The organism is Pseudomonas sp. ICMP 460 (genome assembly GCF_002723595.1).
Lineage (GTDB): Bacteria > Pseudomonadota > Gammaproteobacteria > Pseudomonadales > Pseudomonadaceae > Aquipseudomonas > Aquipseudomonas kitaguniensis.
Map to the genome: position 1 here is coordinate 1 of NZ_LKBR01000028.1, position 56,471 is coordinate 56,471.

General features: G+C 59.9%; 53 protein-coding genes, 6 tRNA genes and 1 pseudogene (1 of these 60 running past the window's edge). 35 read left to right on the forward strand and 25 right to left on the reverse strand.

What is annotated here, in order from left to right:
• The first annotated feature begins 848 nt into the window (after window positions 1-848).
• Together rhtA and AO240_RS18665 are read left to right on the forward strand one after the other, a co-directional pair.
• Complete coding sequence (gene rhtA, locus AO240_RS18660) at window positions 849-1,736, forward strand: threonine/homoserine exporter RhtA (protein WP_099238200.1); 888 nt, start codon at window positions 849-851, stop codon at window positions 1,734-1,736.
• A 164-nt stretch (window positions 1,737-1,900) separates the two neighbouring features.
• Window positions 1,901-2,182, forward strand: a complete 282-nt coding sequence (locus AO240_RS18665; protein WP_058413564.1) for a hypothetical protein — start codon at window positions 1,901-1,903, stop codon at window positions 2,180-2,182.
• 123 nt (window positions 2,183-2,305) lie between these two features.
• On the opposite strand, the gene AO240_RS18670 is transcribed toward AO240_RS18665, so the two are convergent.
• From AO240_RS18670 to AO240_RS18680, 3 genes are all read right to left on the reverse strand, one after another.
• The gene (locus AO240_RS18670) at window positions 2,306-4,114 is read right to left on the reverse strand and encodes an aminopeptidase P family protein (protein ID WP_099238202.1); all 1,809 of its coding nucleotides are present in this window, start codon (window positions 4,112-4,114) and stop codon (window positions 2,306-2,308) included.
• 65 nt (window positions 4,115-4,179) lie between these two features.
• Entirely contained in the window at window positions 4,180-5,352 is a 1,173-nt protein-coding gene (locus AO240_RS18675) for a cysteine desulfurase family protein (protein WP_099238204.1), read from the reverse strand.
• Window positions 5,353-5,585: 233 nt separating this feature from the next.
• The gene (locus tag AO240_RS18680; RefSeq protein WP_099238206.1) at window positions 5,586-5,855 is read right to left on the reverse strand and encodes a hypothetical protein; all 270 of its coding nucleotides are present in this window, start codon (window positions 5,853-5,855) and stop codon (window positions 5,586-5,588) included.
• 398 nt (window positions 5,856-6,253) lie between these two features.
• On the opposite strand from AO240_RS18680, the gene msuE reads away from it, so the two are divergent.
• From msuE to AO240_RS18700, 4 genes are read left to right on the forward strand one after another with little or no spacing between them, the layout of a single operon-like run.
• Window positions 6,254-6,817, forward strand: a complete 564-nt coding sequence (gene msuE, locus AO240_RS18685; RefSeq protein WP_099238208.1) for an FMN reductase — start codon at window positions 6,254-6,256, stop codon at window positions 6,815-6,817.
• A gap of 9 nt (window positions 6,818-6,826) precedes the next feature.
• Window positions 6,827-7,972, forward strand: coding sequence for an FMNH2-dependent alkanesulfonate monooxygenase (gene ssuD, locus AO240_RS18690; RefSeq protein WP_099238210.1), 1,146 nt, complete (start codon window positions 6,827-6,829; stop codon window positions 7,970-7,972).
• A 36-nt stretch (window positions 7,973-8,008) separates the two neighbouring features.
• Window positions 8,009-9,196 (forward strand): acyl-CoA dehydrogenase family protein, encoded by a 1,188-nt coding sequence (locus tag AO240_RS18695; protein ID WP_099238212.1) that lies wholly within the window; start codon window positions 8,009-8,011, stop codon window positions 9,194-9,196.
• A gap of 11 nt (window positions 9,197-9,207) precedes the next feature.
• On the forward strand, window positions 9,208-10,311 hold the full coding sequence (locus AO240_RS18700) for a sigma-54-dependent Fis family transcriptional regulator (RefSeq protein WP_099238214.1): 1,104 nt from the start codon (window positions 9,208-9,210) through the stop codon (window positions 10,309-10,311).
• Here the strand turns inward: AO240_RS18700 and AO240_RS18705 are convergent.
• Entirely contained in the window at window positions 10,300-10,665 is a 366-nt protein-coding gene (locus tag AO240_RS18705) for an antibiotic biosynthesis monooxygenase (RefSeq protein ID WP_099238216.1), read from the reverse strand. The two genes, AO240_RS18700 and AO240_RS18705, sit on opposite strands and share 12 nt — an antisense overlap.
• A 100-nt stretch (window positions 10,666-10,765) precedes the next feature.
• Between AO240_RS18705 and soxR the strand changes: the two genes are divergently transcribed.
• The 9 genes from soxR (at window position 10,766) to AO240_RS18750 (ending at window position 17,752) form a co-directional block, all read left to right on the forward strand.
• Window positions 10,766-11,209 carry a redox-sensitive transcriptional activator SoxR gene (soxR, locus tag AO240_RS18710; protein WP_099238218.1) on the forward strand — a complete coding sequence of 148 codons (444 nt, stop codon included), beginning with the start codon at window positions 10,766-10,768 and terminating at the stop codon, window positions 11,207-11,209.
• A gap of 374 nt (window positions 11,210-11,583) precedes the next feature.
• A complete protein-coding gene (locus AO240_RS18715; RefSeq protein ID WP_099238220.1) occupies window positions 11,584-12,783 on the forward strand; it encodes a PepSY domain-containing protein in 1,200 nt (399 codons plus the stop codon).
• A complete protein-coding gene (locus AO240_RS18720; RefSeq protein WP_099238222.1) occupies window positions 12,783-13,322 on the forward strand; it encodes a thiamine pyrophosphate-binding protein in 540 nt (179 codons plus the stop codon). The genes AO240_RS18715 and AO240_RS18720 overlap by 1 nt, the downstream gene beginning before the upstream one ends.
• Window positions 13,319-13,654 (forward strand): hypothetical protein, encoded by a 336-nt coding sequence (locus AO240_RS18725; protein ID WP_099238224.1) that lies wholly within the window; start codon window positions 13,319-13,321, stop codon window positions 13,652-13,654. Before AO240_RS18720 ends, AO240_RS18725 begins: the two co-directional genes overlap by 4 nt.
• Window positions 13,651-14,211, forward strand: a complete 561-nt coding sequence (locus tag AO240_RS18730; protein WP_099238226.1) for a DUF6162 family protein — start codon at window positions 13,651-13,653, stop codon at window positions 14,209-14,211. Before AO240_RS18725 ends, AO240_RS18730 begins: the two co-directional genes overlap by 4 nt.
• Window positions 14,212-14,230: 19 nt before the next feature.
• Window positions 14,231-15,151, forward strand: a complete 921-nt coding sequence (locus AO240_RS18735; RefSeq protein WP_099238228.1) for a metal ABC transporter substrate-binding protein — start codon at window positions 14,231-14,233, stop codon at window positions 15,149-15,151.
• Entirely contained in the window at window positions 15,148-15,894 is a 747-nt protein-coding gene (locus tag AO240_RS18740; RefSeq protein ID WP_099238230.1) for a metal ABC transporter ATP-binding protein, read from the forward strand. Before AO240_RS18735 ends, AO240_RS18740 begins: the two co-directional genes overlap by 4 nt.
• Window positions 15,891-16,790, forward strand: a complete 900-nt coding sequence (locus AO240_RS18745; RefSeq protein ID WP_099238232.1) for a metal ABC transporter permease — start codon at window positions 15,891-15,893, stop codon at window positions 16,788-16,790. The genes AO240_RS18740 and AO240_RS18745 overlap by 4 nt, the downstream gene beginning before the upstream one ends.
• A complete protein-coding gene (locus AO240_RS18750) occupies window positions 16,790-17,752 on the forward strand; it encodes a metal ABC transporter solute-binding protein, Zn/Mn family (RefSeq protein ID WP_099238234.1) in 963 nt (320 codons plus the stop codon). The genes AO240_RS18745 and AO240_RS18750 overlap by 1 nt, the downstream gene beginning before the upstream one ends.
• Before the next feature lie 121 nt (window positions 17,753-17,873).
• Here AO240_RS18750 and AO240_RS18755 read toward each other — a convergent pair whose 3' ends face one another.
• Complete coding sequence (locus AO240_RS18755) at window positions 17,874-18,587, reverse strand: UTRA domain-containing protein (RefSeq protein WP_099238287.1); 714 nt, start codon at window positions 18,585-18,587, stop codon at window positions 17,874-17,876.
• 361 nt (window positions 18,588-18,948) lie between these two features.
• Here AO240_RS18755 and AO240_RS18760 point away from each other — a divergent pair, with 361 nt between their 5' ends.
• The 6 genes from AO240_RS18760 to AO240_RS18785 all read left to right on the forward strand — a co-directional run bounded on the left by AO240_RS18760 (window position 18,949) and on the right by AO240_RS18785 (window position 24,260).
• Window positions 18,949-20,016 carry an ABC transporter substrate-binding protein gene (locus AO240_RS18760; protein ID WP_099238236.1) on the forward strand — a complete coding sequence of 356 codons (1,068 nt, stop codon included), beginning with the start codon at window positions 18,949-18,951 and terminating at the stop codon, window positions 20,014-20,016.
• Window positions 20,017-20,156: 140 nt separating this feature from the next.
• Entirely contained in the window at window positions 20,157-20,963 is an 807-nt protein-coding gene (locus AO240_RS18765; RefSeq protein ID WP_099238238.1) for an alkaline phosphatase family protein, read from the forward strand.
• Window positions 20,964-20,968: 5 nt separating this feature from the next.
• Window positions 20,969-21,805 (forward strand): ABC transporter permease subunit, encoded by an 837-nt coding sequence (locus AO240_RS18770; RefSeq protein ID WP_177445842.1) that lies wholly within the window; start codon window positions 20,969-20,971, stop codon window positions 21,803-21,805.
• Entirely contained in the window at window positions 21,792-22,592 is an 801-nt protein-coding gene (locus AO240_RS18775; RefSeq protein ID WP_099238242.1) for an ABC transporter permease, read from the forward strand. The genes AO240_RS18770 and AO240_RS18775 overlap by 14 nt, the downstream gene beginning before the upstream one ends.
• Entirely contained in the window at window positions 22,589-23,578 is a 990-nt protein-coding gene (locus AO240_RS18780; protein ID WP_099238244.1) for an ABC transporter ATP-binding protein, read from the forward strand. Before AO240_RS18775 ends, AO240_RS18780 begins: the two co-directional genes overlap by 4 nt.
• A 28-nt stretch (window positions 23,579-23,606) precedes the next feature.
• A complete protein-coding gene (locus tag AO240_RS18785) occupies window positions 23,607-24,260 on the forward strand; it encodes an HAD family phosphatase (RefSeq protein WP_058413541.1) in 654 nt (217 codons plus the stop codon).
• A gap of 684 nt (window positions 24,261-24,944) precedes the next feature.
• Here the strand turns inward: AO240_RS18785 and AO240_RS18790 are convergent.
• A complete protein-coding gene (locus tag AO240_RS18790) occupies window positions 24,945-25,907 on the reverse strand; it encodes a zinc-binding dehydrogenase (protein ID WP_099238246.1) in 963 nt (320 codons plus the stop codon).
• A 138-nt stretch (window positions 25,908-26,045) separates the two neighbouring features.
• Between AO240_RS18790 and AO240_RS18795 the strand changes: the two genes are divergently transcribed.
• Together AO240_RS18795 and AO240_RS18800 are read left to right on the forward strand one after the other, a co-directional pair.
• Window positions 26,046-28,127, forward strand: a complete 2,082-nt coding sequence (locus tag AO240_RS18795; protein WP_177445843.1) for a carboxy terminal-processing peptidase — start codon at window positions 26,046-26,048, stop codon at window positions 28,125-28,127.
• Window positions 28,128-28,245: 118 nt separating this feature from the next.
• Entirely contained in the window at window positions 28,246-30,015 is a 1,770-nt protein-coding gene (locus AO240_RS18800) for a bifunctional diguanylate cyclase/phosphodiesterase (protein ID WP_099238289.1), read from the forward strand.
• Here AO240_RS18800 and AO240_RS18805 read toward each other — a convergent pair.
• The 4 genes from AO240_RS18805 to AO240_RS18820 all read right to left on the reverse strand — a co-directional run bounded on the left by AO240_RS18805 (window position 30,012) and on the right by AO240_RS18820 (window position 32,369).
• Complete coding sequence (locus AO240_RS18805; protein ID WP_005786715.1) at window positions 30,012-30,383, reverse strand: hypothetical protein; 372 nt, start codon at window positions 30,381-30,383, stop codon at window positions 30,012-30,014. The two genes, AO240_RS18800 and AO240_RS18805, sit on opposite strands and share 4 nt — an antisense overlap.
• Entirely contained in the window at window positions 30,380-30,718 is a 339-nt protein-coding gene (locus AO240_RS18810; protein ID WP_099238250.1) for a helix-turn-helix transcriptional regulator, read from the reverse strand. The genes AO240_RS18805 and AO240_RS18810 overlap by 4 nt, the downstream gene beginning before the upstream one ends.
• 93 nt (window positions 30,719-30,811) lie before the next feature.
• Window positions 30,812-31,270: a YkvA family protein gene (locus AO240_RS18815; RefSeq protein WP_099238252.1), complete on the reverse strand. Its 459-nt coding sequence runs from the start codon at window positions 31,268-31,270 to the stop codon at window positions 30,812-30,814.
• Window positions 31,271-31,628: 358 nt separating this feature from the next.
• On the reverse strand, window positions 31,629-32,369 hold the full coding sequence (locus tag AO240_RS18820; RefSeq protein WP_058413536.1) for an FKBP-type peptidyl-prolyl cis-trans isomerase: 741 nt from the start codon (window positions 32,367-32,369) through the stop codon (window positions 31,629-31,631).
• Between the two features lie 280 nt (window positions 32,370-32,649).
• Between AO240_RS18820 and AO240_RS18825 the strand changes: the two genes are divergently transcribed.
• Window positions 32,650-34,458, forward strand: coding sequence for a di-heme-cytochrome C peroxidase (locus AO240_RS18825; protein ID WP_099238254.1), 1,809 nt, complete (start codon window positions 32,650-32,652; stop codon window positions 34,456-34,458).
• 29 nt (window positions 34,459-34,487) lie between these two features.
• Window positions 34,488-35,621: a catalase family protein gene (locus AO240_RS18830; RefSeq protein WP_371918655.1), complete on the forward strand. Its 1,134-nt coding sequence runs from the start codon at window positions 34,488-34,490 to the stop codon at window positions 35,619-35,621.
• Window positions 35,622-35,780: 159 nt separating this feature from the next.
• Here AO240_RS18830 and AO240_RS18835 read toward each other — a convergent pair.
• The 6 genes from AO240_RS18835 to AO240_RS18860 form a co-directional block, all read right to left on the reverse strand.
• Window positions 35,781-35,857, reverse strand: a tRNA-Asp gene (locus AO240_RS18835).
• Window positions 35,858-35,863: 6 nt separating this feature from the next.
• Window positions 35,864-35,940: transfer RNA gene (locus AO240_RS18840), tRNA-Asp, on the reverse strand.
• A gap of 19 nt (window positions 35,941-35,959) precedes the next feature.
• Window positions 35,960-36,035: transfer RNA gene (locus AO240_RS18845), tRNA-Val, on the reverse strand.
• 16 nt (window positions 36,036-36,051) lie between these two features.
• Window positions 36,052-36,127 (reverse strand) — tRNA-Val (locus tag AO240_RS18850).
• A 175-nt stretch (window positions 36,128-36,302) separates the two neighbouring features.
• Window positions 36,303-36,379, reverse strand: a tRNA-Asp gene (locus tag AO240_RS18855).
• A gap of 19 nt (window positions 36,380-36,398) precedes the next feature.
• Window positions 36,399-36,474, reverse strand: a tRNA-Val gene (locus AO240_RS18860).
• A gap of 159 nt (window positions 36,475-36,633) precedes the next feature.
• Here AO240_RS18860 and rdgC point away from each other — a divergent pair.
• The 3 genes from rdgC to sugE all read left to right on the forward strand — a co-directional run bounded on the left by rdgC (window position 36,634) and on the right by sugE (window position 39,024).
• The gene (gene rdgC, locus AO240_RS18865; protein ID WP_058413533.1) at window positions 36,634-37,554 is read left to right on the forward strand and encodes a recombination-associated protein RdgC; all 921 of its coding nucleotides are present in this window, start codon (window positions 36,634-36,636) and stop codon (window positions 37,552-37,554) included.
• Window positions 37,555-37,637: 83 nt separating this feature from the next.
• A complete protein-coding gene (locus tag AO240_RS18870) occupies window positions 37,638-38,603 on the forward strand; it encodes a bile acid:sodium symporter family protein (protein ID WP_099238257.1) in 966 nt (321 codons plus the stop codon).
• Between the two features lie 106 nt (window positions 38,604-38,709).
• A complete protein-coding gene (sugE, locus tag AO240_RS18875) occupies window positions 38,710-39,024 on the forward strand; it encodes a quaternary ammonium compound efflux SMR transporter SugE (protein ID WP_099238259.1) in 315 nt (104 codons plus the stop codon).
• A gap of 108 nt (window positions 39,025-39,132) precedes the next feature.
• Here sugE and AO240_RS18880 read toward each other — a convergent pair whose 3' ends face one another.
• From AO240_RS18880 to AO240_RS18890, 3 genes are all read right to left on the reverse strand, one after another.
• The gene (locus AO240_RS18880) at window positions 39,133-41,007 is read right to left on the reverse strand and encodes an MFS transporter (RefSeq protein ID WP_099238261.1); all 1,875 of its coding nucleotides are present in this window, start codon (window positions 41,005-41,007) and stop codon (window positions 39,133-39,135) included.
• A gap of 82 nt (window positions 41,008-41,089) precedes the next feature.
• A complete protein-coding gene (locus AO240_RS18885) occupies window positions 41,090-42,238 on the reverse strand; it encodes a TDT family transporter (RefSeq protein WP_099238263.1) in 1,149 nt (382 codons plus the stop codon).
• A gap of 114 nt (window positions 42,239-42,352) precedes the next feature.
• Entirely contained in the window at window positions 42,353-43,540 is a 1,188-nt protein-coding gene (locus AO240_RS18890; protein ID WP_099238265.1) for an MFS transporter, read from the reverse strand.
• Window positions 43,541-43,631: 91 nt separating this feature from the next.
• Here AO240_RS18890 and AO240_RS18895 point away from each other — a divergent pair, with 91 nt between their 5' ends.
• Window positions 43,632-44,177 carry a TetR/AcrR family transcriptional regulator gene (locus AO240_RS18895; protein WP_099238267.1) on the forward strand — a complete coding sequence of 182 codons (546 nt, stop codon included), beginning with the start codon at window positions 43,632-43,634 and terminating at the stop codon, window positions 44,175-44,177.
• 94 nt (window positions 44,178-44,271) lie between these two features.
• On the opposite strand, the gene AO240_RS18900 is transcribed toward AO240_RS18895, so the two are convergent.
• From AO240_RS18900 to AO240_RS29025, 4 genes and pseudogenes are all read right to left on the reverse strand, one after another.
• The gene (locus tag AO240_RS18900; RefSeq protein ID WP_099238269.1) at window positions 44,272-45,051 is read right to left on the reverse strand and encodes an ABC transporter permease; all 780 of its coding nucleotides are present in this window, start codon (window positions 45,049-45,051) and stop codon (window positions 44,272-44,274) included.
• Complete coding sequence (locus AO240_RS18905; RefSeq protein WP_058413525.1) at window positions 45,048-45,980, reverse strand: ABC transporter ATP-binding protein; 933 nt, start codon at window positions 45,978-45,980, stop codon at window positions 45,048-45,050. The genes AO240_RS18900 and AO240_RS18905 overlap by 4 nt, the downstream gene beginning before the upstream one ends.
• A 134-nt stretch (window positions 45,981-46,114) precedes the next feature.
• Window positions 46,115-46,732, reverse strand: coding sequence for a glutathione S-transferase family protein (locus AO240_RS18910; protein ID WP_099238271.1), 618 nt, complete (start codon window positions 46,730-46,732; stop codon window positions 46,115-46,117).
• Between the two features lie 63 nt (window positions 46,733-46,795).
• Window positions 46,796-46,954 (reverse strand): annotated as a pseudogene (locus tag AO240_RS29025) (hypothetical protein); the annotation flags it as partial.
• A gap of 170 nt (window positions 46,955-47,124) precedes the next feature.
• Here AO240_RS29025 and AO240_RS18920 point away from each other — a divergent pair.
• Together AO240_RS18920 and AO240_RS18925 are read left to right on the forward strand one after the other, a co-directional pair.
• Window positions 47,125-49,572: an acyl-CoA dehydrogenase gene (locus tag AO240_RS18920; protein WP_099238273.1), complete on the forward strand. Its 2,448-nt coding sequence runs from the start codon at window positions 47,125-47,127 to the stop codon at window positions 49,570-49,572.
• Between the two features lie 75 nt (window positions 49,573-49,647).
• Entirely contained in the window at window positions 49,648-50,055 is a 408-nt protein-coding gene (locus tag AO240_RS18925; protein ID WP_058413522.1) for a PA2817 family protein, read from the forward strand.
• Window positions 50,056-50,146: 91 nt separating this feature from the next.
• Here AO240_RS18925 and AO240_RS18930 read toward each other — a convergent pair whose 3' ends face one another.
• Window positions 50,147-51,721: an alkaline phosphatase gene (locus AO240_RS18930; RefSeq protein ID WP_099238275.1), complete on the reverse strand. Its 1,575-nt coding sequence runs from the start codon at window positions 51,719-51,721 to the stop codon at window positions 50,147-50,149.
• Window positions 51,718-52,272: a GNAT family N-acetyltransferase gene (locus tag AO240_RS18935; RefSeq protein ID WP_099238277.1), complete on the reverse strand. Its 555-nt coding sequence runs from the start codon at window positions 52,270-52,272 to the stop codon at window positions 51,718-51,720. The genes AO240_RS18930 and AO240_RS18935 overlap by 4 nt, the downstream gene beginning before the upstream one ends.
• Before the next feature lie 190 nt (window positions 52,273-52,462).
• Between AO240_RS18935 and AO240_RS18940 the strand changes: the two genes are divergently transcribed.
• The 4 genes in view from AO240_RS18940 to AO240_RS18955 are tightly spaced (at most 23 nt apart) and all read left to right on the forward strand, a layout consistent with a single transcriptional unit that may run on beyond the window.
• On the forward strand, window positions 52,463-52,870 hold the full coding sequence (locus tag AO240_RS18940; protein ID WP_005786670.1) for a biopolymer transporter ExbD: 408 nt from the start codon (window positions 52,463-52,465) through the stop codon (window positions 52,868-52,870).
• A 2-nt stretch (window positions 52,871-52,872) separates the two neighbouring features.
• Window positions 52,873-53,616, forward strand: a complete 744-nt coding sequence (locus AO240_RS18945) for an energy transducer TonB (RefSeq protein ID WP_099238279.1) — start codon at window positions 52,873-52,875, stop codon at window positions 53,614-53,616.
• Window positions 53,617-53,639: 23 nt separating this feature from the next.
• On the forward strand, window positions 53,640-55,919 hold the full coding sequence (locus AO240_RS18950; RefSeq protein WP_099238281.1) for a TonB-dependent receptor: 2,280 nt from the start codon (window positions 53,640-53,642) through the stop codon (window positions 55,917-55,919).
• 17 nt (window positions 55,920-55,936) lie between these two features.
• Window positions 55,937-56,471, forward strand: the 5' portion of a protein-coding gene (locus tag AO240_RS18955) for a MotA/TolQ/ExbB proton channel family protein (RefSeq protein WP_099238283.1). Its footprint extends 113 nt past the window's final position; the window shows 535 of its 648 coding nt (coding positions 1-535); it begins with the start codon at window positions 55,937-55,939; the stop codon falls past the right edge of the window.

The window sequence follows — 56,471 nt, forward strand, 5'->3', positions numbered from 1 at the left end:
GAGTAACTTGTGATGCTGATAATCTTGTTGACTATCAGTCTGACTCCACAAGCACCCACACGAATTGCTTGATTCAGTTGTTAAAGAGCGGTTGGTTAAGATCTTTCTTCTCAACCGAGGCGCGCATTCTACAGCAGCCTCATTTGCTGTCAAGTGATTATTTTCAGAAGTTTTCGAAGAATTCTTCAACAACTTCAACCACTTGCGCTTCCGATCTCTCGTTAGCGGGAGGCGAATTCTACAGCGTTACACGCTGCTGTCAACACCTCTTTTTCTCCGCTTTCGACCGAGAAGATCGAAACGCTAATAGAGCCAAACAACACTGCTCTACCAACTCCTTCTGGNCGATCTCTCGTTAGCGGGAGGCGAATTCTACAGCGTTACACGCTGCTGTCAACACCTCTTTTTCTCCGCTTTCGACCGAGAAGATCGAAACGCTAATAGAGCCAAACAACACTGCTCTACCAACTCCTTCTGGACTTCGATGAACTGAAGCAACTCGCTGTCGAATCTCGCATAACTCTTTGTTTACCAAGGAGTTTTCCGTTTCGACTGCGCCGGAAGACTTCGATGAACTGAAGCAACTCGCTGTCGAATCTCGCATAACTCTTTGTTTACCAAGGAGTTTTCCGTTTCGACTGCGCCGGAAGTGGGGCGAATTATAGACGTCCAGAATCTGCCGTCAACCGTTAATTTGAACTTTCTGGCAATAAGCCCAAAAAACCGGAAATCCCGCCTATATAGTCAACGCACCAGAGATTATTGAGCAATATATTGCTCATTACTGATCGCTTAAGCATCATAGCGTCTTCTGCTTCTCTCTATATAACCTCGGACGAACGCCTTCAATGACCACCCCACCCCGTGCCCTGGCCTCGGCATTGTTTCCTGTCGGCCTGCTGTTGATCGCCATGGCGTCCATCCAGTCCGGCGCCTCTCTGGCCAAAAGCATGTTCCCCGTCGTCGGCGCGCAGGGCACGACCACACTTCGCCTGATTTTTGCCAGCGTGATCATGCTGCTTGTATTACGCCCGTGGCGCGCCACGCTGACAGCCAAGTCGCTGCGTACCGTAGTCATCTATGGGATGGCTCTGGGCGGCATGAACTTTCTCTTCTATATGTCGTTGCGCACAGTGCCGCTGGGCATCGCGGTAGCGCTGGAATTCACAGGGCCACTCGCCGTCGCCCTCTACGCGTCGCGCCGAGCGGTGGACTTTCTATGGATTGGGCTTGCGGTCGCAGGTCTTCTGCTGCTGGTCCCAACCGGAGGTACCAGCAGCGGTATCGACTTGACCGGTGCCGCCTACGCCCTGGGCGCTGGCATTTGCTGGGCGCTCTACATTCTGTTTGGCCAAAAAGCCGGCAATGACAATGGCGTTCAAACCGCAGCCCTCGGCGTAATGATCGCTGCCTTGTTTGTTGCGCCAATCGGCATCGTCCACGCCGGCGCCGCACTGCTGACGCCCGCATTGATCCCGGTTGCAATTGCAGTCGCGGTGCTCTCCACAGCCTTGCCCTATACCCTGGAAATGGTCGCGCTCACGCGCCTTCCCGCGCGCACCTTCGGCACCCTGATGAGTATCGAACCTGCATTCGGTGCGCTCTCCGGGCTGATTTTCCTGCAAGAACAGTTGTCCCTCGCGCAATGGCTGGCCATCACCTGCATCATTCTGGCCTCCATTGGCGCCACCCTGACGATGCGTAATGAATCGAAACCATTGGTGCCAGCCGACTGATGATGGTTAAAAGGTAGCGCTGGTATTTGGCGCCCTTTTAGGCCATGTTTAGGCCGTAAACGAAAGTCTTGCATGGAGAATTTCGACAGGGACAGCTGAACTACAACCGAGAGCGAGTAGAGCCTGCTTCGAGCCTTTTTGCGAAGCGGCTATTAAGGATAGTAATGAAGCAAATTTTGATACTGTTAATGGTCGTGAGCATTGTTGGCTGTGCTGCGACCACCAAGACAGAAGTGAAACGGGGCAAAAAAGGACTACACATCAACTGTTCCGGGCTGTCCTCCTCCTGGGACCAGTGCTACACCAGTGCAGCAAGCTCATGTGGTACCAAGGGTTACCGGGTTATTGCCAAGTCGGGTGACAATTCGGAAGAGCCTGGTGAGTACCCCTTCGGCCTCAACCCTGCCGGCTACACCAGCCGCAGCATGATTGTCATCTGTAAGTGAACGCCCGAGCAGTGCATTCCCGGCTGCTCCGCCCTTCTTGAATGTCTATGACAGCGGCCCGGGGCCAGGCGTACGGCGACTGTATCGCCGAAGCCCAGGCCCAAGCCCCTGAACTGCAGCCGATCAAATCGCCGCAGTACGCACCTGCAACCATTCTAGCGCTGCGCCACTGAGCAACGGGCTCAAACGCGTACGCACTTCGGCGTGGTAAGCGTTAAACCATTCGCGCTCGTCCGCCGTCAGCAACGACGACTCCAGGCAACGGGTGTCGATCGGGCACAAGGTGAGGGTTTCAAACGAGAGGAACTCACCAAACTCGGTCTTGCCCGCCTCGCGGTTCAATACCAGGTTTTCGATGCGCACACCCCAACGGCCCGGACGATAAGTGCCCGGTTCAATCGAGGTAATCATGCCTGGCTGCATCGCGGTCTGCGGCGCCGCGGCGGCTTGATAGGCGATCACCTGCGGGCCTTCATGCACATTCAGGAAATAGCCTACGCCGTGGCCGGTGCCATGGCCGTAGTCCACGCCTTCGGCCCAGATCGGCGCACGCGCAATGGCATCCAACAGTGGCGACAGGATACCTTTGGGGAATTGCGCACGGGACAAGGCAATCACGCCCTTCAGCACCCGCGTGCAGTCACGCTTCTGCTCATCAGTTGGCGTACCGATCGGCACCATCCGCGTAATATCTGTGGTGCCGCCCAAGTACTGGCCGCCGGAGTCGATCAGCAGCAAGCCATCGCCTTCGATCACCGCGTGTTCTTCTTCGGTGGCATGGTAGTGCGGCATCGCACCGTTAGCGTTAAACGCGGCGATGGTATTGAAACTCAGCGACACATAATCGGGGCGGCGCGCACGCGCCGCGGTCAGGTGTTCGTCGATGCTCAGCTCGGTAATGCGTTCGCGGCCCAGTGCACTCTCCAGCCAAGCGAAGAATTCGCACAAGGCGGCGCCGTCCTGCTCCATGGCTTGGCGGATATGCTCGGCGTCCGCCAGGCTCTTGCGGGATTTGGCGAGCGTGGTCGGGTTCAGCCCTTCAACAAGCCTGACGCCCGAATCGAGGTTTTCCAGCAAACCTGCGGTAACGCGTGCCGGATCAACCTGCACGCTGGCGCCCGACGGCACGTTGCGCAGCGCATCCGCCACCTCGTTGTAGTCGCGCAGGGTTACGCCATCCTGCTCCAGCACCGCGCGCAATTCAGCGTCGACTTTGCTCAGTGCCACAAACAAGGTGGCCTGTTGCTGGTTGATCAGGGCAAAGGACACAAACACCGGATTAAACGACACATCGCCGCCGCGCAGGTTGAACAACCAGGCGATGTCATCCAGGGTGGCGATGAAGTGCCAATCGGCGCCTTGCTCTTTCAAGCTTGCGCGCAAGGCCGCCAGTTTCTCGCCACGGCTGACGGTCGCTTGCGGCGGCAGATGCGCGTAGATCGGCTGGTTGGGCAAGCTGGGGCGGTCGTGCCAGACCTCGTTCAGCAGGTCGATATCAGTGCGTAAACGCGCGCCGCGTTCCGCCAATTTGCTACCCAGCGTACGCGCCGACGCCACGGCCATCACCGCGCCGTCCACCGCGACCACTGCGCCCTGCGGCGTTTGCTCGGCCAGCCATTCCAGCGGGCCAGGTTGGCCTGGTTGCAACTTCACCAGTTCGATACCGCTGCCCTTGAGTTCCTTGGTCGCCTGCTCCCAATAACGACTGTCGGCCCAGACGCCGGCGAAGTCAGCGGTGACAATCAGCGTCCCGACCGACCCATGAAACCCCGACAACCATTGCCGGCCCTGCCAATAACCCGGCAGGTACTCGGACAAATGCGGGTCGGCCGACGGCACCAGCAGGGCGTGAATGCCCTCGCGACTCATCAGTTCACGGGTATTCGCCAGGCGCTGGGGAACTGATCCATGGGGCAAAGGCTGCGTACTCATTGTGTCTCCTGCTAACCACTGATAGTTGTTATAGGTTGCGAATAAATCGGGGGGCGGATTAAAAATCAGACGGCCCAGAACGCCGGTGCACTGGCGCGCGCGGCTTTGATCAATTGCACGGCCTGGTCGATGTCCTGTTCGGTGGTAAACCGGCCCAGGCTCAAGCGAATGGTTCGACCGGCGCTGCGCGCGTCATGCCCCAGCGCCAAAAGCACGTGCGACGGCGCGTTGCTTGCCGAGTTACAGGCAGAGGTCGCTGAAAAAGCCATACCCGCGCTCAGTGCGGCTGAATTGAACTCGCCTTCGCTGAACGTCAGGCTCAAGGTGTGCGGAATACGCTGCGTAGGGCTGCCATTGAGGCGCACTCCGCCAAGCGTATCCAACTGCTCCAACAAGCGTTGGCGCAACGCCACAATGACCGCTTTCTCTTCGGCAAACGACTGCGCGGCCAACGCGAACGCCGTGCCCATACCGGCAATCTGGTGCGTCGCCAGCGTGCCGGAGCGCAACCCGCCCTCGTGGCCGCCGCCGTGAATCTGCGCCAGCACTTTGTGTTGCGCCCGAGGGCCGACATACAGCGCGCCGATACCCTTGGGGCCGTACAGCTTGTGCGCGGAAAACGACATCAAATCCACTGGCCATTCAGCCAGATCGATGGCCACCTTGCCTGCGCCTTGCGCCGCGTCCACATGCAGCAACGCGCCGTGTTCACGCACGCGTGCGCCGATGCCGAGAATGTCGTTCAAGGTGCCCAGCTCGTTATTCACCAGCATCAACGACACCAGAAAGGTGTCCTCGCGCAGCGCTTGCGCCACCGCCTCGGCGCTGATCAGCCCGTCGGCGTCCGGCACCAGATAGGTCACGGCGACCCCGGCTTCCTGTAACTGCCGCGCGGTGTCCAGCGTGGCCTTGTGTTCGATCTGGCTGGTGATGATGTGCCCAGCCGTCACGCCACTCTCAAGGCCGCGCGCCTGGGCGACGCCCTTGATCGCGAGGTTGTTGGATTCGGTGGCGCCGGAGGTCCAGACGATCTGTTCGGGCTGGGCACCGACCAACTCGGCCACCTGACGACGTGCCTGTTCAACCGTTTGCCGAGCCGCCTGGCCGAACGCATGGGAACTGGACGCAGGGTTACCGAAATTGGCATTGAAGCCCAGACACTCGACCATCACCTGGATGACCCGCTCATCCACCGGCGTGGTGGCGGCGTAGTCGAAATACAGCGGACGTTTATTCATGACGTTTAAGACTCGCAGAGCATATTCCCGAGAGCAGCGCCTCAGGCGGCATCGACCGGAACAGAGGTCGTCAGGTTTAACCGATCGAATGCCATTAAAAAAGACCACTTTAGGCAAATGTGCGTAGGAACGCTCCTGAAATTCAGCTTAACAGGCTGAAGTCGCTGAATGGCAAACAAAAAGCCCGAGGTTCCTTAAGGGAGACCTCGGGCTGTTTGCTGCTGAACGCCGACTCAACTGGGACGACCCTGCAGTGCCACGCTGCGTTCGGCGTTCATTTCGCCTTGGCGATCAAAATCAAACGGCTGCTGTGGCTGGCCAGTCAGTACAGCACGCTGCTGTTGATACTCATCAAACGACAAGCCTCGACGGCTCAAGGCTTCCAGAGCCAATTGCGTGGATTCTTCAGCGGTGTAGGGGCGCAGTTCAGGCGATGCGTGAGTCGCACACCCTGCGAGCACGGAGCTGACAACTAAAAGCGAAACAGCGAGAAAGCGGTTCATCGTGAAGGCCCTGCGAAGGAGGTTTGAAGTCAATGAGCACAGGCTACTCCCGCTGCTTCACGCTGAAAAATCATCGCCCGTGATAGTCGCTATCAACCGTTCAGGCCTTTTCGATACCGAAGAACTTATATTCATTTTAGATCTATAAATATGGAAATACGTTCGTTTACGGAATAAACGCAAGCCTCTATAAATGACGACACAGAACCCCCACTGTTCGCCACGCAACTGTTGCACTGGCAACAGTCATTCAACAAAACACCAGACACCCAACAGCTTGAATTTTCAACAGTGAGCCTGCAGCCCACGCCAATCGGGGCTTTGAGCCGTTGGTACAGCTCTTGCTCAATCGGTTCCACCTCACTTGCCACGAACCACTGTTGAAAAAGGAACTGTTTATGACCCGTCCCCTGAATGTGGTTGCCGTCTCCGGCGGAACCTGGCGCCCGTCGCGAACCCTGGTACTCACCCAAGCGGTGTTGGCCGAACTGGCCAGCATACTGCCGATACAGACCACGCTGATCGAGCTGGGCGATATTGCCCGACCGTTGGGCGGCGCACTGTCGCGCGATGAACTGCCGGCGGAGGTCGAAGCGCAACTGTTGGCCATCGAACAGGCCGACTTGCTGATCGTCGCCGCGCCGGTGTATCGCGGCTCTTACCCTGGCTTGCTCAAACACCTGTTCGACCTGATCGGCCTAAACGCGCTGATCAATACGCCGGTGCTGCTGGCGGCGACCGGGGGCAGCGAGCGACACGCACTGGTGATTGATCACCAACTGCGCCCGCTGTTCAGCTTCTTCCAGGCACTGACCCTGCCAATCGGCGTGTACGCCACCGAAGCCGATTTCACCGACTACCAAATTACCAGTGAGTTGCTGAAAGCCCGTATCCAACTGGCCACAGAACGTGCAGCGCCTTTGTTTGCCGCGCACTCCCCTTCTCTGCTGAAAATAGCCTAAGGATTTGTCATGGATGTTTTCTGGTTTCTGCCAACCCACGGCGACGGTCATTACCTGGGCACCACCCAAGGGGCACGCCCGGTCACGCTCAATTATCTGAAGCAAGTCGCGCAAGCCGCTGACAGCCTCGGTTACTACGGCGTGTTGATTCCTACCGGACGCTCGTGCGAAGACTCGTGGGTCATTGCCTCGGCGCTGGTACCGCTGACAGAACGCCTGCGCTACCTGGTGGCGATTCGTCCGGGCATCATCTCGCCCACGGTGTCGGCGCGCATGGCTGCAACACTGGACCGTTTGTCCAACGGCCGCCTGCTGATCAACGTGGTGACCGGCGGCGACCCCGACGAGAACCGCGGCGACGGGAGTTTCCTCGACCACAGCGAACGCTACGAAGTCTCCGACGAATTCCTGCAGATATGGCGCCGCGTGTTGCAGGGCGAATCGGTAAATTTCGAAGGCAAACACTTGCGTGTGCACAACGCCAAGGCACTTTACCCACCGGTGCAGAAGCCTTATCCACCGCTGTACTTCGGCGGTTCCTCCGACGCCGCCCATGACCTCGCCGCCGAACAGGTGGACGTGTACCTCACGTGGGGCGAGCCGCCTGCCGCCGTTGCGGAAAAACTTGCCGATGTACGCGAACGCGCCGCACGCCACGGGCGCTCGGTAAAGTTCGGCATTCGCCTGCACGTGATCGTGCGCGAAACCGAAGAAGAGGCCTGGAAGGCCGCCGACAAACTTATCGAGCACATCAGCGACGAAACCATCGCCGCCGCACAAAAGTCGTTTTCGCGCTTTGACTCCGAAGGCCAGCGACGCATGGCGGCCTTGCACGATGGGCGCCGCGACAACCTGCAAATCGCGCCAAACCTGTGGGCCGGCGTCGGCCTGGTACGCGGCGGCGCAGGCACGGCCTTGGTGGGTAACCCTCAACAAGTCGCAGAGCGCATCAAGGAATACGCAGACCTGGGCATCGAAAGCTTCATCTTCTCCGGCTACCCGCACCTGGAAGAGGCGTATCGCTTTGCCGAATTGGTGTTCCCGCTGTTGCCCGAACCCTACGCGAGCCTTGCCGGGCGCGGCGTCACTAACCTCACTGGGCCGTTCGGCGAAATGATTGCCAACGATGTACTGCCCGCGACGAATAAAGCCTGAGAACACTGACAGTCGCTCAATAGTGAGGAACACCGCGTGACAGCCAAACCCCATAGCGTCCTGCCGTCGCCTTTGCAGACCGCCAAATTGCTGGCCGCCGAGTTCGCCGTCAGCGCCGTCGAACGCGACGAGCGCGGTGGCACCCCCAAAGCCGAGCGTGACGCCTTGCGCCAAAGTGGCCTGTTGGCCCTGAGCATTCCCCGCCAATACGGTGGGCTCGGCGCGCGCTGGAGCGAAACCCTTGGCATCGTGCGCGAATTCGCCAAGGTCGACAGCTCGATTGCCCACGTTTTCGGCTTTCACCACTTAATGCTCGCCACCGTGCGCCTGTTTGCACGCCCGGACCAATGGCAGCCGTGGTTTGAACAAACCGCGCGCAAAAACTGGTTCTGGGGTAACGCCCTCAACCCGTTGGATACGCGCACGGTGGTCAAGGATTTCGGCGGCTGGCGCGAATTCTCCGGCAAGAAAAGTTTCTGCTCCGGCGCCAGCGACTCAGAAATGCTCATCGCCTCGGCAGTCGATGAAAGCGCTGGCGGCAAGCTGTTGATCGCGGCCATCCCCAGCGGGCGCAGCGGCATCACCTTGCACAACGACTGGAACAACATCGGCCAACGCCAAACCGACAGCGGCAGCGCCAGCTTCGAACGGGTGCGCGTCGAGGAGTCGGAATTGCTGCTGGACCCCGGCCCTTTGAGCACACCCTACGCCTGCCTGCGACCACTGATCGCGCAGTTGACCTTCACAAACATGTTTCTCGGAATTGCCGAAGGCGCCTTTGCAGAAGCACGCAATTACACCCTGACCGAAACCCGTGCGTGGCACAAATCCTCAGCCGTCGACGTGCGCCAGGACCCTTACGTATTGCACCACTACGGCGAATTCTGGGTGGCTTTGGAAGGCATGCGCCTGCTGGTGGAACGCGCTGGCGAGCGGCTCGATCAGGCGTGGGCCAAAGGCGCCAACCTCAGCGAAGACGAACGCGGCCAACTGGCGATTGCGATTGCCACCGCCAAAGTCGCCGCCACGCGTCAAGGCCTCGACCTGTGCAGCCGCCTGTTTGAAGTCACCGGCGCACGTTCAACCCACGCCTCGCTGCGCCTGGACCGCCATTGGCGCAACCTGCGCACACAAACTTTGCACGACCCGGTGGACTACAAACTCCACGAACTCGGGGACTGGGCGTTGAACCAGTCCCTGCCGATTCCGACGTTCTACTCCTGAGAGAGGTGCCCATGCAGCTTTTAACCCTACCGCCCTCGCCCGCCCTTGCGACCTCGATACGCGCCACGGCGCAGGTCTTCGAAGACCCGAAATCCCAAGCGCTGCTCGACCATATCGAGCAAGTGGCACCCAGCGAAGCCAGCGTGCTGATTATCGGCGAAACCGGCACCGGTAAAGAGCTGGTGGCGCGCCATATTCACAACCTCAGCGCGCGGCGCAACCGGCCGTTTGTGGCGGTCAACTGCGGCGCGTTTTCTGAATCGCTGGTGGAAGCCGAACTGTTCGGCCATGAAAAAGGCGCCTTTACCGGCGCCCTCAGCGCCAAGGCCGGGTGGTTTGAAGAAGCTGACGGCGGCACCTTGTTCCTCGATGAAATCGGCGATTTGCCGATGGCGATTCAGGTCAAATTGCTGCGCGTCCTGCAGGAGCGCGAAGTGGTGCGCCTGGGTTCGCGCAAGAGCATTCCAATTGATGTGCGCGTACTCGCCGCGACCAATGTGCAACTGGAAAAGGCCATCAACGCCGGGCACTTTCGCGAAGACCTCTACTACCGCCTCGACGTGGTCAGCCTGGAACTGAGCCCGCTGCGCGAGCGCCCCGGCGACATCCTGCCACTGACCCGGCATTTTATTGAAGCTTATAGTCGGCGCCTGGGTTATGGCCCGATCACCATCAGCCGCGAGGCCGAGCACAAACTCAAAAGCTACAGTTGGCCGGGGAATATCCGCGAGCTGGAAAACGTGATTCACCATACGCTGCTCATCTGCCGTAACGGCGTGATTGAACGCGACGACCTGCGCCTGTCGAACATGCGCATCGAGCGTCAGGACGACAGCCAGCACGGCACCGATAACAGCGCCGAAGCGTTGTTGGCGCGGGCCTTTCAAAAGCTCTTTGAGGAACAGGCGGGCGCCCTGCATGAAAAGGTCGAAGACGCGCTATTGCGCGCAGCCTACCGTTTCAGCCATTACAACCAAGTGCACACCGCCAACCTGTTGGGCCTGAGCCGCAACGTCACGCGCACGCGGCTGATCAAAATCGGCGAGTTGGCGGTGAACAAGCGCAGGCCCGGGGAAAATGTGCAGGGCGAGCGGATGCTGCACCTATCCATTTAGGCGGCAGTGCAACGCGTTGTCATGGCTGCGCTCAAAGCTGCGCAGCACCTGGAACGAACCGAAGGTCACCGCTGTGGCCTGGTGGGCGCGAATCAGCGTCCAGAAATCTTCCGCGCCCTGCTCAAAGCCCTTAAAGGCCGCCTCGCCGTCCTCGCGCGAACGCCATTGCAGGTAATTGAGCACCCGTCGCCCGTCATCGCTGACCTGCACGCTCGCATTAATAAAGCCACGATTGCCATGCGCCAGGCGCTCGCTTTGGATGGACAAGGCCGCCACCAGGGCGAGCTGCTGCCGAGGCTCGATCTGAAACTCGATCAACTGCGTAAAACCGCGATTCTTCTCTAATACCTGCATGAACACTCCCCTTTCTCTGTAGGCAAAATCTTGCGATTCGATGCAGCGCAGGGTAAAACCTCTAGTTAAGTCGAGGTCAAGTGTTGATTCGGGGGTGTGCATGCTGAAAAAAGAACTTACCGTCGGCCAGTTGGCCGCCCGCAGTGGCGTCGCGGTTACCGCCCTGCACTTCTACGAGTCCAAGGGGCTGATCAAGAGCAATCGTAATGCCGGCAATCAGCGGCGCTACCCACGCGATGTGTTGCGCCGCGTGGTGGTGATCAAGATCGCCCAGCGCCTCGGCATTCCGCTGGCGACGATTGGTGAGGCGTTGCAAACCCTGCCGGACGGGCGCACGCCCACCACGCACGATTGGGAGCGCTTGTCGGCACAGTGGCGAGAGGATCTGGATGAGCGCATCAACAAATTGTTGCTGCTGCGCGACAAACTCAGCGGCTGTATCGGCTGCGGGTGTTTGTCTTTGCAAGCGTGCCCGCTGCGTAACCAGGATGATCAACTTGGCGAACACGGGCCAGGGGCGCAGTTGTTGGAGCCGTCTGCATAACTCAGTGTGCAAGGCCTTGATGTGGAAACCCGCTCAATCGGCAAGGCCTGATCCGCCCCTTGTGGCGAGGGGGCTTGCTCCCGTTGGGCTGCGTAGCGGCCGCAAAAAAGCCGGAGCGCTGCGCATTCCAACGCGAGCAAGCCCGCTCGCCACAAAAGCCCGTTCCCCACAAACACCTGCTACCCACAAAAGCCCGCTTGCGGCAACGCCGGTAAATCGATGCCGGGCAAGCCTGAAACATTTGCTTTCATGTTTGCCTTGGGGTTTTGCGTTTCTCATCCGTCTTAACTTAGATACAGCCAGTCGCGTCAGCAAAAGCTACGACCGGCCTTTTCCGGGCCACTTTGCCCCCTCCGATCAAGACCCGCATTCACATGTCGAAGAAGTCACGCTCAAAACTCTGGTTTCTCGTACACAGTTGGTTGGCATTGCCCATCTGGTTTTTTGTACTGATCGTCTGCGTCACCGGCACGCTGGCGGTGGTCAGCCAGGAAATCGTGTGGCTGGCCAACCCGGATATACGCGCGAGCAAGCCGTCGGATAACGCCGAGTTGCTCAGCTATGACCAGGTAATCGCTGCCATCAAACGTGCCGAACCCCGGGTCATCGTGCAGTCCATTGTGCGCCCGGATGAAACGCACTTCGCCTTGAGTGTCGACCTCAGCTACCCGGACGGGCGTTCCGTGGAGGTCTACGTCAACCCCTACAACGGCGCGATCCAGGGCATCAGCCCGTCCTTCAACTTCAAACAATTTACCCGCGCGCTGCACGGCTGGTGGTTGGTGCCGTTCACCAATGGCTTCAGTTGGGGCTGGTATCTGGTCTCGGCGCTTGGCTTGCCGCTGCTGGCGTCGCTGGTGACCGGGCTGGTGGTGTACAAGCGTTTCTGGAAGGGTTTTCTGCGGCCAACCCTGCGTATCCGCCACGGCGCGCGAATCTTCTGGGGCGACTTCCACCGCCTGAGCGGTATCTGGTCGATCTGGTTTATCGCGGTCATATCGATCACCGGCACCTGGTTTTTGATCCAGGCGATCCTCGGCGATAACCAGATTTCCATCTCCAGCGAACCTGTGGTGCCAGTGATTGCGCGGGAGAAAGTGCCGATGTCCGCACCCGGTGTACCTGCGCCGATGATTGGGCTGGACGAAGCAATCAAAATTGCCACCCAGCGCATCCCGGGGCTGGATGCCAGCTTTGTGTTCCTGCCCCTCAATGCCTATAGCCACCTGCAGATTGGCGGGCGCGGCTGGTACCCGTTGATGTTCCAGACGGCGCAACTCAACCCCTACAGCGGCGAAATCGCTGTGTCGCATTTGCTCTCCGACCGTTCGACGCTGGAGTTCGTCACCGAATCCATGCGCCCGCTGCACACCGGTGACTTTGGTGGCCTGTGGATCAAGCTGATCTGGGCATTTTTCGGCCTGCTGCTGAGCATGATGGTGTTGAGCGGCCTGCTGATCTGGACCAAGCGCACCGCGCTGGCCACCCTTAATGCATTCAAGCGCAGCCATAAGATGCAGCGCCAACCCGCAGCCATTCCTGCAATGCACGCTGAAACCACGGAGGGCCAATGATGAGCAAGGTCGCCGCTGCACCCTCATCTTCGCCGCTGCGGGCCTTTTGGCTGAAATGGCGGTTCCACATCAATGTGCTGCTGTTGCTGGTGCCGCTGGGTTTTATGCCCAAATATTTTGCCGACGCCGCGCTGTTTCGCGGCGACACCGGCATCGGCGAGCGGGTCGCCGGCGAGGTGAAGGTTGGGCCGTGGAGCCTGACCCTCGCCGAGTTTCGCATCGAAGGCCCGCGCCCGGACCCGGCCGGCCCGATGAAATTTTTCAACGCGGCACTGTGCGGTGCCTGCGCCGGGGAGGTCAAGGCGACCTACTTGCGTATCGGCAAACCGCGCAGCCTGCGCGCCGCCGGGGTGATCTTCTTTGGTACGCCATACCGCATGGGCGCATTGCTGCCGGTGCCTGAACGCACGCCAGCAGATGCCGAACTGTGGGTCACCATGGAAGGCTGGGACGGCACGATGCACCAGGGTTCGATCCCGCTGAGCCAAGCCTCGCCCGCCACCGTTGACTGGTTGAACAAGCAAGGAGTCAAACCATGACGTTAATGCGCCTGACCCGCGCGCGTGTCTGCGCCGCGCTGTTGCTCACAGCCGGTTTCAGTACCCCGGCGCTGGCCCACAACCCGATGTGCGAATGCAAGGAAGTCGCCGGCGAACAGATCCAGTGCACCGGCGGTTTCTCCGACGGCAGTGGTGCACCGGGGGTGACGCTGGACGTAATCGGCTACGACGAAACCATCCTGCTGCCGGGCAAACTCGGGCAGGACTCGACCCTGACCTTCAAGAAGCCATCGGCCGAGTTCTATGTACTGTTTGACGCAGGCCCCGGCCATGTCGTTGAAATCGACCAAGCGGACATCCCTTCCCAATGAGTACCACCCAGGTTGTACGCCCCGCCGGTGCCGGCCATGAAACCCTCTATGTGCTGCTGTTATGCCTGATCATCCTCGCGGTGTCAGGCACGGTGGTGGCGCTGCACGCTGAAACCCAAACCGTTGTCGCCGTGCCCAGCCACCAGTTGGACGCGCGCCGCGACCTGAGCGCCGCCGAGCAAGGTATCTACGCCGACCTGCGGGTGACGCTGGATGAAATCCAGCTGCTGCAACAGGAGCAAAGCGCCCTGCCGCCGCCTGAGCAATTGGCCGAAGAGGGTTTCGCACCGTTTGCCCAAGACGCCAGCTCGGTCAGCCGTGGCAACCATCGCTGGCAATTGCTTGAGCCTGCGGCCTACCTCGGCCTGAGCCAAGCGCCCGGCACCAGCGGCTCGCTGCTGATGCGCGTGCACGGCGCCGAGCCGGACATCTGGCTCAACCGCCAAGCCAACCCGGCGGCCCCCTCCGACCTGACTGACCCGGCGCTGATCGCTGCCGGCTGGCAGCAGGTCGTCGCGCAATTCGATGCCGGCGTCACCCGCCAGCAGCGTCACTGAACGAGAAGCCCGAGTGCCCATGTCTATTTCATCTCCCCTGTTGCGCCTGTTACTGCTCAGCCTGTTCAGCCTGATGTTCGCGCCCCTGGCGAATGCCGAGGGCGCAAAACGCCTGCGCATCGGCATCACCCTGCACCCTTATTACAGCTACGTGGCTAATGTCGTCGGTGACAAGGCCGACGTGGTGCCATTGATCCCGGCCGGCTTCAACCCCCACGCCTACGAGCCACGGGCCGAAGACATCAAACGCATCGGCACACTCGACGTGATTGTGCTCAACGGCGTTGGCCATGACGATTTCGCCGACCGCATGATCGCCACCAGCGAGCGCCCGGACATTGCGGTGATCGAGGCCAACGCCAACGTGCCACTGCTGGCCGCGACCGGGAATGCTGCGCGCGGCGCCGGCAAGGTGGTCAACCCGCACACGTTTCTGTCGATCAGCGCATCGATTGCCCAAGTCAATAATATCGCCCGCGAACTCGGCAAGCTGGACCCGGACAACGCCAAGGCCTACACGCAAAACGCCCGCGCTTACGGCAAACGCCTGCGCCAGATGCGTGCCGATGCGCTGGCCAAGCTGACCAGCGCGCCCAACCCGGATTTGCGCGTGGCCACGGTGCATGCGGCCTACGACTACCTGCTGCGCGAGTTTGGCCTGGAAGTCACCGCCGTGGTTGAACCGGCCCATGGTATCGAGCCAAGCCCCAGCCAGTTGAAAAAGACCATCGATGAACTGCGCGCGCTGGATGTGAAGGTGATCTTCTCGGAGATGGATTTCCCCTCCACTTACGTCGAGACGATCCAGCGTGAATCCGGGGTCAAGCTGTACCCGCTGTCGCATATTTCCTACGGCGAATACACGGCTGAGAAGTACGAAGTGGAAATGACCGGCAACCTCAACACGGTGGTGCGGGCGATTCAGGAGTCGGGCGCATGACGGCGGCGCAACAACTGACCGTGGCCAGCACTGGCCCGACCATTGAGTTCGATAACGTGTCGCTGACCTTGGGTCGCACGGTGATTCTGGATGCGGTGAGTTTTCAGGTGCAACCGGGCAGCATCCACGCGCTGGTAGGCTCGAACGGAGGCGGTAAAAGTTCGCTGATAAAAACGCTGCTGGGGCAAACGCCGCACCAGGGGCAATTGCGCCTGCACTGGCCGACTGCACCCGGCACCATCGGTTATGTGCCGCAAGCCTTGGAATTCGACCGCGGCTTGCCGATGACCGTCGACGACTTCATGGCGGCCATGTGTCAGCGACGCCCGGCATTTCTGGGGCTGTCCAAACACACCGCTGGCGCTATTGGCGAAGCGCTGGAACGGGTTGGCATGCAGGACAAACGCAAGCGCCGCATGGGTGCGTTGTCGGGCGGCGAGCGCCAGCGCGTGCTGCTGGCGCAAGGCCTGATCCCCGCGCCAAAACTGCTGGTGCTGGATGAACCGATGTCGGCCCTCGATGAAGCCGGTATCCAGGTGTTTGAGCGTTTGTTGAGTGACTGGCGCCTGGCCGGGATCACCGTGCTGTGGATCGAACACGACCTGGAAGCGGTTGGCCGCCTCGCAGATCGCGTCACCGGCCTGAACCGCCGCGTGCTGTTCGACGCCTCGCCAAAACAGGCGCTGACCCCGGACCGCCTGCTGACCCTGTTCTCCACTCACCCCAGGAGCCCGGCGCAATGAGTTATGAAGCGTTTCGTTTGATGGTTCAGGGCTGGGCCTCTTCCGGCTATTTGCCGGAAGCGCTGGCCTACGGTTTTGTGGTCAACGCCTTGCTCGCGGGCTTGCTGATCGGCCCGGTGCTGGGCGGTTTGGGCACGCTGGTGGTGGTCAAGCGCTTTGCGTTTTTCTCCGAGGCGGTCGGGCATGCCGCGCTGACCGGCGTGGCCGTGGGCATTCTGCTCGGTGAACCGTACACCGGGCCATACGGCGCGTTGTTCGGCTACTGCCTGTTGTTCGGCATCCTGCTCAATTATCTGCGCAACCGCACGGGCCTGGCGCCGGACACCCTCATCGGCGTATTCCTCTCGGTGTCGCTGGCGTTGGGTGCGAGCCTGCTGCTGATTCTGGCGGGCAAGATCAACGTGCACATTCTGGAGAATGTGTTGTTCGGTTCGGTGCTGACCGTCAACGGCAACGATTTACTGGTGCTGGCCATCGTTGGTTCGCTGGTGATGGTCCTCGCATTGCCGCTGTACAACCGCATCATGCTGGCAAGCTTTAATCCGCAATTGGCCGCCGTTCGCGGTGTGGCGGTGAAGACCCTGGATTACCTGTTTGTGATTCTGGTGACGTTGATCACCGTGGCGGCGGTCAAGGTGATCGGCGCGATTCTGGTCGGCGCGCTGCTGGTGATTCCCGCCGCTGCGGCGCGCCTGCTGAGCCAGTCGCTCAAAGGTTTTTTCTGGGTCTCGGTGGTAATCGCCACGCTGAGCACGCTGTGCGGCATTCTGCTGCCGATCATCTTCGACCTGCCCATCCCGTCCGGAGCCGCGATCATTCTGGTGGCCGGTATCGCCTTCGCTTTCGCCGCCATCGCGCGCGGCACCGTACCCAGCCTCAAAGGGAATCTTGGATAATGCGCCCTGTGTTTCGCCCACTGGCCTTGGCCATCGCTTGCTTGATCAGTACCTCGGCGCTGGCCGCGGTGGATGGCTTCCAGCCCAGGGACTTCACCGCCCATCACGGCCTCGGCAACGCCGCGCTGACCAAAGCCAAATCGATAAAGCCGGTGAAGGTTCTGGCCTCGCTCCCGGTCACTTACGGTCTGGCCGAGGTGCTGCTCAAGGGCACCGACGTGAAGCTTGAGCGCGCCGCCCCGGCGAACCTGCCGGGCTCGCGCCAGGTGTCTTATTTTACCGGCCGTGGTGCCCCGGCCCTGCACACGCTGGCGCACGACGCCGACGCCGCCATCGGCCTGCGCTCCCTGTGGCCGGACGACCCGCTGTACCCCGTCGCACGGCGCAGCAATGTGCGCATCGTCGAAATCGACGCCGCGCGCCCGGTGGACGGCGGTTTGCCGGGTATCGCCGTGCAACCGGGCAGTGCCGATGGCCTGAACAGCCAGCCATGGCAGTCGAGCAACAATATGGGGCGCATGGCCGATGTGATGGCCGCCGACCTCAGCCGCCTCGCCCCCGCCGCCAAACCGAGCATCGACGCCAACCTTGCCGCCCTCAAACAGCGCCTGCTCAAACTCAGCGCCGACAGCGAAGCGCGGCTGGCCAAGGCGGACAACCTCAGCGTGATCAGCCTGAGCGATCACTTCGCGTATTTGGTCAGCAGCTTGAACCTGGAAGTGATCAGTACCGACGCACGGCCAGATGCCGATTGGACGCCTGAGGCGTTGCGAGAATTGAGCGCCAGCTTGAAGGACAGCGAGGTAGCGCTGGTGCTGCATCACCGGCAGCCGAGTGACGCGGTTTACGCGGCAGTAACGGCGGGCGGTGCACAGCTATTGGTATTGAACGTCGACGGCGCGGACCCGGTGACGGAGCTTGAAACCAATGTCGACCACGTGATCAAAACCCTCAGCCCCTAGGCGATGTGGAAGCGGGCTTGCTGTGTTGTGCAGGCTTACTGTGGCGAGCAAGCCCGATCGCCACAACAGCCCGCTTGCCATAGCAAGCTCATTTGCCATAGCGAGGCCGTTTGCCACGGGCTTAAACCACGTCCACCCCGACATGAATTGCATCATGCCGCCAAAACTCCAGGTCGCAGTCGATCAACCGCTGATGCTGGTCATAATTAACCCGGGCGATGCGCAAGCCCGGGCTGCCCACCGACACGCGCAAGGCGGCGGCGGCTTCCACCGGCAATGACGTCGGCACGATCTCGAAACGCACACGGCCGTAGTGCAGGTCGTACTTACGTGCGTATAGCTCGGTCATCGACTGGGTCAGGTCGCACGCCAAAATCCCCGGAAAATACTGCGGGTTCAGGTAGTGCTCCACATACAGCACCAAGCGCCCATCAATCCGCCGACAACGGCAAATCTGAATCACGCTCGATAACGCCGGCAACTGCAACCATGCACACACCGCCGCCGACGCCGGCTGCAGCCGCGCCGAGATCACCTCGGTCGACGCCACCCGCCCCTGGTCGCTGACCATCGCGTGGAAGTGGCTGCGCTGTATCAGGTTGTAAGCCAGCCGGGGCGGCGAGACAAACCAGCCACGGCGCTCTTCGCGATAAATCTGGCCTTGGGCCTCAAGCTGTAACAAGGCTTCACGCACGGTGATGCGAGTGGTACCAAACAACTCGCTGAGCTTGCGCTCGGCGGGCAATTTACCCGCAGGCGGCAACAGGCCGTGGTCGATCTGCTCTTGCAGCGCCATGCCAATAGAGGTCACTGCCTTGATTGCCTCATCGCGCATCAACATTCCCTATCTGGACTAGACCAGCACCTTACCGGTGCGTAAACCACACGTTATTCAGGCTTTTGCTGTTGCCTGTAAGCCTAGGCAGTGCAGATGACCGACAGATGACAGCCCCTGCCCTGCCTTGCGGCGCACGCTGCGCACACCCTGCAATACATCGGCCAAGTCCAGGGCAGGCGGGCACTTGAGCATGGTCTACGCTGAGTCTGAACTGAGCGACACAGGCGATTGAAAAACGACATCGACATGAAACTGTCATCCATCGCGCCTAGATTGGCTCAGGTATTGCTGACCTAGACCAACACCACCGCAAACGTCGATAAAAACGCAGCGTTGAACACGCCCAAAGGAGCTTCGGATGAAACAGCTTTTCCTGGCATCACTGTTAGGCTCGACCCTTGCCATGTGCACCGCCGCCATGGCCGCTGATACCGATCTAAAAACGCTCGAAGCCGCCGCCCGAGCGGAAGGCGCCGTCAACAGCGTCGGCATGCCCGATGACTGGGCCAACTGGAAAGGCACGTGGGACGACCTGACCAAAATCTACGGCCTCAAGCACACCGACACCGACATGAGCTCGGCGCAGGAACTCGCCAAGTTTGCGGCAGAGAAAGACAACGCCAGCGCCGATATCGGTGACGTCGGCGCAGCCTTCGGCCCGATTGCGGTGAAACAGGGCGTGGCTCAGCCGTACAAACCCACCACCTGGGCGCAAGTACCGGATTGGGCGAAAGATAAAGACGGCAACTGGGCACTGGCCTACACCGGCACTATCGCGTTCATCGTCAACAAAAAACTGCTGCACGGCTCCGAAGCACCAAAAAGCTGGGCTGACCTGAAGACCGGCAAATACAAGGTCTCCATCGGTGACGTCGGCACCGCCGCACAAGCCGCCAACGGCGTACTCGCGGCGGCCCTGGCCAGCGGTGGCGACGAGAAAAACATCCAGCCTGCGCTGCTGATGTTTGCCGAAATCGCCAAGCAAGGTCGCCTGTCGCTGGCTAACCCGACCATCGCCACCATGGAAAAAGGCGAAGTCGAAGTAGGCGTGGTTTGGGACTTCAACGGCTTGAGCTACAAAGCCAAAATGGCCAACCCGGATGACTACGTGGTGCTGATCCCATCGGACGGCTCGGTAATTTCCGGCTACACCACCATCATCAACAAGTACGCCAAGCACCCGAACGCCGCCAAACTGACGCGTGAATACAGCTTCAGCGACGCTGGCCAAATCAACTTTGCGCGCGGTAACGCCCGTCCAATTCGTGCCGAGCACCTGACCTTGCCGGCAGACGTCCAAGCCAACCTGTTGCCGAACGAGCAGTACAAAAAAGCCATGCCGATCAAGGATGCCGACGCTTGGGAAAAAACCTCCAAGGCACTGCCGCAGAAGTGGCAGGAAGAAGTCATCATCAATATGCAGTAAGCCGGTCGGTGTAGCAGCGGGCTTTGTGGGAACAGGCTTGTGTGTGTAAGCGAAAGCCTGCTCCCACATAAGCCTGATCGCGCAAACACCTGCTCCCACACTTGAACCCGCTAACCATTCGTTGCGGAGCTCCAGCCCCTATGAAGCACAACGTCATCCTGGTGGTGCTCGACGGCCTGAACTACGAAGTTGCCCGACATGCAATGGGGCACCTTCAGGCCTATATCGGCGCAGGACGCGCAGCGCTTTACAAACTGGAATGTGAGCTACCGGCCTTATCCCGCCCGCTGTATGAATGCATCCTCACCGGCGTGCCACCGATCGACAGCGGCATCGTCCACAACCATGTCTCGCGCCTGTCCAACCAGCGCAGCATCTTTCATTACGCCACCGACGCAGGCCTTGGCACTGCCGCGGCGGCCTACCACTGGATCAGCGAGCTGTATAACCGCACGCCGTTTATTGCCGCGCGTGACCGGTGTACCGACGACAAGGCGCTGGCGATCCAGCACGGGCATTTCTATTGGAGTGACCACTACCCGGACTCCCACCTGTTCGCCGACGCCGAAAGCCTGCGCCGCCAACACGCGCCGAACTTTCTGCTGGTGCACCCGATGAACATTGATGACGCCGGCCACAAACATGGCCTCGACACCGCGCAATACCGCAACAGCGCGCGCTCGGCCGACATCATCCTTGCCGACTACTTGCAAGGCTGGCTGGATGCCGGATACCAGGTGCTGGTGACCGCCGACCACGGCATGAACAATGACCGCTCGCACAACGGCCTGCTGCCGGAAGAACGCGAAGTGCCGCTGTTCGTGGTGGGCTCGGCGTTCAACTTCGACCCGACTGCACTGCCCAAGCAAACCGAACTGTGCGGCACCGTCTGCGAACTGCTCGGTGTGCCCCACGACAAACCTGTCTGCCGGGAGCTGTTGAAGTGAGCGCAATGACCCGAAGCAAATGGCTGGCACTGTTGTGCCTGGTGCCATTTGCGCTGTTTTTTATCGTGTTTGAAATTGCCCCGTTGGGGTGGGTGTTGATCAACAGCCTGGAATCGGAAGAGTTCGGCTGGGGCCTCGCCAACTTCACTAAAATCTTCAGCTCGAAGTTCTACCTGCAAGCCATCCAGTACAGCCTGGAAATCAGCTTCTACTCCAGCGTGTTCGGGATCATCATCTCGGTGCTTGGCAGCTATTCGCTGCGCCGCGTGGATGGCCCGCTGCGCAACTTCGTGACCGCGTTCGCCAACATGACCAGCAACTTTGCCGGCGTGCCGCTGGCCTTCGCGTTCATCATTTTGCTGGGCTTCAACGGCAGCATCACGATCATGCTCAAGCAGGCCGGGATCATTCAGGATTTCAACCTGTACTCCAAAACCGGGTTGATCATTCTGTACACCTACTTTCAGATTCCACTGGGCGTGCTGCTGCTCTACCCGGCCTTCGACGCGCTGCGCGAAGACTGGCGCGAATCGGCCTCGCTGCTCGGCGCCAGCGGCTGGCAGTTCTGGCGGCATATCGGCCTGCCGGTGCTGACCCCGGCGCTGCTCGGCACCTTCGTCATCCTGCTGGCCAATGCCCTCGGCGCCTATGCCACGGTGTACGCGCTGACGACCGGCAACTTCAACGTACTGCCGATTCGCATCGCGGCGATGGTCTCCGGTGACATCTCGCTGGACCCGAACATGGCCAGTGCCCTGGCCGTGGTGCTGGTGGCGCTGATGACTGTAGTCACCGTGGTGCATCAACTGCTGCTCAAGAGGAGCTACCATGTCTCGCGCTGAAGCCAGCCCCGCCGCCCTCTACCATCGGGTAGTGGTGTATGTGTTGTTTGCGATCCTGGTATTGCCGCTGGTGGGCACCTTTGTCTACTCCATCGCGAGCAGTTGGTCGGCGACCATTCTGCCGGCGGGTTTTACCCTGAAATGGTATGTGCAACTGTGGAGTGACCCACGCTTTTTGATGGCCTTCGGGCAGTCGCTGCTGGTGTGCGTGGGCGCGCTGATCCTGTCGGTGGTGCTGATTCTGCCGCTGTTGTTCGTGGTGCATTACCACTTCCCAAAGCTCGACGCGCTGATGAACATCCTCATCTTGCTGCCCTTCGCCATACCGCCGGTGGTGTCATCGGTGGGCTTGCTGCAACTCTATGGCTCCGGGCCGCTGGCGATGGTCGGCACGCCGTGGATTCTGATCGGCTGCTATTTCACCGTGGCGCTGCCGTTCATGTACCGCGCGATCACCAACAACCTGCAAGCGATCAACCTGCGCGACCTGATGGACGCCTCGCAACTGCTCGGCGCCAGCACGTGGCAGGCGGCGATCCTGGTGGTGCTGCCGAACCTGCGCAAAGGCTTGATGGTGGCGCTGCTGTTGTCGTTCTCGTTTCTGTTCGGTGAATTCGTGTTCGCCAACATCCTCGTGGGCACCCGCTACGAAACCCTGCAGGTGTACTTGAACAACATGCGCAACACCAGCGGCCACTTCACCAGCGCCATCGTGATTTCCTATTTCTTCTTTGTGCTGGTGCTGACCTGGGCCGCCAACATCTTGAACAAGGACAAAAGCCAATGAGCTTCGTCAGCGTCCAACACCTGCAAAAAGGCTACACCGGCACCCCGGTGTTCAGTGACATCAACTGCGAGGTCGCCAAGGGCGAATTCGTCACCCTGCTCGGCCCGTCCGGTTGCGGCAAGTCGACCTTGCTGCGTTGCATCGCCGGGCTGACGTCGGTAGACGGTGGCAAAATTCTGCTGGAGGGCCAGGACATCGTCCCTCTGAGCCCGCAAAAACGCCACATCGGCATGGTCTTCCAAAGCTATGCGCTGTTTCCCAACATGACCGTGGAGCAGAACGTCGCGTTTGGCCTGCGTATGCAAAAGGTCAATGCCGACGACAGCCACACACGTGTGCAGGAAGTGCTGCAACTGGTGGAACTCAAAGAATTCGCGGGCCGCTACCCGCACCAGTTGTCCGGCGGCCAATGCCAGCGCGTGGCGCTCGCACGCTCCCTGGTGACGCGCCCGCGCCTGTTGCTGCTGGATGAGCCGTTGTCGGCGCTGGACGCACGCATTCGCAAACACCTGCGCGAACAAATCCGCCAGATCCAGCGTGAGCTGGGGCTGACCACGATTTTCGTGACCCACGACCAGGAGGAAGCGCTGACCATGTCGGACCGGATCTTCCTGATGAACCAGGGCAAGATCGTGCAGAGCGGCGATGCCGAGACGCTCTACACCGCGCCAGTAGACGTATTCGCCGCCGGGTTTATCGGCAACTACAACCTGCTCGATGCCGCCAAGGCCAGCCAGTTGCTGCAACGGCCGATCAGCGGGCGCATCGCAATTCGCCCGGAAGCCATCGAATTGAGCCGTAGCGGCGAACTCGACGCATTGGTGCGCAGCCACAGCCTGTTGGGTAATGTCATTCGTTATCGCGTCGAAGCACGCGGCGTGGAGCTGGTGGTCGATGTGCTCAACCGCTCGGCCGCCGATTTGCACCCCGATGGTCAGCGCCTGGCACTTTCTATCGACCCCAGTGCGTTGTGTGAAGTAGCCTGACGCAAGATTTATTGAGAGAGCATGACGGATGGCATTGGTAATTTTTGATCTGGACGACACCCTGATCCACGGCGACTGCGCCACCCTGTGGAGCGAGCAAATGGGCCGCCTGGGCTGGGTCGACCCTGAGTCGTTCATGCGCAAGAACGTTGAGCTGATGGACGCCTACAGCCAAGGCAAGCTGTTGATGGAAGATTTCATGGACTTCAGCCTGGAGCCGATGATCGGCCGCACGCCGGAAGAAATCGATCACCTTGTAGAGCCATGGGTTGAGGACATCATCGAGCCGCTGATCTACAGCGAAGCCACCAAGACCATCGCCCGCCACCGCGCCAATGGCGACCGGGTCTTGGTGATTTCCGCTTCGGGCACGCACTTGGTCAAACCGATTGCGGCGCGCATCGGTATTGATGAAGTGCTGGGCATTGACCTGGACGTCAGCCATGGCGTGTACAGCGGCCGTACCGTGGGCGTACTGAGTTACCGTGAAGGCAAGATAACCCGGTTGCTGGCATGGTTGGAGCAAACCGGTGAAACGCTGGACGGCGCGTACTTCTACTCGGACTCGCGCAATGATCTGCCGCTGCTGCTGAAGGTCGATCACCCGCAGGCAGTAAACCCGGACCCGGTGCTGCGCGAACACGCCGAGAAGGCCGGCTGGCCAATCCACCAGTGGACCTGACCACCCATTTTTGAACTGCAAACCCAATCAAATGTGGGAGAGGGCTTGCTCCCGATGGCAGTGTATCTGTGAAGAATATTTCACCTGACACTCCGCCATCGGGAGCAAGCCCCCTCCCACAGTTAACTGTATTTCAATCAGGGATCAGCTCTGTTCCTCATCAATCACCGGAGCCGGAAGAGCATTTTTGAACTGCAAACTCAATCAAATGTGGGAGGGGGCTTGCTCCCGATGGCAGTGTATCTGTGAAGAATATTTCACCTGACACTCCGCTATCGGGAGCAAGCCCCCTCCCACACTGGACTGTACTTCAATTCGGGATCAGCTCTGTTCCTCATCAATCACCGGAGCCGGAAGAGCATTTTTGAACTGCAAACTCAATCAAATGTGGGAGGGGGCTTGCTCCCGATGGCAGTGTATCTGTGAAGAATATTTCACCTGACACTCCGCTATCGGGAGCAAGCCCCCTCCCACAGTTGACTGTATTCCAATCAGGGATCTGTTCTGTTCCTCATCAATCACCGGAGCCGGCAGAGCATTTTTGAACTGCAAACTCAATCAAATGTGGGAGGGGGCTTGCTCCCGATGGCAGTGTATCTGTGAAGAATATTTCACCTGACACTCCGCTATCGGGAGCAAGCCCCCTCCCCCACTTGGCACACTGGGCTGAACTCAAATCCGGAGTCAGCTCAGGCTCTCGTCAATCACCAACACCAACTTCCCACAAATCTGATTGGTTGCCAGTTCGGCAAACGCCGCCTCGGCGTCCTTGATCGGGAACGTCTTGGCCAGTTGCGGGCTCAGGCGGCCTTCAGCAAACAGCGGCCACACATGCTGGCTCAGATCACTGAACAGGTCGGCCTTGAACTGATCACTGCGGCTGCGCAAGGTCGAGCCGAGCAACTGAATGCGTTTGCCCAACACCTGCGCGAGGTCGAGCTGCGCTTCGCGGCCACCCATCAAGCCGATCAGCACCCAACGCCCGTCCACGGCCAGCAGTTTAAGGTCCAACGCGGCATAGTTGGCGCCCACCGGGTCGAGGATGACATCGAACGGCCCGAAGTCGCGCAGCGCTTCAAGGCCGTCGGTACGTACCACGCCGCCCTGGGCACCGAGTGCTTCGCAATAGGCCAGGCGCTCTGCCGAGCCGACGCTGACCCAGCACGGGCTGCCAAACACCTTGCACAATTGAATCGCCGCCGAGCCGACGCCACTCGCACCGGCATGCAGCAGAACTTTCTCACCGGGTTTAAGGCCTGCCAGCTGAAACACATTCAGCCACGCCGTGATGTACACCTCAGGCAGCGCCGCCGCTTCGGTGAGCGAAAAATCTGGCGGCACCGCCAGCACGTGGCGTGCGTCCACCACCACTTCTTCGGCCATGCCGCCGCCGGCCAGCAACGCGCAGACACGATCGCCGACCTGCCAGGACGAGCCCGGCCCTACTTCGCTGATCACGCCTGCACACTCAAGACCCAGCACCGCGCTGGCGCCGGGCGGTGGCGGATAAAGCCCCGCACATTGTAATAAATCGGCGCGATTAAGGCCCGCTGCCGCCACACGAATGCGAACTTGGCCTACATCGCACGTAGGACTGGGCTCTTCTAACCACTCCACATGACCTTCCACGCCTTGCAATGCTTTCACAGTGCCTCCATAGTGACTCTGGACTGAGCCCGTCGCTGTAGCAGCGGGCTTTTTGCATTATGCGACCGGCCCATATGGAACCGGCGACTTCAAAGACGGCCTAATATGCGTTATCAATTGCCCCCGCGTCGAATCAGCATGAAGCATCTATTCCCCAGTACCGCCCTCGCTCTTTTCATTGGTCTCGGCTTCGCGTCGATGTCGACCAATACGTTCGCAGCCAACAGCTGGGATAACCTTCAGCCTGATCGCGATGAGGTAATTGCGAGCCTTAACGTCGTCGAGTTGCTCAAGCGCCATCACTACAGCAAGCCGCCGCTGGACGACGCTCGCTCGGTGATCATCTATGACAGCTACCTCAAGCTGCTGGACCCGTCGCGCAGCTACTTTTTGGCCAGCGATATCGCTGAGTTCGACAAGTGGAAGACCCAGTTCGACGACTTCTTAAAGAGCGGCGACCTGCAGCCCAGCTTCACCATCTACAAGCGCTACCTGGACCGCGTGAAAGCGCGTCTGGATTTCGCCTTGGCCGAGCTGAACAAAGGCGTCGACAAACTCGACTTCACCCAGAAAGAAACCCTTCTGGTGGATCGCAAGGACGCGCCTTGGCTGACCAGCACCGCCGCGCTTGATGATCTGTGGCGCAAACGCGTCAAGGACGAAGTGCTGCGATTGAAGATCGCCGGCAAAGAGCCCAAGGCGATTCAAGAGCTGTTGACCAAGCGCTACAAGAATCAGTTGGCACGTCTGGACCAGACCCGTGCCGAAGACATCTTCCAGGCGTACATCAACACCTTCGCGATGTCCTACGACCCGCACACCAACTATCTGTCGCCAGATAACGCGGAAAATTTTGATATCAACATGAGTCTGTCGCTGGAAGGCATCGGTGCCGTCCTGCAAAGCGACAATGACCAGGTCAAAATCGTGCGTCTGGTGCCGGCAGGTCCGGCGGACAAGACCAAGCAGGTTGCCCCGGCTGACAAGATCATCGGCGTGGCCCAGGCCGACAAAGAGATGGTCGATGTGGTCGGCTGGCGCCTCGACGAAGTCGTCAAGCTGATCCGTGGGCCGAAAGGCAGCGTGGTGCGCCTGGAAGTGATTCCGCACACCAATGCACCGAACGACCAGACCAGCAAGATCGTGTCGATCACCCGTGAAGCGGTGAAGCTCGAAGATCAGGCCGTACAGAAGAAAGTCCTTAACCTCAAGCAGGATGGCAAGGACTACAAGCTGGGCGTGATTGAAATTCCCGCCTTCTACCTGGACTTCAAGGCCTTCCGTGCCGGCGACCCGGACTACAAGAGCACCACCCGCGACGTTAAAAAAATCCTGACTGAGCTGCAGAAGGAAAAAGTCGACGGCGTGGTCATCGACCTGCGCAACAACGGCGGCGGTTCCCTGCAGGAAGCCACCGAGCTGACCAGCCTGTTTATCGACAAAGGCCCGACCGTGTTGGTACGCAACGCTGACGGCCGTGTCGACGTGCTCGAAGACGAGAACCCGGGTGCCTTCTACAAAGGCCCGATGGCGTTGTTGGTCAACCGTCTTTCGGCCTCGGCCTCGGAGATTTTTGCCGGCGCCATGCAGGACTACCACCGCGCGCTGATCATTGGCGGGCAGACCTTCGGCAAAGGCACCGTGCAGACCATTCAGCCGCTCAACCATGGCGAACTCAAGCTGACGCTGGCCAAGTTCTACCGGGTTTCCGGGCAGAGCACCCAGCATCAAGGCGTGCTGCCGGACGTTGATTTCCCGTCGATCATCGACACCAAGGAAATCGGCGAAAGCGCCCTGCCCGAAGCCATGCCGTGGGACACCATCCGCCCTGCGATCAAACCGGCGTCGGACCCGTTCAAGCCGTTCATCACGCAATTGAAAGCTGACCACGACGCACGCTCCGCCAAGGATGCCGAGTTCGTGTTCATCCGCGACAAACTGGCCTTGGCCAAGAAGCTGATGGAAGAAAAAACCGTCAGCCTCAACGAAGCGGACCGTCGTGCACAGCACACCGACATCGAGAATCAGCAACTGGTGCTGGAAAACACCCGCCGCAAGGCCAAGGGTGAAGACCCGCTCAAAGAGCTGAAGAAAGAAGATGAAGATGCGCTGCCGACCGAGGCGGAAAAAACCAAGCCGGAAGACGACGCCTACCTGGCCGAGACTGGCCGGATACTGCTGGACTACCTGAAAATCAGTAAACAGGTGGCCAAGCAGTAAATGATGGCGATTTAATGTGATCGCTCCTCGGAGTGTCATCATATAGACATCATTCTGTCGTGAAATGAAGGATCGCAGGCTTGAGGCCTGCGATCCTTTTTTTTCGATCGAGATCGCCATGACCATGACCGAACAGCTGAATGCATTGGGCTCTATCTTGGCTCAAGGCAGTTTGTACAGCCTGTTCCAACCGATCATCTGCCTTTCTGACCGCAGTATCCTCGGCTACGAAGCCCTCAGCCGTGGCCCGTCCAACAGCCCGCTGCACTCCCCCGTCGCGTTGTTCTCGGTGGCCAGCCATGCCGGGCGCTTGAGCGAACTGGAAATGGCCTGCCGCGAAAGTGCCTGTCGACGTTTCAGCGCACAGAAATTACCCGGCAAGCTGTTCCTGAATATCTCGCCGGAGTCGCTGATGGAGACGGCGCACCAACCTGGGCGCACCCTGCAACTGCTGCGCGACTTCGGTATTGCGCCCAGCCAAGTGGTGATCGAACTCACCGAGCAAACGCCCACCGACGATTTCGACTTACTGCAAACCGCCTTGCATCATTACCGCGACATGGGCTTCGCGATTGCCCTGGATGACTTGGGTGCCGGCTATTCCAGCCTGCGTTTATGGTCGGAGCTGCGCCCGGATTACGTGAAAATTGATCGGCATTTTATCGACGGCATCCATCAGGATGCACTCAAGCGCGAATTTGTCGGCTCCATCCTGCAGATTGCCCGGGCGTCGCGCGCTCAAGTGATTGCCGAGGGCATCGAGCTGCCCGAAGAACTGGCGGTGTTGACGGAGATGGGCGTCGATCTGGTTCAGGGTTACTTGCTGTGTCGTCCGCAGGAACACCCGCCGCAGGAAGCGCGCCAAATGCTGCCCAAGCCCGACACCGCCAACCTCGCGCTCAGTGACGAAGGCACTGACCTCAGCGCGCTGCTCAACGAACAACCGGCCGTCGATCAGGACACCGCCACCGCCCAGGTACTCGAAGCGTTCCGGCGCCAAGCCAACCTCAATTCGCTGGCAGTCCTGGATAAACGCGGCCACCCGATCGGCATCGTGCACCGGCATTCGTTATCGGATGTGCTGCTCAAACCGTTCGGCACCGACCTGTTCGCGCGCAAACCCATCAGCCGCCTGATGAGTGCTGATTTTCTGGCGGTGGAGTTGAGCCAATCCCTGCAACAAGTCAGCCGCCTGTTGACCAGCCGCGCGCGGCAACGGATTGAAGAAGACTTCATCATCACGCTCAACGGTGACTACTTGGGCTTGGGCCGGGTAATCGATGTGCTCAAGCTGATCACCGAAGTGAAGATCCAGCAGGCGCGTTACGCCAACCCGCTGACCTTGCTACCGGGCAACGTACCGATTCAGCAATGCCTGACGCGCCTGCTGCAGCAACAACGCGAGTCGGTGATCTGCTACGTGGATATAGACAGTTTCAAGCCGTTTAACGATATATACGGCTACGGGCGCGGGGATGAAGTGTTGCTGTGCCTGGCACAGTGCCTTAACGATCGGGTCGACCCCAGCCGTGACTTCGTCGGGCATATCGGTGGCGATGATTTTTTGCTGGTGCTCGGCCCGCAGGATTGGCGCAAACGGCTCAACCAACTGCTGGATGACTTTCACACCCAATGTCGGCGCTTTTACCGCGCCGAACACCTCGACGCCGGCTGCTTTGTCGCGTTGAACCGCCAGGGCGTGCGTCAGGAATTCGCGTTGCTGTCACTGTCGATCGGCGTGGTGCATTTATATCCACAGGCCTGTGGACAACTCGATGCCAGCCAGTTAGCAGAGCTGGCATCGCAGGCCAAGCACCATGCCAAGAACGTGGCTGGCTACAGCATCCACGTGATCGACAGCATGGCCATGCTGCCGCAGACGCTTTAGGCCTCGGCCGACTCCGGGTATTCGTATTCGAACACCCTGACCACCTCTGAGGCGTGCCAGGACGCGGCGGCCACACCATCGGACGGCCCGCTGAAACGCCCCAGTCGCTCCACACATTCAAAGAAACCGGTGCGCGGCAGGCGGCTCGCGCCTTGGCTGATGACCAGCGAGCTGCGCAGCGGCTGCTCGGCTTTGGCGTCCAGCGCGGCCAGGTGTTCAAGCGCGGCAGCGAGGGTTTGCATCGCCGGCGTAGGAAATTGCAGACGCTCCAGCAGCGCGCGGTAGGTCAGCAGATGGCGCTGGCGACGCGCCTGGTCCAGTTCGTTGAGCAACCCATCCCAGTGTTGACGGCTGATACGTAGGCTCAAGACTCATCCCTCCAACCGGCAACGCCCAATTCCCAGGCCAGGCTGCGGCGAATGGCGGCATCCGGCTGGCGTTCACCACTTTCAATCAAACCCAGATACGAAGGGCTGATTCCCACGGTGCGGGCCAGTGTTTCTATGGCCAGCCCCTTGGCTTCACGCAAGCCGCGCAGGTCTGCGAGCGCGCGCAAAACCTGATCGGGAGCGCCTTGGGCAATGGTGGATGGCTTTGATGCAGGTTGTTGCTGACCGGCAGCTTTTAGCAGCGCCTGGTACTGATCCCATGGCAACACCGCGTACTCGGGTTCGCCATCGCGTGAAATTATCTGAATATCCATGAATGCCCCGTAGGATTACACCACTCACTAAGTAAGCCCTTTCCTTAGGAGTGTAATCCTAACCGGCATAAAGGTCGCAGGACGATAGCCTCGTCAGGCTTTTTTTTGCGGGTTTTCCTGCTCCAGCAGCGCAGGCGTCGCAGGAAGGCGCTCAACCACGGCGAGCTTTTCCGGGCGCTGGGCGTCGCGCCAGGCACGAAACGCGCTCAGTTCACCTTCCAGGGTCTTCATGACCCACGCCAGTACGGCGATGTCATCGAGCATACCGAACACCGGAATAAAATCCGGAATCGCGTCAATCGGGCTGAGGAAGTACATCAGCCCCGCCACCACCGAGAGCAACGCCTTGGGGCTGATCACGCGGTATTCGCCACGCCAGTAGGCCAGGCACAACGACTGAAGCAACTTAAGGTCATCCTTGAGCTTGCCCAAGCGATTGCCTTGGCTCGAGCCTTTGGCGGCGACCGCAAACAGCAACGTCGGCAGACGCCCACGGCCAAGCAAGCGAGCGGCCATCGGCAAGAAACGGGTGAAATTGAAGGGTGGTTTCATTCGTCACTCCAGTTCCAGGCGACAGAAAAGGTTATCCACACAAATTGTGGATAACCTTGTGAACAGAGCCTGTTTTATTGTCTGAAAGCCACGGGTTATAAGGCTTTCAGTCAGATCGGGCGTTTTTTGTGCACATCAAAAAAACCCAAGAAATCATTGACTTGCCACCGCTGTGCGGCTAGCCATGCTCAGGTCTTATATCAGACTGTTTCAGAATACGGACGTTCGTTTGGATTTGCCGGGGCTTTAGTGCGGCGGCTGAAACGTTTTAGCGAGTAAACCATCGACAGATGGATTATGCAGACGCCAGAAACAACAACGCCCCGTCGAAACGGGGCGTTGTATGTTCAGTCGCCGATTACTGCTTGGCGGCTGGCGCAGCAGGTGCGTCAGGGGCTTCAGCCTTGGCTGGGTCCTTGATGCCGAGCAGTTCCAGGTCAAACACCAGCACCGAGTTGGCTGGAATAGCCGGGCTCGGGCTCTGTGCGCCGTAAGCCAGGTCGGACGGGATGTACAACTCGACCTTCTCGCCAACATGCATCAGTTGCAGGCCTTCAACCCAACCCGGAATCACGCCGCTGACCGGCAGGTCAATCGGGCTACCGCGATCCACGGAGCTGTCAAAGGTGGTGCCGTTGGTGAGTTTGCCGGTGTAGTGAACCGTCACCACGTCGGTCGGCTTGGGCTGAGCGCCGTCGGCCTTCTTCACGATCTTGTACTGCAGACCGGAAGCAGTGGTAACTACGCCGTCTTTCTTGGCGTTGTCTTCGAGGAATTTTTTGCCGGCGGTTGCCGACTCTTCACTCATTTTGGTCATGCGTTCTTCAGCACGCTTCTGCAGTGCGGCAAACGCTTCAACCAGTTCGTCGTCTTTCAGCTTCTGTTCTTTCTTGCCGACGGCATCTTCGATACCTTGGGCTACCGCTTTGGAGTCCAGGTCATCCATACCTTCCTGAGCAAGGCTTTTGCCCATGTTCAGGCCGATTCCGTAGGAAGCTTTCTGCGCCGGGGTTTTCAGCTCTACGCTGGTCTGCGAATCACAACCCGCAAGTACCAGGCTAACCAGGGCCACCGCCGCCGCCAACCGATGCTGTTTCATGCTATTTCCTTGTTCATGCGCCAATAGGGCATTCGAATAAAGTCGCGAGCTTATCAGGCGGCCACGACCAATGGCTACCGGCATCTGAGCAGGAAACTTCTGATAAGTTCACGTGTTTAAAAGCATTTTCATTGTTCACGGCCCTGCGCGACGGATCGCGAGGCCACTTGCAACTGAACTAATGGCCACTTGCCGCACTCGCGGCGCAGTGGCATAACAACGCTACGCCTCGACACGCCCAAGGCAAGGCCAGCACAAGGCCTACACAAGGATAGTTATCTTGCGCATTTTTTCCCGTATTTTGATCCTGATATTGGCCGCACTGGGCCTGACAATCGCCGTGGTGCTCTACTACATCGTCAACCCAAAACTGCCGGATTACCTGCCTGTAGAGCAGGTGCACTACCAGGAACAATGGAGTGCGGCCGATCGCCAGACCTACTATTTCACGCCCCAGGGCACCCAGGTCAAGGGCCTGCATTACGACTGGTTCACCGCCCTGGAACTGCCGTTTTCGCAACAACGTTTTGCCGCGCCCGAGTACTTGGCACGCTTCGGGTTCCTGGTCGACCCCAAACAAACGCCCACCGCGCAAAACCCCGGCAACCTGCCGGTGGGTTTCGCCCGACACGCTAATGCCGGCAGCCAGGTTGAATACCTGGACATCACCTGCGCCGCCTGTCACACCGGCGAGCTGCATCTCAACGGCCAAGCCTTGCGCATCGACGGCGGCTCGGCCCAGCATGTACTGCCCTCTAGCGTGCCCACGTTGCGCGGCGGCAGTTTCGGCCAGGCCCTGGTGGCCAGCCTGTTCAGTACTTACTACAGCCCGTGGAAGTTCGAACGTTTTGCCCGCAAGGTGCTGGGTGATCGATACGACGCTGAGCACAGCCAACTTCGCAAAGACTTCAAACAGTCGCTGGACATGTTCCTCAAAGTCGCCTGGAACGACACTCACCGCGGCCTCTACCCCACTGAAGAAGGCCCGGGCCGCACCGATGCGTTTGGCCGCATCGCCAACGCCAGCTTTGGCGACGCCATTTCGCCAGAAAATTATCGCGTGGCAAATGCGCCAGTGGACTACCCGCAACTGTGGGACATTTGGACCTTCGACTGGGTGCAATGGAACGGCTCGGCCGAACAACCCATGGCCCGCAATATTGGTGAAGCGCTCGGCGTCGGCGCCACATTGGACTTCTTCGACAGCGCCGGCCAGCCGCTTCAGGGCGACGCACGCTACCCGTCCAGCGTGCGCGTACGCGACCTCAACCTGATCGAAGAAACCCTGCAACGCCTGAAGCCGCCCACGTGGCCGCAAGACTTGTTCGGCGCCGTCGACAAGCCCCTTGCCGCGCAAGGCCGCGCGCTGTTTGCCGAGCACTGCGCCGGTTGCCATGTGCCGCCCGTCAGCCAGGTCAACGGTCGCCCGGTGCAGCAACTGAAGATGCTGCCCGTAGCGTACATCGGCACCGACCCCAGCGCCGCCAACAACATTGCCGATCAGCGCTATGACCTCAGCGCCCTGCAATGGGACCCGGCGCAATTGGCCGAGCTGGACGTCGACCTGCACCCGGCGCCGACCGCACCGCTGGACCTGCACGCACTCTCGGTGGCGCAGGGTTTGGCCTACGTCACCGCCTTCGTCGAAGACCATGCCTACCGCGCCGCCGGTGTAACCCCGGCCGAACGCCCGCGCCTGAACGGCTACGGCTTGCCCATCGGCGTGCGTGAATTGCGTGCGTACAAGGCGCGGCCACTGGCGGGCGTGGGGCCCCCCCCGCCGTTCCTGCACAACGGCTCGGTGCCGACGATTTATCAACTGCTCTCGCCTCAGGACGAGCGCAGCGTCACCTTCTATAAAGGCACCTTCGACTACGACCCGCAGCACTTGGGCTTCCAGACCAAGGCGTTCAAAAATGCCTTCCTGTTCGATACCACCCTGACCGGCAACCACAACAGCGGCCACGAATTTCGTGCCGGCCCGCGTGGCAATGGCGTGATCGGCCGTGGCTTGCTGCCGCAGGAACGCTGGGCGCTGCTGGAATACCTCAAAGTGCTGGGCGGCCCGCTGGAGCAACAGTTGCCATGATTATCCGATCTCAACACAAGGAAGGTTCAATGCTCGCTCGTCTGTGGCTGCGCCTCGGCGCGTTTCTCGGCAAGACCCTGCTGTGGCTGGTGGGCCTGGGGTTGCTGGGTTGGCTGCTCGCCACGGCCTGGTTTGCCTGGCAGCACAGCGGCCCGGTGTCGCCCACCGAGCAGGTCCCGCCGGGTGAAGCCGCCATGACCCAGGGCATCATCCAAACGGCGGTGCGTATCGTCGACCAGCACCGCGAAGGCACGCGCTATTTGCGTGATGCCCACGCCAAAGCGCACGGCTGTGTGAAGGCCGAAGTCAGCGTGCTGACGAACCTCGACCCGGCGCTGCGCCAGGGTGTATTCGCCGAGCCTGGCAAGACCTGGCAAGCATTGATGCGCCTGTCCAACGGTAATGCCTACCCGCAATTCGACAGCATCCGCGATGCGCGCGGCATGGCGCTGAAGCTGCTCGATGTACCCGGCAAACAATTGATGGGCGACCAGCAAACGCGCACGGAACAGGACTTCGTGATGTTCAGTCACGCGAACTTTTTTGTCAGCGATGTGGCGGAGTACGCGCAGAACATCGGCGCTCAAGCCGACGGCAGTAAAGTGTTGGCATTCTTCCCCAAGGCCGACCCGCGCAGTTGGCAGGTGCGCCACTTGTTTATCGCCCTGGCGACCTTGGCGCCTGCGCCAGCCAGCCCGACGCAGGCCACTTACTTTTCGGTTTCGCCGTACAAGTTCGGCGTGGCCAACGCCAAGTTCCGCGTCGCGCCCGACCCGCAAAGCTGCCCGCAATACCAACTGCCCAAACAGAACCAGGACTTGCCGAATTTTCTGCGCAGCGCGTTGAATCAGCAACTCTCCACCGACCGCGTGCCGGCGTGTTTCGTGCTGCAGATACAGCGGCAGAACCCGCAGAAATTCATGCCAATCGAAGACACCAGCATCGAGTGGAAGGAGAGCGACGCGCCTTACGAAACCGTGGCCACGGTGAAAATCCCTGCGCAGGACTTCGACACACCGGCCTTGAACCTCGCGTGCGACAACCAGTCGTTCAACCCCTGGTTCGGGGTCGAAGAACATCGCCCCATCGGCGGCATCAACCGCTTGCGTAAAGCCGTGTATGAAGCCATCAGTGATTACCGCCACGGCCGCAATACTCCGTAAAGAGTGCGTAAGCATTGGCTCGGCGCAGTAAGGATCGCGTAGGGCCTATTGAGCCGCGCAGAAAAAAGCCCAATCGATAAATCGCAGACGAAAAAAAGCCCGCTCGATGAGCGGGCTTTTTCAGGTTACCTGGCGTTCAGTGTTCCAGGTGACCAAATATGGCGCAGCGGACGGGACTCGAACCCGCGACCCCCGGCGTGACAGGCCGGTATTCTAACCGACTGAACTACCGCTGCGAAATATGGCGCAGCGGACGGGACTCGAACCCGCGACCCCCGGCGTGACAGGCCGGTATTCTAACCGACTGAACTACCGCTGCGCGTAACACATGAAGCGAATGGTGGGTGATGACGGGATCGAACCGCCGACCCTCTGCTTGTAAGGCAGATGCTCTCCCAGCTGAGCTAATCACCCTTCGTTTCGGTGTGGATGGTGGGTGATGACGGGATCGAACCGCCGACCCTCTGCTTGTAAGGCAGATGCTCTCCCAGCTGAGCTAATCACCCTTCGTTTCGGTGTGGGCGCATCATACACCAAAAAATCGTAATGTCTTGATTTAAATGAAATTTATTCAAAAAAAATAGATGCACGAGTTTTTGGCGTATTTCGGACAAAAAAAAGCCCGCGGTTAAGCGGGCTTTTTCAGGTTACCTGGCGTTCAGCGTTCCAGATGACCGAATATGGCGCAGCGGACGGGACTCGAACCCGCGACCCCCGGCGTGACAGGCCGGTATTCTAACCGACTGAACTACCGCTGCGCGTAACACATGAAGCGAATGGTGGGTGATGACGGGATCGAACCGCCGACCCTCTGCTTGTAAGGCAGATGCTCTCCCAGCTGAGCTAATCACCCTTCGTTTCGGTGTGGCGCGCATTCTACGGAGCGACCCAAGCTCTGGCAAGCACTTTCTTAAATCTTTTTTTTCAGCCCTTCCAATGGCTTAGGCAGGGTTGGCCTCAGGCGTTATCAAGAGAATAATGCCCCCCTTTGTATAAAGGAGAGACTCACCCCATGTGGTTCAAGAACCTGCTTATCTATCGCCTGACCCAAGATCTGCCTGTTGATGCCGAGGCGTTGGAAGCGGCAATGGCCACCAAACTGGCGCGCCCTTGCGCCAGCCAGGAGTTGACCACTTACGGTTTCGTCGCGCCTTTTGGTAAAGGTGAAGACGCTCCCCTGGTTCACGTCAGCGGTGACTTCCTGCTGATCGCCGCGCGCAAGGAAGAACGTATTCTGCCGGGCAGCGTGGTGCGTGACGCACTGAAAGAGAAAGTCGAAGAGATCGAGGCCGAGCAAATGCGCAAGGTCTATAAAAAGGAGCGCGACCAGATCAAGGATGAAATCATCCAGGCCTTCCTGCCGCGCGCGTTTATTCGTCGCTCCTCGACCTTCGCCGCCATCGCGCCGAAACAAGGCTTGATCCTGGTCAACTCGGCAAGCCCAAAGCGCGCCGAAGACCTGCTGTCGACGCTGCGTGAAGTGATCGGCACCCTGCCGGTACGCCCACTCACGGTGAAAACCGCACCTACCGCGATCATGACCGACTGGGTCACCACCCAGAAACCCGCCGATGACTTTTTCGTCCTCGACGAGTGCGAACTGCGCGACACCCACGAAGATGGCGGCATCGTGCGTTGCAAACGCCAGGACCTGACCGGCGAAGAAATCCAGCTGCACCTGACCACCGGCAAAGTCGTGACGCAATTGTCGCTGGCCTGGCAGGACAAGCTGTCCTTCATGCTCGACGACAAAATGACCGTCAAGCGCCTGAAGTTCGAAGACCTGCTGCAAGACCAGGCGGAACAGGACGGCGGTGAAGAAGCGCTGGGCCAACTGGACGCGAGCTTTACCCTGATGATGCTGACGTTCGGCGAGTTCCTGCCGGCATTGATCGAAGCACTGGGCGGCGAAGAAACCCCGCAGGGCATCTAACCCATGTGATGTTCAACCTGTGGGAGCAGCTTGCTCCCACCGTTGATTGGGTTTGCAACTTAACCAATAACAAGGACATCCCCATGCGCGCACTCGCCGCCCTGAGCCGCTTCGTCGGCAATACCTTCGCCTACTGGGTGTTGATTTTTGCGGTGCTCGCCTTCTTCGAGCCTGGCTGGTTCAGTGGCCTCAAAAGCGCCATCGTGCCACTGCTGGGTTTGGTGATGTTCGGCATGGGGCTGACCCTCAAACTTGAAGACTTCGCCGAGGTCGCCCGCCACCCCTGGCGTGTGGCCCTCGGCGTGGTCGCGCATTTTGTGATCATGCCGGGCGTGGCCTGGCTGCTCTGCCAAGCCTTTCACCTGCCGCCGGAAATTGCCGTCGGCGTGATCCTGGTAGGCTGCTGCCCAAGCGGCACTTCTTCCAACGTGATGACTTGGCTGGCGCGAGGCGACCTCGCGCTGTCGGTGGCCATCGCCGCCGTGACTACGTTGCTCGCCCCGCTGCTGACGCCGGCATTGATCTGGCTGCTCGCGTCGGCCTGGCTGCCGGTGTCGTTCCTGGAATTGTTCTGGTCGATCCTGCAAGTGGTGCTGCTGCCGATCGTGCTCGGCGTGGCGGCGCAACGTGTGCTCGGCGCGCGGGTGCGCCATGCCGTGGACGTGCTGCCGCTGGTATCGGTGGTGAGCATCGTGATTATCGTCGCGGCGGTGGTTGCCGCCAGCCAGGCGAAGATTGCCGAGTCCGGCCTGCTGATCATGGCCGTGGTGATACTGCACAACAGCTTCGGCTACCTGCTGGGCTACTTCACCGGCCGCGTGTTCAAGCTGCCACTGGCGCAGCGCAAGTCACTGGCGCTGGAAGTCGGCATGCAGAACTCCGGGCTCGGCGCCGCGTTGGCCAGCGCGCACTTTTCGCCATTAGCGGCGGTGCCGAGTGCGCTGTTCAGCGTTTGGCACAATATTTCCGGCGCCCTGCTGTCGACTTATTTCCGCCGCATGAGCGAAAAAGAAGACCGCCGCATTTTGCAGAACACGCCTGAAACTTGATCGTTTGATCAATAGTCGGCACTCTACCGAGCGTCGCGGGGACGACCCCGCGATGCTCTAAACCGTTTATTCAGGGGACGACCCCACCTATCGATAGGAGGTCATCATGTCCTGGATCATTCTGTTTTTTGCCGGGTTGTTTGAAGTCGGCTGGGCCGTTGGCTTGAAGTACAGCGACGGTTTCAGCAAACCACTGCCCACCGCCCTGACAATTGCCGCAATGGCCATCAGCCTCGGCCTGTTGGGGCTGGCCATGAAGGAACTGCCGCTGGGCACCGCCTATGCCATCTGGACCGGCGTGGGTGCCGTGGGCACCGTGATCGCCGGGATTATCCTGTTTGGCGAATCCATGGCGTTGTTTAGATTGGCGAGTGTGGCGTTGATTATTTGCGGGCTCATAGGGCTCAAGATCAGCACCTAGGCCACTGCCGTCATCGGGAGCAAGCCCCCTCCCACATTTTGAATGTATTCACACATCAAAAGTGGGAGGGGGCTTGCTCCCGATGAGGCCGGCACATTCAACAAAAAACTACCTGACACTCCCGCGCAACGCCCCTACCCTTTCCTGCAAATGCGCAGGCGTCGCCGCCTCTGGCCCAACCGGTTCACCCGCCACCAACGTGACATGCGACCAGATACGACGAAACACGCCCTTGTTCGGATCGCGGCTGAAAAAACTGCCCCATAACCCTTGCAACGCCAGCGGAATCACCGGCACCGGCGTTTCTTCCAGAATGCGCGTTACGCCTGCGCGGAACTCATTCATCTCGCCATCGGTGGTCAACTTGCCTTCCGGGAAGATGCACACCAACTCGCCGTCTTTCAGGTACTGAGCGATTCGCGTGAAGGCCTTTTCGTAGATCTGAATATCTTCGTGACGCCCGGCAATCGGAACCGCGCCGGCCGTGCGGAAGATAAAGTTGAGCACCGGCAAATTATAGATTTTGTAGTACGTGACAAAACGAATCGGCCGACGCACCGCGCCGCCAATCAACAGCGCATCCACAAACGACACGTGGTTGCACACCAGCAAGGCCGCGCCTTCATCCGGAATCAGCGCCAAATTGCGATGCTCCACGCGGTACATGGAATGGCTGAGCAGCCAGATCATGAAGCGCATGCTGAACTCGGGGACGATCTTGAAGATGTAGGCATTCACCGCGATGTTGAGCAGCGACACCACCAGGAACAACTCGGGAATCGACAGCTTGGCGACGCTCAGCAGCAGGATCGTCACGATGGCCGACACCACCATGAACAGCGCGTTGAGAATGTTGTTGGCGGCGATCACGCGGGCACGCTCGTTCTCGGCGGTGCGCGACTGGATCAGCGCGTACAGCGGCACAATATAAAAGCCGCCAAACACGCCCAAACCCAGAATATCGACTAACACCCACCAGGCCTCGCCGTAGCCGAGTACCGCCAGCCAGTCGTTAGCCTGCACATTCTGCGGGAGGCCGCCGGAATGCCACCACAGCAACAGGCCAAACACGGTCAGGCCAAACGAGCCGAACGGCACCAGGCCGATTTCCACTTTGCGACCGGAGAGCTTTTCGCACAGCATTGAGCCCAGCGCGATGCCCACCGAGAACACCGTGAGGATCAGCGTTACCACGGTTTCGTCGCCGTACAGCCACTCCTTGGCGTACGCAGGGATCTGCGTGAGGTAGATCGCGCCAACGAACCAGAACCACGAGTTGCCGACAATCGAGCGCGACACGGCGGGCGTCTGCCCAAGGCCCATACGCAAGGTGGCCCAGGATTGGCTGAAAATATTCCAGTTAATACGCAGTTGCGGCGTCGACGCCGCCGCGCGTGGAATACTGCGGCTGGCCACATAACCCAACACCGCCACGCCGACAATCGCGACCGCCACCACCGGCGCGTAATCGGTGGTCGACATCATGATGCCGGCGCCAATGGTGCCGGCCAGGATCGCCAAAAATGTGCCCATCTCGACCAGGCCGTTGCCGCCCACCAGCTCATCGTCGTGCAGCGCCTGCGGCATGATCGAGTACTTCACCGGGCCGAACAGCGCCGAGTGAGTGCCCATGGCGAACAGCGCCAGCAGCATCAGCTCCAAATGATTGAGCAGGAAGCCTGCGGCGCCGACGCTCATGATCACGATTTCGCCGACCTTGATCGCGCGGATCAACGCGTCCTTGTTGAATTTTTCGCCGAATTGCCCGGCCAGCGCCGAGAACAGAAAGAACGGCAGGATAAACAGCAAGGCACACAGGTTGACCCAGATCGAGCGATCGCCGTCGATGGTGAGCTTGTAAAGAATCGCGAGGATCAGCGATTGCTTGAAGATGTTGTCGTTGAAGGCGCCGAGCAATTGGGTGATGAAAAACGGCAGAAAGCGCCGTGTACGCAGCAAGGTAAATTGCGAGGGGTGGCTCATCGTCCGTGTTCCTGGGTGGCCCGAGACTGTTATTGCCTTTAGGCTGTTATAGAAAGTCAGCCGCGACTTTACCTAATCCCGCTTACTTATTCCCTAGTCCTGCAATACAAGGCGATACAAAAAGCTCGCCTTTGTACGCGCCCTGCACGGTGCGCGTGGCAACGATCAACCACATCAGCGCCAACACCACCACCAGCACACTGCCCAACAGGCTGAAGAAACTCAGGTGCAACACGCTCGCGAGCTTCAACGTGGCCAAGGCGTAAACCCCCAAGGGGAAGGTAAAACCCCACCAGCCCAAGTTGAACGGGATACCGCCGCGCAGGTAACGCAGGGTGATCAATACCGCGATCAGCATCCACCACAAGCCGAAGCCCCACAGGGTGATGCCCGCCACCAGCCCCAGGCCATTGGCAATTTCACCCACGCCGGGCAAGCCGTTGGCGGCAAAGATCGCCGGTGCGTCGCCCCCCAGCAACAACATGCCCAACGCGCCGGTGCCGATAGGCCCCAGGGCCAGCCAGCTCGACGCGGCCATGTTGGCGTGCGGCAGTTTATGCAAGGCCATGCGCAGCATCAGAATGGTCAGGATGCTGAACGCCACCGGCAGCGAAAACGCCCACAGCACGTAGCTGGTCACCAGCATGACCAGTTGCGAATGGGCGTCGGCCAGGTGCGGCGCGAGCAGGCCACCGCTGGCAGCGGCGACTTCAGCCGCGACCACCGGCAGCAACCACACGGCGGTCATCTGGTCGATGCTGTGCGCCTGGCGGGTGAACATCATGAACGGTATCAGCACGCCGCAGGCCATGGCCATCGCTACATCCAGCCACCATAAAACTTCAGCCAACGGCAGCACATCACTGCCCCAACGCGGCAGACCAAACACCAGCAAGCCGTTGAGAATCGTCGCCAGGCCCATGGGGATCGTACCGAAAAACATCGACACCGTGGAGTGGCCGAAAATGCGTCGCGCCTCGTCGAAGAACATCAGCCAACGGGCGGCATACAACACGCTGAACAACACAAACAGGCCAAGGGCGAGCAGCCACAAGCCTTCGGCAGTCGCATACACGCCGGGCAGGCGATTCGGCAACTGCGCCAAGGCCAGCGCCAGCACGCCGGTGCCCATGGTCGCGGCAAACCAGTTGGGGGTGAACTGGCGAATCACTTCCCGGGGACGGGTCAGGTGACTGAAGGGTTTGTAACTGATGCTGTTGATGCAGGTCATGATGACGATCCTCTTCCTCGCATGAGGTTGGGAGCATCTTAGAACTCGATCGAATATCTATATAACGGGTAATATCTCTAACCGTTATCTACTTTACCAATATACAGACAGTGGCTACACCGCCGCCCTGCTCCGCGTCGAACCCTGCCGCAGTAAACCGGCCAGGGCTGCGAGCGCCAACACGATCAGCACGGCGCCAAAAGCATCGGTCGTGACGATAAGGCCAAACACCCGGCTGAGGTTCCCCGCCAGCAGCGCCGGCAAGCAGAACGCCAAGTAGCTGAACACATAAAACGCCGACATCAAACCTGCCCGCTCATGCGGCAACGCCAGCCCCACGATGCTGCGAATACTGCCCATGAAGCCGCCGCCGAAACCCAAACCGGCGATCACACTGGCGACAAAGAACAGCCACAGGCTGGCACTTTGTACGGCAACCAGCAACAACGCCACGCCTGCGGCCAACAGGACGGCCGACAGGCGCATGACCTTGTCTGCCGGGCGGTCGCGGAGGCTGTAGATCATCACCGCGCCACTCAAGGTCACGACCGCGACCAGCCCGCCGCCGATCAGGTGCGAGGTCGAACCGGTGGCCGCCCGCACCAGCGAAGGCGCCAGCGATGAAAAAAACCCGCCCAGCGCCCACACCGCTACATTCAACGGCATTGCCAACCACAATGCACGCCGTGCTTGCGCGGGCACATGCAGGGTCGGCGCCAGCGACTTCAAGGCACCCGGTATACGGCTGACGGTTTCCGGCAGGCGAAACACATAGAGCATTTGCAGCAGCATCAACCCGAGCATCGTGAAGTAGATCAATTGAGTCGGCCTTGGCGCGAATTCCACCAGCAATCCGCTGCCGAGGCCGCCACTGGCCATGCCCAACAACGGCGCCAGGCTATTGAGCATCGGGCCGCGCAGGCGGTCGGTGTCGAGCAAGGTCGCACTCAGCACCGCCGTGGCCATGCCTGTCGCGAAACCTTGCAGGGCGCGCGCGGCAATCAGGCAGGCGCTGCTGTCGGCATTGATAAACAGCAACATCGCCAGCATATTCAGCAGCAAAGCGGCGAAAATCACCGGCTTGCGCCCCACGTAATCCGACAGCGAACCCACGGTCAACAGCGCGGCCAGCAAGCTCACGGCATACACGCCAAAGATCACCGTCAGCATCGCCGCCGAAAACTGCAGGTGGTCCTGATACACCTGATACAGCGGCGTCGGCGCACTGGACGCGGCGAGGAAGGTCAACACCGTGATCACCAGAAATGCCAGGTTGGACCGTTGAGACGCTACGCTAGACATGCACACACTCCGCTAAAGCTAATATTTTGCTTTTGCGCAGTGTGCTACCGGCGAACGCTTAAAGCAAATTCTTTGTGTTAAGGTTTTAGGCATGGCGATTAAAGAAGGCCTCCGCCCGGGGGGTCGTAGTGCCCGGGTTCAAGAATCAGTCCACAGCGCGACGCGCGAATTGCTGGAAGCCTACGAGCGTTCCAGCGTCACGGTGCCGATGATTGCTGCGCGCGCAGGCGTCACACCGTCGACCATCTACCGGCGCTGGGGCGACCTTTCCGCCCTGCTCGCCGATGTGGCCCTGCAACGTTTGCGCCCGGACAGTGAGCCGGCCAACACCGGCAGCTTGCACGGTGATTTGCGCGCCTGGGCGGAGCAGTATCTGGATGAGATGAATTCGGAGCCGGGTCGCAACATGATGCGCGATGTGCAATGCAGCCAGACGCCCGGCTATTGCGTGAGCATTTTGAGTGGGCAGTTGCAGACGATTGTTGATCGTTACCCGCACGCCACGCCCCCACCGCCGAGCGTGGACCACTTGATCAATCTGCTCGCGGCGCCGACGGTGTTTCGTATTTTGTTTTCGACGGTGCCACTGAAGGTTGAGGAGCTGGACGTGCTGATTGAGTTGGCGCTTGGGAGCTGAAGGTGCGTATCCGTTATTTGGGTAACGGATATGTATTCCCCAAAAAAAACGGCCTCAGAAAGAGGCCGTTTTTCACATCAGCACACACGACTGATTATGTGCGCATCCCGCGCCCACTCACCAGCAACCGCGCGCATCCCACATACAGCACCACGGTGGCCACGAGCATGAACGTGATCGCCACGCTGATCTTGATGTCCGACACACCCAAAATGCCGTAGCGGAACGCGTTCACCATGTGCAACACCGGGTTGGCCAACGACACGGTCTGCCAGAACGGCGGCAACAAGGTAATCGAGTAAAACACCCCGCCCAAGTACGTCAGCGGCGTCAGCACAAACGTCGGGATGATCGAAATATCATCGAAGTTGCGCGCAAACACAGCATTGATAAAACCCAGCAACGAAAAGATCGTCGCGGTCAGTACCACCACCAGAATCGTGACCCCAAGGTGATGCACTTGCAGGTGAGTGAAGAACAGCGACAGCAAGGTCACAATCACGCCGACCATCAAGCCACGCAGCACACCGCCCAATGTGTAGCCGATCAAAATAGTGTGTGGCGATACCGGCGACACCATCAGCTCTTCAATCGAACGCTGGAACTTGCTGCCGAAGAAGCTGGAGACCACATTGCCGTAGGAGTTGGTGATCACCGACATCATGATCAGCCCCGGCACGATGTACTCCATGTAGGTGAAACCACCCATGTCGCCGATCTGGCGACCGATCAAGTTACCGAAGATCACAAAGTACAACACCATGGTGATCGCCGGCGGCAGCAACGTTTGCGGCCAGATCCGGGTAAAGCGTTTCACTTCGCGATAGACGATGGTTTGCAGCGCGACAAGGTTGGGTTGCAGTTCGGAATTCATACCGCCACCTTCGCCAGATTTTTCTCCACGAGTGACACGAACAACTCCTCAAGGCGATTGGTTTTGTTACGCAGGCTCAGCACCTCAATGTTCTGGGTTGCCAACTGGCTGAACAACGCGGTGATGCCCATGGCTTTGTCCACCTGAACTTCCAGCGTGTGGCTGTCGATCAGGCGGCTCGGGTAGCCGAGCAACTGCGGCGGCACCGACAGGTTGTTTTTCAGGTCGAGCAAAAAGGTTTCCACATGCAACTGGCCCAGCAGGTTACGCATGCTGGTGTTCTCGACAATGGTGCCGTGGTCGATGATGCCGATGTTGCGGCACAACTGCTCAGCCTCTTCCAGGTAATGGGTGGTGAGGATGATGGTGATGCCCTTCTCGTTCAGCTCGGTGAGAAAGGTCCACATCGAGCGGCGCAGTTCAATGTCTACGCCGGCGGTGGGCTCATCGAGAATCAACAGGCGCGGCTCATGCACCAGCGCGCGGGCGATCATCAGGCGGCGCTTCATGCCACCCGACAACGAACGCGAAGGCACATCGCGCTTGTCCCACAGGCCCAATTGGGTCAGGTACTGCTCGGCGCGTTCATTGGCGATTTTCGCCGGGATGCCGTAGTAACCGGCTTGGGTCACCACGATGTCGAAGGTCTTTTCGAACTGGTTGAAGTTAAATTCCTGCGGCACCACGCCGATCGAACGCTTCAGCGCCGCCGGGGATTTATCCAGGTCATGACCGAAGATATTGACCGTGCCGCTGGTCTTGTTGACCAGCGTGGAAAGGATGCCGATGGTGGTGGATTTGCCTGCACCGTTAGGGCCGAGCAAGGCGAAGAAGTCACCTTCGGCAACATCCAGATCGATACCACTCAGGGCCTGGAAACCGTTGCCGTAGGTTTTGGTTAACTGCCGGATGGACAGAGCGGAACTCATATCGGAATACGCACCAAAGAAGGGAATGAAAAGAGTAGACGAGGGCGCAGCGCACGTAGTTCAACGGCGGCGCATGACAAGCATGGTGCTTGCCCGCGCCGCACAAGTACAGTCACGCTTATTAATAGTCGGTATTAAGTCAACGCGGTCATCACCGCTTTGCGGTAGGCCGGGCGTTGTTGCAGGCGTTGATACCAGGCTTCCAGATGCGGCATTGCGGGCCTTTCGATAGGCATTTCAAACCAGGCGTAGATAAAGCTGCCCAAGGGAATGTCGCCCATGCCGATCTCGCTGCCCGACAGGTAAGGTTGCTCGGCCAGGGCTTTATCCACGCTGCTCAAGGCATCGATACAGGCCTGGCGCCCGGCATTGATGGCGTCCCAATTCTGCTTTTCCGCGGGGGTGCGCAAAATGCCCCAGAACACCGCTTTGAACGGTTCGGCGAGGGTTGAGGTGGTCCAGTCCATCCACTTTTCGGCATTCGCCCGCGCTTGCAGATCGCTCGGGTACCAGCTCGACGCGTGCTTGGCGCAGAGGTAGCGCACGATGGTATTGGACTCCCACAGCACAAAGTCGCCATCTTCGATCACGGGCACGCGGCCATTGGGGTTCATCGCGCGGTAGTGCGGTGTGTCGACCACACCAAACGCCCCGCCTGCATCAATCGCCGTGTAGTCGAGGCCGAGCTCTTCGGCGCACCACAGGGCTTTCCTGACGTTTGATGAGTTTTTACGACCCCAGATTTTCAGCATGACCGCGCCTTATCGTTAATGAACATGGCTTGATGAACGACGCAGCATACGCCGGTTTGCGCGCGGCTTGAATCGGTGTGCCTGTCGCTCAGTTGATCCGGCATTGTGACGCTCAAAAATACTGACTGCCTGGTCACGTGAACCCGCACTGGAACCGCGATGTTTTTCGGCGAACTCCACCACCGCAGGGTGGTCACTATCGATGAGGCGGCGGGGACTCAGGCCTGAAGCTTAACGACAGATTTGCCTTGTAGATAATGACAGTTCTGCCAAATGGCGATCAGCCACCGCTGCGCGCTCCAGTACAACTGGTTACACCCTGACCACCGCGCTTGTTCGCATGCCGACTAAGCTCCATGGTGGTTTCGCCCTGGTTTCACGGAGGATTGAATATGCTGTTGTTGTGGATACTGGTGCTGGTGGTAGGCATTGCCTACCTGGCACACCGCCGTATCGCGCCCCTGCCCGCCCTGGGCGTGGTGGCTGTTTACCTGCTGGCGATGGGTGCCTGGAGCCACGCGCCGGGTTGGCTGCTGCTGATCTTCTGGGTGTTGATCGCCGTGGTGGCCGCGCCGTTACTGCTGCCGGACCTGCGCCGTCAGTATTTCACCAAGCCGCTGTTCAGCTGGTTTCAGAAAGTCCTGCCGCCGATGTCACAAACCGAGCGCGACGCGATTGACGCGGGCACCGTGTGGTGGGACGGCGAACTGTTCAGCGGTCGCCCTGACTGGGACAAGTTGCTGGCCTACCCCAAGGTGCAACTGACCGAAGAAGAACAGGCGTTTATCGACGGCCCTACGGAAGAACTCTGCGCGATGGTCAGCGATTGGGAAATCGGCCAGGCCATGGACCTGCCGCCCGCCGCGTGGGAGCACATCAAGACCCACGGTTTCTTTGCGCTGATTATTCCCAAGGAATACGGCGGCAAAGGCTTCTCGGCTTACGCCCACTCGCAGATCGCGATGAAACTCGCCACCCGCAGCGGTGACCTTGCCTCCACCGTGATGGTCCCCAACTCCTTGGGCCCCGCCGAGTTGCTGCTGCATTACGGCACCGACGAACAACGCAATCACTACCTGCCGCGCCTGGCGCGGGGCGATGATATTCCGTGTTTTGCGCTGACTGGCCCGCTGGCCGGTTCCGACGCTGGCGCCATGCCCGACACCGGCGTGATCTGCAAAGGCGAGTGGGAAGGCAAGGAAACCCTCGGCCTGCGCCTGAACTGGGAAAAACGCTACATCACCCTTGGCCCGGTTGCGACCCTGTTGGGGCTGGCGTTCAAGGCGTATGACCCGGACCACTTGCTGGGCGAAGAAGAAGACTTGGGTATCAGCCTGGCGCTGATCCCGACCGACACCCCCGGTGTGGAAATCGGCCGCCGCCACCTGCCCTTGGGCGCCGCGTTCATGAACGGCCCCAACTCCGGCAAAGACGTGTTCATCCCCCTGGAATTCCTCATCGGTGGCCAGGAAATGCTCGGCAAGGGCTGGATGATGTTGATGAACTGCCTCTCGGTCGGCCGCTCTATCTCGCTGCCTGCCGTGGGCACCGGCGCGGCCAAGTACACCAGTTTGGTGACGGGCCAGTACGCTCAGGTGCGCGAGCAGTTCAACGTGCCGTTGTCGGCCTTTGAAGGTATTCAGGAAGCCCTGGCGCGCATCGGCGGCAACGCCTGGCTGATGGACAGCGCGCGCATGCTCACCGCGAATGCCGTCGACCTGGGGGAAAAACCTTCGGTGCTGTCGGCGATCCTCAAGTACCACCTCACCGAGCGCGGCCGCGAGTGCATCAGCCACGCCATGGATGTGCACGGCGGCAAGGGCATCATCATGGGCCCCAACAACTACCTGGGCCGTAGCTGGCAAGGCGCGCCGATCTTTATCACCGTGGAAGGCGCGAACATTCTGTCGCGCAACCTGATGATCTTTGGTCAAGGCGCGATTCGCTGCCACCCGTTCGTGCTCAAGGAAATGGCCTTGGCTGGCCGTGAAGACCATGATCAGGCACTGAAGGAATTCGACGGTCTGCTGATGCAACATATCGGTTTTGCGGTGAGCAACGCCGCCAGCACGCTGGTGCTTAACCTGGGCATTGGCCACTTCGAAAAAGCACCGGGTAACCGCTTGAGCCAGGGTTACTTCCGTGCACTGAACCGTCAGGCAGCTGCGTTCGCCTTGCTCGCTGACCTGAGTATGATGTTGTTGGGTGGCGAATTGAAACGTCGCGAACGCCTGTCGGCGCGCCTCGGTGATGTGCTGAGCCACATGTACCTGGCGTCGGCGGCGCTCAAGCGTTATCACGACCTGGATTCACCGGACCACTTGCAACCGCTGTTCGCGTGGGCTATGGAAGAAAGTCTTGGCGAGTCGGAGCGTGCCCTCGATGAGCTGCTCAGCAACTTCCCGAACAAGGTGCTGGGTTGCCTGCTGCGCGTGATCGTGTTCCCGTTCGGCCGTCGCCATACCGGGCCGTCCGATGCGCTGGATGCCGCAGTGGCCGAGGTGATCGGTCGCGCCAAAGGCGACCCGACCCTTGAGGAACTGCTGGCTGGCTGCTATCGCCCGCAATCGGCGGACGATCCGGTGGGTGCGCTGCAACATGCCTACGACCTGCTGGGTGCGAGCCATGCGTTGCAGAAAAAGCTGCACGGCGCGCTCAAAAGCGGCCAGGTCAAACCGGCTGCCGGCGAACACGCTATCGACGCGGCGCTGAATGCCGGCGTGCTGCAACCGGCCGAAGCGCAAACCCTGCGTGACGCCGAAGCGGCGCGACGCAAGGTGATCGACGTGGATGATTTCAGCAAGGAAGAACTGACCCAGGCTGAGGGTAAAGTCCGCTGATCCCTTCTGCCATATAATTACGGGCGCTTGAGCTATATACTCTCGCGCCCGTTTTTGCTTTAGAGGACTTATCTCGTGTCCAACGTCGTTGCCGATCATCTCGTCTTGCTCGACCATCTGCGCAGCATCCTGGTTGCCGTCGGCGAAGCCGAACAGGTGCCTGAGGAAAGCCACGTTCTGTTTCTGGAGCGTTTCGACGAATTGCGCGCCCTGCTGCCGATTGATCCGATCGAAAGCCAGTATCTGGGCCAGGACCTGATGAGCCAGGTCATCCTGCGCTACCCGCAAATCGCCCACCTGGTTCCGCGCGACCTGCTGTGGTTCTTTGGCGGTGACTGCCTGCATTTTATGCCCGACGAAGAACTGGACCTGTACCAAGCCCTGGAAGAACGTCGCTATGAAGCCGAACTGAACGACGAACCGTTCGACTGGAACCAGGAAAAGCAACTGCTGGCCATGCCGCAAGACCAGAGCAAGCACTGATTGCAGAGGCGGGCCAGCGTGGCGAGCGGCTCGCCACACAAGCCCGTTCGCCATGCCAGCCCCGCAGCCATACACACCGGCTGGCCACACATTAAACCGCTATCGCCCCCGCCTTCCCCGACTCCACCACAAATGACTTGAGCGTCGACACCGTCGCCAGCGGGTCACGCGGGTCGGTGATCACGCGAAAATTCGTCAGCATCTTCTGCGCCTCCAACGCCACCGACACATAGCCACGCTGGCGGCTGTCGAAAAACTTCACGTGCGGGTTGAGCGGCAGTATCTGCGAGAACGCCTCAAAGGGCGGCCCATCGGAGGTCACTGAACTGCCGACAAACTCGGTGCCAACAACCCGCGACTGCGGGTGGTTGGCATCCGCATGCAGGTCGGTGGTCCAGAATGAATGAATATCGCCGCCCCAAAACACCGGGTTCTTCGGCCGATGACGTTCGATCGACGCCAGCATCCGTGAGCGGTTTGCCATGTAGCCGTCCCAACCATCGGTCCAATGCACAACGTGTTGGCTAGTCAGATCACGCTGAATCAACGGCGCCACGAGTAAATCCTGAGCGATCACGTTCCATTGCGCCGGTGACTCGGCAAACCCTCGGTCCAGCCACGCTTCCTGCTGCCAGCCCAGCATGCTGCGACGCGGGTCGAGCAAGTCGGCGCAACTGGCGTCTGCGATATGCCCCTGCCGACTGCCGTTAGCCTGGATACACGGTTGTTCGGAACGGTACTGCCGGCCATCCAGCACATGAAAACGCGCGAGTCGGCCGTAGTCGAGGCGCCGATAAATGCGCATATCCGGGCCCTTCGGCACACTGCTCGCGCGCAGTGGCATATGTTCGTAAAACGCCTGGTACGCCGCCGCGCGCCGCTGAAGAAATTGCGCCACCGGGATTTTCGGGTCCTGGGACCATTGGTTGGCGTAGTCGTTTTGCACCTCGTGGTCGTCCCACGTCGCAACGCTGGGTGCCGCCGCGTGCAGGGCTTGCAGGTCCGGGTCGGTTTTGTACAGGGCATAGCGGTTGCGATAGTCGCTCAAGCTCACCGCATCGCCGCTGCCATGCGCACGAATGATCTTGCCCGAGTCCGCCGCGTAGGAGTTTTCATAGATGTAGTCGCCAAGGAAAAATACCAGGTCGGGTTGCTCCGCCGCCAAGTGGCGATAGGCGCTGAAGTAACCGCGCTCCCAGTGCGAGCACGACACAAACCCAAAACGCGCCGCCGCCAGCGCATGCGGCAGCGGCGCGGTGATTGCGCGGCCCACCGGGCTCTGCGCGCCGAGCCCTTCGAACTGATACCAGTAAGGCCTGCCCGCCTCCAGCCCGGCGACCTCCACATGCACCGAATGCGCGAAACGCTCAGTCGCCGTCACTTCACCTTGCTTGACGATGCGCGTCATCGCCGCATCGCTGGCCACGCGCCAACGCACCGGCACTGCGCGGCTCAAACCACCACGCCCATCTGCTGCATTGAACAGTGGCGCCAGGCGCGTCCAGATCACAAACCCATCCGGCAGCGGGTCGCCGGACGCCACCCCAAGCGTAAACGGGTAATCCACCCCGGCGCTGCGTGCAAACGGGCTGAGAATCGAAAACGCCGTCGCCACCGCCAGCCCCGCAAGGACTCGACGTCGTCCAGGGTCGACTGCCCCACTCACAACGCGCGCTCCCAATCATCGCGTACCGTGGCGAAGCTCAACAAATCCTCATACACGCCATTTTTGAGAAACGCCTCGCGCAGGCACCCCTCGTACTTCAAACCGATTTTCTGCATGACCCGCGCCGACTCTTTGTTGCGCCCAAAACACTGGCTGCCGACACGTTGCAAGCCCAGTTCGGCAAAGCCCAAATCCATCACCGCACTCGCCGCCTCAGCCGCGTAGCCCTGGTTACGAACGTGCGCCGCCACCCAACCGCCCAAGTGCCCATAGTGATGACGAGCGTTAAGACGCAGGCTGACGATACCGATTAATTCGCCGGTCTCACGCACGTGCATACCCAGGCTCAGCAAATCGCCCGCGAGGTATTTTTCTGCGCTTGCGCTAATAAAGCTCTGCGCGACTTCCAGGGTGTAAGGCGAGGGAATATTGGCGGTGTTGTCAGCAATGTTCGGCCCGTTGCCGAGTACGCAAAGCACCTCGGCCTGGTGCATTTCCAGCGCGCGCAACAGCAGTCGTGGGGTGAGTAACTGAGGCAGTTCAGTCGGCATAAGCAGCGGCTCTGAAGATAAATTTCTCAACAATGTACGCCGTTCGTGTCAATTACATTACGTCATAAAACTGCAAGAATAATCACCTGAAAGACGCGTTCCAGAGCCTTCAAAACGTAAATTAAAGTTAACCAATCGGTCATTTTCGGCTGATAGCGTATCGCCCCTAATTCAATGACGGGGTAACGGAATGAGAACCTGGGACGAACCCAAGAAACGTAAGGCGCACATCGAACTGATCCCGATGATCGACGTGATGATGTTCCTCCTGGTGTTTTTCGTACTGGTGAGCTTGAACGTGATTCCTGCACTCGGCATGAAGACGCAATTGCCCAGCGCCAGCAGCTCGCAACAGCTCAAGCCGCAGAACAAATTCATCCTGACCCTGGGCCTCGAAGGCCAGTTGCAACTGGACGGCAAGGACCTCACGGTGGATGCGCTGGTGCCGGCGCTGAAGGCGGCGGAAAAGCCTGATACCAAGTCGACGATCATCGTCAACAGTGACAAGGGCGTGGAAGTCTCGCGCCTGGTGGAAGTCATGGACACCCTGCGCCTGGGTGGCTTTACCTCCGTCTCCATCGCCACGCGCAAGTCCTGACCATGTATGTACTGTTTCGTGCGCGTCAGCTGCTCGGCAGTGTCCCGGCCCTGATCGCCCTGGTGCTGATTGCAATGGGCATCCAGTCACAGACGTTGAAGGTTGAGCCGGTGTACGACGAGTCGGCGGTCGAGTTGGCGCTGGTCGAGCCTGAGCCGGAAGTGGTGCCGCAACCGGTAGTGGAACAGGAGCCGCCACCGCCGGTAATCGAGGCTGAAGAGGCCGAGCCTGCCCCGCCACCGCCACCGCCGCCTCCACCAAAGCCGGTGCCAAAGCCCGAGCCAAAGCCGGTGCCCAAACCCAAGCCAGTGGTGGCCGCCAAGCCGACAACCCCACCGGCACCGACGGCAACACCGCAAGTGGCAGCCAAACCGGTACAGGCCGCCGTCGCCCCGACCCCGGCGCCGCCTGCTCCACCGGCGCCACCCCAGGTCGATGGCCAGGCGCTGGAAGGCGGCTACCTCAAAGGTTTGCGCAACGAGTTGGACACTTACAAGCAGTACCCCACCGGGCGCCAGGCATCGCTTGAACGGCCGAGCGGCGAGGTGGTGGTCTGGATGAGGGTGGACCGCCAAGGCCGCGTGCTCGACAGCGGCATACAGACGCCGGCCTCAAGCATGCTGCTCAATCGAGCCGCCACCAACAGCCTGCGTCGCATCAAGCAAGTCAAGCCGTTCCCCGAGCAAGCCTTCGGGGGGCGCAACGAGCAGCGCTTCACCGCCACCTTCAACTACAGCGTGCAATAGCACCCTACACCAGGACGACAGTGATGAGGTTCACAAGGATTCATCTGGCACTCGTTGCCGCGAGCATGGGCCACGGCATGGCCATGGCAGATACCAGCGAAAGTGATGTCGGTACGATTGGCGTTAAGGGCAAGGCCACAGCGGGTGGCGGCTATATGGTGCAGGAAGAAAGCATCAAAGGCCGCTCCACGGTGACCAAGGAAGCGCTGGATAAACAAACCGGCACCGGCAACGCGATCGACAAGCTCAAATATACGCCGGGCCTGAACATCTCCAGCGAAGACAACACCGGGCTTTCGGGCTTTCGCTTCACCATGCGCGGGCTCAATTCCGACCAGGTGGGCATGTCGATCGACGGCATGCCGATCAACGACTCCGGTAACTATGCGCTGTACTCCAACCTGCTCGGTGATCCGGAAAACATCGACCAGATATTCGTCACCCAGGGCGCGTCCGAAGCCGACGGCCCGCACATCGGCTCAAGCGGTGGCAACATCGGCATCGTGACCACTCGCCCGACCAAGGAAACCGGCGCGTTCGTCAAACAGATCGTCGGCAGCAACGCCACCCGCAAGACCTTCGCGCGGCTCAACACCGGCGAAGTCAACGGCCTGAGCAACTGGCTGTCGGTGTCGCACACCGAAGGCGATATGTGGCGCGGTTCGGGTGCGGTACGCGCAGACAAGGTGGAGTGGAACAGCTTCTTCGATGCCGGCAACGGCAACACTGCCAACCTGATCCTCAAGTACCACGAGCAAGACAACAACAGTTACAGCCAGTTGACCAAGGGCCAGTTCCAGCAGTTGGGCCGCAAGTACGACCCCTACCCTGCCATACCGGCGGTGGGCAGCAACGGCAAGGTCAATAACTACTACGCCTTGGCACAGAACCCGTTCCAGACCTTCACCGGCGTGCTCAACACCCAATTCAAACTGGCCGACAACCTGGCCCTGTCGGTCATCCCGTATTACTACTGGGGCAACGGCAGCGGCGTGGGGGCCTCAAGCTACGCGCTGAACCGTGGCTCGAACCAGGGCGGAGTGTTCGACTTGGGCAACCTGCCCACCGCCGCCCAATACAACGCCGACGGTTCCTCGACCACCGGCGTGTACTACCGCCCTTCGCGCACCCAGACCTGGCGCCCGGGCGTCACCACCAAATTGAACTGGGACTTGGGCGATCACAGCCTGCAGTTCGGCTACTGGTATGAGCGTGCGCGCCAAAGCCAGACCCAACCGTTCATTGCGTTGAAGAACAGCGGCAAGCCGAGCGACACCTGGCCGGACGGCGACTCGGTGGTCGACGCCAACGGCAACACCGTGCAGGGCCGCGATCGTTTCACCGTCACCCCGGCGCAAAAAGTCTGGGCGCAGGACACCTGGTACATCAACCCGGACTGGACCCTGGTCGCAGGCCTGGCCTACATGAACGTCAAGCGTGACGGCACCAATAACGGCAGCCTCACCGAGCAGCCGGAAAAACGTAACCAGTCCTACAACAAGCTGCTGCCCAACGCTGGCCTCAAGTACCAACTGGATGAACGTGACCAGTTGTTCTACAGCCTGTCGCGCAACATGCGCATTCCGCAGAACTACGTGCTGTACGACAAAGGCGCAGGCTCCATCGATGCCAAGCCGGAAACCAGCTGGAACCACGAGTTGGGCTGGCGCTATACCGATGAAGACATGACCTTGGCGGCCACCTTGTTCTACATGCAGTTCAAGGATCGCCAAGTGTCGTCGCGCGACGTCAATGGCGACTTCGCCGACATCAACGCAGGCTCGGTCAACAACAGCGGCCTGGAACTGGAATGGAGCGGCCTGCTGCCCAACCACTTCAACTACTACACCTCTTACACCTACACCAAAGCCGAACAACAGGATGACCTGACCGTATTCAACGCGGGCCAAGCCATCGTATTGCCAACCAGCGGCAAGCAGTTCGCCAACGTGCCGAAGAACATGCTGGCGGCCAACATCGGGTATGACGACGGGCGCTTCTACGGCACCTTCGGCGGCAAATACACCAGCAAGCTGTTCGGCGACCTGACCAACGACGAGGCCATTTCCGGCCGCACCGTTTTCAACCTCGGCGCCGGTATCTACCTGCCGGTAGACAAGAAAGTGGTCAAGGACGCGACCCTGCGTCTGAACGTCGACAACCTGTTCGACAAGAAGTACCTCGACGGCGTGTACACCACCAAGACCAACGCGGCCAGCTACAGCGGTTTTCGCGATGGCGACCCGGCGTACATCGTTGGCCTGGACCGCACCGTAACCGTTTCCCTGGAAGCGAATTTCTAACTGCGAGGTAATAGATCATGGACATGAACCTGCTTCACGACATCACCTTTTATGTGATGTATGCCGCGATGGCGATCGCGATCTTTATCAGCATCGAACGCGGTATTTACTTCGCCTACGTACGCCGTCAGGCGCGGGCCTTGACCGACGTGCTCGGCGCCAATGTGCACAGCGAGCGCGACTTGCCGCAAAGCCTGACGCGCCGTGACAGCCTGCCGCTGAACATGGTGCTGCCGGTGCTGGCACAGAAGGCGTTGCAGGGTTCGCGCAAGGACCTGGACGACGAAATCGAAACCCAGTACCTGAAGACCCGCGCGCCGTTGTCGCGCAGCCTGTGGATCATCGAAACCATCACCACTGCCGCGCCATTGCTCGGCCTGCTGGGCACCATTCTGGGCATCATCGACACCTTCAAGGCGTTGGCCACCGCCGGCGTGTCCGACCCGGGTCAGATCTCGGGTGGTATCGGCACGGCCTTGTTTGCGACCGGGTTGGGTATCGCCATCGCGTTGTTCTGCGTGGTGTTCCACAATTTCTTCCAGGACAGCCTGG

Excerpts from the sequence above, each read along its gene's own strand:
- AO240_RS18760 (WP_099238236.1), top strand. The coding sequence starts at position 18,949 with ATGAAACAGCTTTTCCTGGCATCACTGTTAGGCTCGACCCTTGCCATG.
- AO240_RS18700 (WP_099238214.1), top strand. The coding sequence starts at position 9,208 with ATGCAGCTTTTAACCCTACCGCCCTCGCCCGCCCTTGCGACCTCGATA.
- AO240_RS18935 (WP_099238277.1), bottom strand. The coding sequence starts at position 52,272 with ATGCCGACTGAACTGCCTCAGTTACTCACCCCACGACTGCTGTTGCGC.
- AO240_RS18770 (WP_177445842.1), top strand. The coding sequence starts at position 20,969 with ATGACCCGAAGCAAATGGCTGGCACTGTTGTGCCTGGTGCCATTTGCG.
- AO240_RS18675 (WP_099238204.1), bottom strand. The coding sequence starts at position 5,352 with ATGAATAAACGTCCGCTGTATTTCGACTACGCCGCCACCACGCCGGTG.
- AO240_RS18670 (WP_099238202.1), bottom strand. The coding sequence starts at position 4,114 with ATGAGTACGCAGCCTTTGCCCCATGGATCAGTTCCCCAGCGCCTGGCG.
- AO240_RS18680 (WP_099238206.1), bottom strand. The coding sequence starts at position 5,855 with ATGAACCGCTTTCTCGCTGTTTCGCTTTTAGTTGTCAGCTCCGTGCTC.
- AO240_RS18800 (WP_099238289.1), top strand. The coding sequence starts at position 28,246 with ATGACCATGACCGAACAGCTGAATGCATTGGGCTCTATCTTGGCTCAA.
- AO240_RS18900 (WP_099238269.1), bottom strand. The coding sequence starts at position 45,051 with ATGAATTCCGAACTGCAACCCAACCTTGTCGCGCTGCAAACCATCGTC.
- AO240_RS18830 (WP_371918655.1), top strand. The coding sequence starts at position 34,488 with ATGCTCGCTCGTCTGTGGCTGCGCCTCGGCGCGTTTCTCGGCAAGACC.
- AO240_RS18720 (WP_099238222.1), top strand. The coding sequence starts at position 12,783 with ATGAGCAAGGTCGCCGCTGCACCCTCATCTTCGCCGCTGCGGGCCTTT.
- AO240_RS18665 (WP_058413564.1), top strand. The coding sequence starts at position 1,901 with ATGAAGCAAATTTTGATACTGTTAATGGTCGTGAGCATTGTTGGCTGT.
- AO240_RS18820 (WP_058413536.1), bottom strand. The coding sequence starts at position 32,369 with ATGAAACAGCATCGGTTGGCGGCGGCGGTGGCCCTGGTTAGCCTGGTA.
- AO240_RS18765 (WP_099238238.1), top strand. The coding sequence starts at position 20,157 with ATGAAGCACAACGTCATCCTGGTGGTGCTCGACGGCCTGAACTACGAA.
- sugE (WP_099238259.1), top strand. The coding sequence starts at position 38,710 with ATGTCCTGGATCATTCTGTTTTTTGCCGGGTTGTTTGAAGTCGGCTGG.
- AO240_RS18730 (WP_099238226.1), top strand. The coding sequence starts at position 13,651 with ATGAGTACCACCCAGGTTGTACGCCCCGCCGGTGCCGGCCATGAAACC.
- AO240_RS18815 (WP_099238252.1), bottom strand. The coding sequence starts at position 31,270 with ATGAAACCACCCTTCAATTTCACCCGTTTCTTGCCGATGGCCGCTCGC.
- AO240_RS18870 (WP_099238257.1), top strand. The coding sequence starts at position 37,638 with ATGCGCGCACTCGCCGCCCTGAGCCGCTTCGTCGGCAATACCTTCGCC.
- AO240_RS18905 (WP_058413525.1), bottom strand. The coding sequence starts at position 45,980 with ATGAGTTCCGCTCTGTCCATCCGGCAGTTAACCAAAACCTACGGCAAC.
- AO240_RS18705 (WP_099238216.1), bottom strand. The coding sequence starts at position 10,665 with ATGCAGGTATTAGAGAAGAATCGCGGTTTTACGCAGTTGATCGAGTTT.
- ssuD (WP_099238210.1), top strand. The coding sequence starts at position 6,827 with ATGGATGTTTTCTGGTTTCTGCCAACCCACGGCGACGGTCATTACCTG.
- msuE (WP_099238208.1), top strand. The coding sequence starts at position 6,254 with ATGACCCGTCCCCTGAATGTGGTTGCCGTCTCCGGCGGAACCTGGCGC.
- AO240_RS18715 (WP_099238220.1), top strand. The coding sequence starts at position 11,584 with ATGTCGAAGAAGTCACGCTCAAAACTCTGGTTTCTCGTACACAGTTGG.
- AO240_RS18795 (WP_177445843.1), top strand. The coding sequence starts at position 26,046 with ATGAAGCATCTATTCCCCAGTACCGCCCTCGCTCTTTTCATTGGTCTC.
- AO240_RS18755 (WP_099238287.1), bottom strand. The coding sequence starts at position 18,587 with ATGCGCGATGAGGCAATCAAGGCAGTGACCTCTATTGGCATGGCGCTG.
- AO240_RS18945 (WP_099238279.1), top strand. The coding sequence starts at position 52,873 with ATGTATGTACTGTTTCGTGCGCGTCAGCTGCTCGGCAGTGTCCCGGCC.
- AO240_RS18750 (WP_099238234.1), top strand. The coding sequence starts at position 16,790 with ATGCGCCCTGTGTTTCGCCCACTGGCCTTGGCCATCGCTTGCTTGATC.
- AO240_RS18895 (WP_099238267.1), top strand. The coding sequence starts at position 43,632 with ATGGCGATTAAAGAAGGCCTCCGCCCGGGGGGTCGTAGTGCCCGGGTT.
- AO240_RS18880 (WP_099238261.1), bottom strand. The coding sequence starts at position 41,007 with ATGAGCCACCCCTCGCAATTTACCTTGCTGCGTACACGGCGCTTTCTG.
- rdgC (WP_058413533.1), top strand. The coding sequence starts at position 36,634 with ATGTGGTTCAAGAACCTGCTTATCTATCGCCTGACCCAAGATCTGCCT.
- AO240_RS18725 (WP_099238224.1), top strand. The coding sequence starts at position 13,319 with ATGACGTTAATGCGCCTGACCCGCGCGCGTGTCTGCGCCGCGCTGTTG.
- AO240_RS18735 (WP_099238228.1), top strand. The coding sequence starts at position 14,231 with ATGTCTATTTCATCTCCCCTGTTGCGCCTGTTACTGCTCAGCCTGTTC.
- AO240_RS18890 (WP_099238265.1), bottom strand. The coding sequence starts at position 43,540 with ATGTCTAGCGTAGCGTCTCAACGGTCCAACCTGGCATTTCTGGTGATC.
- AO240_RS18940 (WP_005786670.1), top strand. The coding sequence starts at position 52,463 with ATGAGAACCTGGGACGAACCCAAGAAACGTAAGGCGCACATCGAACTG.
- AO240_RS18810 (WP_099238250.1), bottom strand. The coding sequence starts at position 30,718 with ATGGATATTCAGATAATTTCACGCGATGGCGAACCCGAGTACGCGGTG.
- AO240_RS18920 (WP_099238273.1), top strand. The coding sequence starts at position 47,125 with ATGCTGTTGTTGTGGATACTGGTGCTGGTGGTAGGCATTGCCTACCTG.
- AO240_RS18785 (WP_058413541.1), top strand. The coding sequence starts at position 23,607 with ATGGCATTGGTAATTTTTGATCTGGACGACACCCTGATCCACGGCGAC.
- AO240_RS18745 (WP_099238232.1), top strand. The coding sequence starts at position 15,891 with ATGAGTTATGAAGCGTTTCGTTTGATGGTTCAGGGCTGGGCCTCTTCC.
- AO240_RS18780 (WP_099238244.1), top strand. The coding sequence starts at position 22,589 with ATGAGCTTCGTCAGCGTCCAACACCTGCAAAAAGGCTACACCGGCACC.
- AO240_RS18740 (WP_099238230.1), top strand. The coding sequence starts at position 15,148 with ATGACGGCGGCGCAACAACTGACCGTGGCCAGCACTGGCCCGACCATT.
- rhtA (WP_099238200.1), top strand. The coding sequence starts at position 849 with ATGACCACCCCACCCCGTGCCCTGGCCTCGGCATTGTTTCCTGTCGGC.
- AO240_RS18910 (WP_099238271.1), bottom strand. The coding sequence starts at position 46,732 with ATGCTGAAAATCTGGGGTCGTAAAAACTCATCAAACGTCAGGAAAGCC.
- AO240_RS18775 (WP_099238242.1), top strand. The coding sequence starts at position 21,792 with ATGTCTCGCGCTGAAGCCAGCCCCGCCGCCCTCTACCATCGGGTAGTG.
- AO240_RS18885 (WP_099238263.1), bottom strand. The coding sequence starts at position 42,238 with ATGACCTGCATCAACAGCATCAGTTACAAACCCTTCAGTCACCTGACC.
- AO240_RS18950 (WP_099238281.1), top strand. The coding sequence starts at position 53,640 with ATGAGGTTCACAAGGATTCATCTGGCACTCGTTGCCGCGAGCATGGGC.
- soxR (WP_099238218.1), top strand. The coding sequence starts at position 10,766 with ATGCTGAAAAAAGAACTTACCGTCGGCCAGTTGGCCGCCCGCAGTGGC.